Source organism: Rhodococcus sp. 2H158 (assembly GCF_053764755.1).
Window position 1 is genome coordinate 1 of the sequence record NZ_JBSNCE010000006.1, and the last position, 57,671, is coordinate 57,671.

The following is a 57,671-nucleotide window of genomic DNA, read 5'->3' on the forward strand; positions in this document are numbered from 1 at the left end:
TCTTCTACGAGTGGTTCAAACAACCCACCTTCACCGACGCCGCCGGACGCGCCCTCGACCTCGCCCAGGCCAACTGCTCGGTCTCCGCCGCCGGGGTGCTGCGCGGCATCCACTACGCCGACGTCCCCCCCGGGCAGGCCAAGTACGTCACCTGCCCGGCCGGCGCGGTGCTCGACGTCGCCGTCGACCTGCGCGTCGGCTCCCCCACCTTCGGACAGTGGGACTCGGTGCTGCTCGACGACGTCGACCGCCGCGCGATCTACCTCCCCGAAGGCCTCGGCCACGCCTTCCTCTCCCTGGCCGACGGCTCCACCGTCGTCTACCTCTGCTCGACCACCTACAACCCCGACCGCGAACACGAGATCGACCCCCTCGACCCGCGGATCGGCATCGACTGGCCCACCACCGGCCGCGACGGGCAACCGCTGCGCCACCAGCTCTCCGCCAAGGACCGGGCGGCCCCCTCCCTGGCCGACGCCGTCGCCGCCGGGTCGCTGCCGCGGTACCTCGGGTGAGCGCGCAGCCGGTGTCCTCCCCCGATCCCGTCACCGAACCCGCCGGCGCACCCGGCGGGATGTCGGGGGCGCCGGGCCCGCTCATGCGCCTGTTCAAGAACCAGGCCGTGGCGTTCCTGCTGGTGGGGGCCTTCAACACCGCGCTGGGCACCGCATGGTTCATCGTGTGGCAGCTCGCCGTCGGCGACACCCTCGGCTACCACTTCGCGATCGTGGCGGGCTACGCCTCCAACGTGCTGTGCGCCTTCTCCACCTACCGCTACCTCGTGTTCCGCGTGCGCGGTCACTTCCTGCGTGACCTGTGGCGGTTCGTCACCGTCAACCTGAGCGCGTTCCTGCTGAACCTCGCGCTCATGACGCTGGCGGTGTCCGTCTTCGGATTCCCCCCGATCCCCGCGCAGATCGTGATCACCTTCGTGACCGCGACGGCGAGCTTCTTCGGCTACCGGGACTTCTCCTTCCGCCGCGCCAAGCACGACTGAACGACCCGAGCGAACGGACCATTTCGTCGGACCACGGAGGTGAGCGATACATTCGCTCGCCCCCACGGCCGACCGGTCAGCGCAGGCGGAAGATCACGGCGCGCTGCACCACGAAGTTGATGACGGTGGCCGTGCCCTGCGCGACGACGAACGCGAGCGGCACGCGCCACCACTCGGCGGGCAGCGCGTCGTACAGCACGTAGTTGATGCCGACCTGCACGGCGTAGGTGACGGCGTACAGGATCACCACCGCGACGAACCGGGCCCGGCTCGGTTCCGCCCTGAAGGTCCAGCGCCGGTTGATCAGGTACGCGGTGGTGGTGCCGGCGACGAACGACAGCGACTTCGCGACGTTGACGTGCAGCCCCACGGCGAGCAGCAGCACGTAGAGACCGAAGTCCACGATCGCGGACAGCCCGCCGGTGAGGACGAACCGCACGATCTGCGTCTTCAGGTCGAGCGCCTCGTCGGCGGTGCTGTCGGTGAGGGGGATCTCCACCGGCAGGGGGGCGTGGTGCTCCGGTTGCGTCTGCCAGTGCGGGTGCTGCGGGTGCTCGGACACGGCGACAGCCTATGCGAGCGGCGCGAGCGCCCCCGCTCCGCGACGGCGCGCACCGGGACGGTTCCGGCAATCCGGACGCCGGGGCGGGGACGTCGCCACCGACACACTCTCGCTGCTGCGACCGGCGGGTAACCTGTACGGCGATGTCCACGACAGCTGCAGAGCCGGCCGCCGCGCCGCTCCCCACCCAGACCCGCACTCTGACCGGCTGGGGGCGCACCGCCCCGACCACCGCGGAGGTGCTGTCCACTCCCGACGTCGAGGTGATCGCGCAGGCGGTCACCCGGGTCGCGGAGCAGAACGAGTCCAAGCCGTCGCATCTGCGCCGCGGTGTCATCGCTCGCGGCCTCGGCCGCTCGTACGGTGACCCGGCGCAGAACGCGGGCGGGCTCGTCGTCGACATGACGGCGCTGGACCGGATCCACACGATCGACCGCGAATCGCGTCTGGTCACCGTCGACGCGGGCGCCAACCTGGACCAGTTGATGCGCGCGGCGCTGCCGTTCGGCCTGTGGGTGCCGGTGCTGCCGGGCACCCGGCAGGTGACCGTGGGCGGCGCCATCGGCGCGGACATCCACGGCAAGAACCACCACAGCGCCGGCAGCTTCGGCAACCACGTCCGGTCGATGGACCTGCTCACGGCCGACGGTCAGGTGCGCACCCTCACCCCGAACGGGCGCAACTCCAAGCTGTTCTGGGCGACGGTCGGCGGCATGGGCCTGACCGGCATCATCCTGCGCGCCACGATCGAGATGACGCCCACCGAGACGGCGTACTTCATCGCCGACGGCGACGTCACCAGCACCCTCGACGAGACGATCGCGCTGCACAGCGACGGCAGCGAGGCGAACTACGACTACTCGAGCGCCTGGTTCGACGCGGTCGCGCCGCCGCCGAAGCTCGGCCGCGCGGCGGTCTCCCGCGGTTCGCTCGCGAAGCTCGACCAGCTGCCGAAGAAGCTGCAGAAGAACCCGCTGAAGTTCGACGCGCCGACGCTGCTGACGTTCCCGGACATCTTCCCGAACGGCCTGGCCAACAAGTACACCTTCAGCGCCGTCGGCGAGCTGTGGTACCGCAAGTCCGGCACCTACCGCGGCAAGGTCCAGAATCTGACGCAGTTCTACCACCCGCTCGACATGTTCGGTGAGTGGAACCGCGCCTACGGTTCGAACGGCTTCCTGCAGTACCAGTTCGTGGTGCCGACGGAGGCCGTCGAGGAGTTCAAGAGGATCATCGTCGACATCCAGAAGTCGGGGCACTACTCGTTCCTCAACGTCTTCAAGCTGTTCGGCCCGGGCAACAAGGCGCCGCTGAGCTTCCCGATCCCGGGGTGGAACATCTGCGTCGACTTCCCCATCAAGGCGGGCCTGAACGAGTTCGTCCGCGAACTCGACCGCCGCGTCCTCGAGTTCGGCGGCCGCCTCTACACCGCCAAGGACTCGCGCACCTCCGCCGAGACGTTCCACGCGATGTACCCGCGCATCGGCGAATGGATCAAGATCCGCCGCTCGGTCGATCCCACCAACGTGTTCGCCTCCGATATGTCCAGAAGGTTGGAACTCCACTGATGATCAACGCCGTCGGCAACCCCCAGACCCTGCTGCTCCTCGGTGGCACGTCCGAGATCGGCCTCGCCATCGTCGAGGAGTACCTGCGCAGGGCGCCGGCCCGCGTGATCCTCGCGGCGCTGCCGAACGACCCGCTGCGCGACGACGCCGTCGCGCAGGTGAAGGCCGCCGGGGCCACCAAGGTCGACCTGATCGACTTCGACGCCCTCGACACCGGCAGCCACCCGAAGGTGATCGACCGCGCCTGGGGGGACGGGGATGTCGACGTCGCGATCGTCGCGTTCGGACTGCTCGGCGATGCCGAGGAGCTGTGGCAGAACCAGGCCAAGGCCGTGCAGATCGCCGAGATCAACTACACCGCGGCCGTGTCCGTCGGCGTGCTCGTCGGCGAGAAGATGAAGGCGCAGGGCTACGGCCGCATCATCGCCATGTCCTCCGCCGCGGGTGAGCGGGTGCGCCGCTCCAACTTCGTGTACGGCTCCACCAAGGCCGGTCTCGACGGCTTCTACCTCGGGCTCGGTGAGGCGCTGCGCGAGCACGGCCCCCGCGTCCTGGTGATCCGGCCCGGGCAGGTCCGCACCCGCATGTCCGCCGGGGTGAAGGAAGCCCCGCTGACGGTGAACAAGGAGGACGTCGCCAAGCTCGCCGTCTCCGCGTCCGAGAAGGGCAAGGAACTCGTGTGGGCTCCGGGCGCCTTCCGCTACGTGATGATGGTGCTGCGGCACGTCCCGCGCGCGATCTTCCGAAAGCTGCCGATCTAGGCTGCGGGGGTGTCCGACCCAGCCGTACTCTCCTCCGACGTGGCCCCCTTCCGGCGTGCGCTCCGCACCGCCGGCGAGGGGGCCGCTGCGGTTCTCGTCGCCGCGATCGTCGCCGCCGTCGGCCTGTTCGCGTTCGCGCGCGTGCAGTGGCCCGCCTTCAACTCGTCGAACGTCACGCAGGCCGTCACGACGGTGCTGCAGGTGGGGGCGCTCGCCGTGCTCGCCGTCTCCGTCGCGCTGCACCGGCGGCGACGGTGGACGCCGTTCGCGCGGGTGCTGTCGTGGGCCGGCCTGTCGGGCCTGGTCACCGTCACCCTCGGGATGCCGCTGGCCGCGACGAAGCTCTATCTGCACGGCATCTCCGTCGACCAGGAGTTCCGCACCGAGTACCTGACGCGGCTCACCGACTCCCCGGCCCTGCGGGACATGACGTACGCGGACCTGCCGCCGTTCTATCCCGCCGGCTGGTTCTGGGTGGGCGGCCGCTTCGCGAACCTGCTCGGCATGGACGGCTGGGAGGCGTTCAAGCCGTGGTCGATCGTGTCGCTGGCCGTCGCCGCCGTCGTCGCGCTCGTGTTGTGGACCGCGCTGGTGCGGGTCGATCTGGCCGTGCTGGTCGCCACCGCGACCACCGCCGTCGTCCTCGCCTACGGCTCCCCCGAGCCGTACGGCGCCGTCATCGCGCTGCTGCTCGCCCCTGCCCTCGTCATGGCGTGGGGGGCGCTGTCGCGCCCGGTGCGTCCTTTGGGCGGCTGGAGCAGCCCAAAGGGCGCACCGGGCGGCGGAGCCGCCGTCGGGACCGGGCTGTTCCTCGGGCTGGCGGCCACGTTCTACACGCTCTACCTGGGCATCGCCGCGTTCGCCGTCACCGTGATGGCCGTCGTCGCGGCGGTGCTGGCGCGACGCGCGGCCGGCACGTGGCGCGCCGTAGTCCCGGTGCTCGTGCAATTCGTGGTGATCGGTGCGATCGCGGCGCTCGTCGCGCTGATCGTGTGGGCGCCGTTCGTGCTCGAGGTGCTGCGGGGCGGGTCCACCGCCGGATCCGGCACCGCGACGCACTATCTGCCCGAGACCGGGGCCCGGCTGCCGCTGCCGATGTTCCACGGTTCGCTGATCGGGCTGCTGTGCCTGCTCGGCACGGTGTGGCTGGTCGGACGGGCCACGTCGTCGCGGCGCGCGCAGGCCCTCGGGCTCGGCGTCGTATCCGTGTACCTGTGGTACCTGGCGTCGATGGCGCTGACCGCGCTGGGCAACACCCTGCTCGCCTTCCGCCTCGAGGTGATCCTGCTCGTACTGCTCGCGGCCGCCGGCACGTTCGCATTCGTCGACTTCACCCGGTGGATCGTGCTGTCCACCAGCGAGAACCAGCGGGTGCGGTGGTCCCTGATCGCGGTCGGCGCGCTGGGCGCGGTCGCGTTCACCCAGAACATCCCGCAGGTCCTCGCGAGCGAGATCACCGTCGCCTACACCGACACCGACGGCAACGGTGAACGCGCCGACCAGCGTCCGCCCGGCGCCGGCGCCTACTACGCCGAGCTGGACGAGGCGATCACCGCGGCGCTGGACCGGCCCCGCGACGAGATCGTCGTCCTCACCGCCGACACCACCTTCCTCGCCTACCACCCCTACCTCGGATTCCAGGCGCTGACGTCGCACTACGCGAATCCGTTGGCGGACTTCGAGGCTCGCGCCGCCGCGATCGAGGACTGGGCGTCGCTCGAGACGGCCGACGAGCTGCTCGCGGCGTGGGACGAGTCGCCGTGGCGGGGCCCCGACGCGATCGTGTTCCGGCAGGGCGCCGAGGGTTACACGCTCCGGCTCGCCGAGGACGTGTACCCCAACGACCCCAATGTGCGCCGCTACACGGTGACGTACCCGAAGTCACTGTTCGACGATCCGCGCTTCACGATCTCGGAGATCGGGCCGTTCGTCGTCGTCACCCGCACCGGATAGCCGCAGTCGTCCGCGAACCCGACGGTGTTCGCGGACGACCGGCAGCGGTTGCGAGGGGGCTCAGGCGCGGCGCAGCGGCATCACCGACCGCACCACCGGATCGCGCAGGTACAGCCCGGCCCACACGACGACACCGACGTAGACCGGGAAGAGGATGGTGCTGAAGAGCGGCATCTCGTTCATCATGTTCGTCGCCACGGCGCCGCCGAGGTACCCGGTCAGCAGCACCGCCCCGAGGATCGAGGTGGCCGGGACCAGGTACAGCGCCAGGCACATCAGCAGGACGACGCCGATGACGTAGTTGAGGTCCGGGTCGAAGCCCAGATCGATCATCGCCTCCCGGGCCTGGTCGACGTTGAGGATGTGGATCGTGACGTCGAACAGCAGGAACAGCACGACGAGGCCGGTGAGCACGAGGCCGGCGATGCGGAACTTCCGGTCGGTGGTGCGCTCGGTGGGGCGGGTGGTGGTCGAGATCATGACGGGCTCCTGGGGTCGCGGGGTGGTCTCGCTACGGACTGACCGGCCGGCCCGGAAAAACTCATCGCGCTGCGCTGTGCCGGATCCAAGCCCGTCCCGGCCACCCACAACGATCGAGGCGGGTGATGTCCGGCACCGCTGTGGATCGTCGGCTCACAGCCTGGACGCGAGCAGCTGCGCGAGGTGTACCCCTCGCCGGTCGGTGAGGTCGGCGATCTGGGTGCGGCACGAGTAGCCGTCGGCGAGCACGACGTCGTCCGGGCCCGCGGCGGCGATCGCGGGCAGCAGCTGGTGCCCGGCGACGGCGACGGAGACGTCGTAGTGCCCGGGCACCACGCCGAAGTTGCCGGCGAGACCGCAGCATCCGCCGAGCCGGGTGACCGTCGCGCCGGCCCGGCGCAGCAGCGCGGCGTCGGCGCCCCACCCCATCACGGCGTGGTGGTGGCAGTGCGGTTGGGCCACCACCGTCGTCCCGGACAGCGACGGCGGCTCCCAGTCGCCGAGCAGCTCGGCCAGCGTCACCGTCGACTCGGCGACGACGCGCGCCGGCTCGAACCCGAGCAGCTCGACGGCGTCGGAGCGCAGGACCGCGGTGCACGACGGTTCGAGCCCCACGATCGGCATGCCGGCCGGGAACAGGGCGGAGAGGGTGCGGCCCAAGATCTTCCGGGCGGCATCCAGCTGACCGGTGGTGATCCACGTCAGGCCGCAGCACTGTTGCCGGTCGGTCACGCACACCCGTCGGCCTGCGGCCTCGAGCACCCGCACCGCGGCGATCGCCACCTCCGGGGTGAAGTACTCGGTGAAGGTGTCGACGAACAGCAGGACGGGCTCGCCGTCCGTGCGACGCTCGGCGGCCGTGTCTGCGAACCAGCGGCGGAACGTGCGCGGCGCGAACTCGGGCACGCGGCGGCGCCGGTCCACTCCGGCGAGGGTCAGCCCGGCGGCCGCCACCCCCGGCACCTTGCCCAGCGCGTTCACCGCGCGCGGCGCCCGGCTCGCCAGCGCCGCCCAGCGCGGCAGCCGCCCGAGGGTGTAGTGCGTGACGGGCCGCACGCGACCCTGGTAACTCTGGTGCAGCACTTCGGATTTGAAGGTGGCCATGTCCACACCGGTCGGACAGTCGGAGGCGCAGCCCTTGCACGCCAGGCACAGCTCGAGCGCCTCGTGCACCTCCGGTGAGCGCCAGGACCCGGTGACGAGAGTGCCGTTGAGCATCTCCTGCAGGACCCGGGCCCGGCCGCGGGTGGAATCCTTCTCCTCCCGCGTCGCCAGGTACGACGGGCACATCACCCCGCCGAGGCCGGCGGTGTCGGCGCGGCACTTGCCGACGCCGGTGCAGCGGTGCACGGCCTGCGTGAAGTCGCCGCCGTCGCCGGTGTACCGGAACGCCAGGCCGCCCTGGACCCGTTGCGCGGCCGGGACTCTGAGGTCCCGATCCGAGGGGACGGGATCGACGAGCACGCCGGGATTGAGCAGGCCCTCGGGGTCGAACACCGCCTTGACCGCCCCGAACAGCCGCAGCGCGGTCGGCGAGTACATCAGGAGCAGCAGTTCGCTGCGCGCCCGGCCGTCGCCGTGCTCACCGGACATCGAGCCCCCGAACGAAGCCACGAGTTCGCCTGCCGCGAAGAGGAATTCGCGGAATATCCCCGGGATCCCGAGCGGCACGTCGAGGCGGATGTGGATGCAGCCGTCGGCGAAATGCCCGTACGGATAGCCGGTGACGCCGTAGCGGGTCAGCAGCAACTCGAACTCGCGCAGGTACTCTCCCACCCGCTCCGGCGGGACGGCGGCATCCTCCCAGCCGGAGTGGGCGGGCAACCCGGCGGGGCTGCGCCCGGACAGCCCGGCCCCGTCCTCCCGGATCCGCCACAGTTGCGCGGCCTTCCCCGGATCGGTCACGATCAGCGAATCCACCGCCGAGACGGCGTGTTCGAGAGACGACGCCCGGGCGAGCACCTCGCCGGCGTCGTCGCCGGACAGTTCGACGAACAGCCACGCCGCCCCGCGCGGCAGCGGCGGCACCGCCGCCGGGCCGCGCCGCGCGCGCACCACGTCGACGATCCGCGAGTCGAGTCCCTCGCACGCGGTCGGGGTGAAGCCGAGCAGCGCGTGCGCGGCGTCGCCGGCCGTCGCGATGTCGGGGTAGCCGAGGGCCACCAGGACGCGCACCGCGGGATCGGCGACGAGCCGCACCGTCGCCTCGGTGACGACGCCGAGCGTGCCCTCGCTGCCGACGAGGAAGCGCAGGACGTCGAACCCGTTCTCCGGCAACAGGTGTTCGAGGGCGTAACCGGACGCCTGCCGGCCGAACCGGCCGAACTCGGTGCGGATGGTGGCGAGGTGGTCGAGCACGATCCGGCGCAGCGATTCCAGGACGGGGGCGTCGTCGGGCAGCGACAGGTGCCGGCCCGCGCCGGTGAGCACCTCGAGGCCGAGGACGTTGTCGGACGTGCGACCGTAGCCGAGGGTGCGGGCACCGCAGGCGTTGTTGCCGATCATCCCGCCGACGGTGCAGCGGTTGTGGGTGGACGGGTCGGGCCCGAAGCGCAGTCCGTACGGGGCGGCCGCGCGCTGCAGTTCGGACTGGACGACGCCGGGCTGCACCGTCGCGGTACGGGCCTCGGGGTCGATCTGCAGGACACGTCCGAGATGGCGGCTGAAGTCGAGCACGACGCCGGGGCCGACGGCGTTGCCGGCGACGGAGGTTCCGCCGCCGCGCGAGGTGAGCGGAACGCCGTGCCGGCGGCACACCTCGAGCACGGTGGCGACCTCGTCGATCTCACGGGGCCGCACCACCGCCTGCGGGGGCACCCGGTAGAGGGAGGCGTCGGACGAGTACAGGGCCCGGGTGGTGGTGTCGTCGAGCACGTCGGAGATGCCCGCGCCACGCAGGGCCTCGCCGATCGCCGTCGCCCTGGCCATAGGCCGATGCTAGTGCCTACCGGGGTCGCTTCGTCGCGGGTCGGACCGGTGCACCCGGGGATCGATCCGTCCTCAGCGGTGGGTGAGGACGACCGGTCCGTCCTCGGTGATCGCGACGGTGTGCTCACAGTGCGCGGCCCGGCTGCCGTCGGCGGTGCGCAGCGTCCACCCGTCCGGGTCGTGCCGGTACGCGTCGCCGCCCCCGGCGTGCAGCATCGGCTCGATGGCCAGCACCAGCCCGGGCCGCAGTCGCATCCCGCGCCCGACCCGGCCCTCGTTGGGCACGTGCGGGTCCTCGTGCATGCGGCGGCCGATGCCGTGGCCACCGTGGTCGGAGAGCATGCCGTAGCCGCGGGAGCGGACGTATCCGCCGATCGCCGCGCCGATGTCGCCGAGGCGGTTGCCCGGCAGGGCGGCGGCGATGCCGCGCGCGAGGGCCTCCTCCGTCGCGGCGATCAGGGCGAGGGCCTCGCGGTCGGCGGCGCCGACGATGAAGCTCACGGCGGCGTCCCCGCACCAGCCGTCGAGCACGGCCCCGCAGTCGATGCTCACCAGATCGCCGTCACGCAACCGGTAGCCGCCGGGAATGCCGTGGACGACGACGTCGTCGACGCTCGCGCACACGACTCCGGGGAACGGCGACGGAGCCCAGTCGGGGTGGTAGCCGAGGAACGGGGAGGTCGCGCCGGCGTCGCGGACGACCGCGGCGGCGACGTCGTCGAGTTCCTTCAGGGAGACCCCGATCGCCGCGTGGGCCCGCACGGCCGCGAGCGCGTCCGCGACCACGGCGCCGGCGGCCCGCATCGCCTCGATCTCGCCGGGCGTCTTCAGTTCGACCATGTCGCCTCCCAATAGAAATACCGGTATTACTATACGAGCATGGTGCGCGAACCGCTGACCCCGGTCCAACTCGAGCGCGGCCGGCGGCTCGGCGAACGTCTGCGCGCGGCGCGCGGCACCGCCAGCATGGCAACGGTCGCCGGCGACGCCGGCATCTCCGTCGAGACACTCCGGAAGATCGAGACCGGCCGCATCGCCACGCCCGCCTTCTTCACCGTCACCGCGCTCGCCCGGGTCCTCGGGCTCTCCCTCGACGACCTGGCCGGCGACCCGGCGGGCGACCCCGTCGAGCACGGGGCCGCCTCCTGACCGGAGGTGCTCGCCCCCGGCGCCACCCTCCCTCGCCTAGCATCGATCCTTGTGCCCGTCGATGTCCTTTCGCCCGAAACGCCCGCTTACGCCGATACGAAGGCCCGCGTGCGCACGGCCAGGATCGTCGCGACGGTCACCGGACTGCTCGGCATGGTGCTCGCCCTGTCCGTGCCGTTCCTGCCGGTCCGGCAGGAGGCCGCCACCGTCAGCTGGCCGCAGGGCACCGACCTGACCAACATCGAGGCGCCCCTCGTCTCCTACACCCCCCTCGAACTGCGGGCGAGCGTGCCGTGCTCGGCCTTCCCCCTGCTCGGCGACGACGGCGGCACCCTGGTCTCCACCGTGCCGCCGGGCGCCCCCGACGCCACCGAGAACGCCCTCGTGATCCGGACCGTCGCCGGCACCGACGGTGGCTCCGCCACCGTGGAGGTGGTGCTGCGCAACTCGGTGGTCGTGTCGGCACCGATCGACGACGAGCACCGGTGCACGGCCGTCACCGTCGCCACCAACGCCGACCGCACCGCCGCCGAGATCGTCGGCCTCGAGCAACACGACGACGGGCACCACGTCGCGGTGCTCGACGGCGATCACCGGCCGCAGATGGTCGGGGTCTACTCCGACCTGCAGGGCTCGGTGGAGGCCCTCAACTCCGGCCCGGACGCCGAGCGGCTGTCCGTCCGCGCCGCCCTCGACTCGCGGTTCACCTCCACTCCGACGCTGGTCAAGCTCGTCGCGATGGTCGCCTGCCTCCTTGCGACCCTGCTGTCGCTCGTGGCGCTGCACCGGCTCGACGGCGTCGACAACCGCCGCGCCCGCCGGGTCCTGCCCGCCCACTGGTGGCGGTTCACCGCGGTGGACGCGGTCGTCGTCGGCACGCTGCTGCTGTGGCACGTCATCGGCGCCAACACCTCCGACGACGGCTACATCCTCAGCATGGCCCGCGCCTCCGACGGCGCCGGCTACATGGCCAACTACTACCGATGGTTCGGCGTCCCCGAGGCCCCGTTCGGCTGGTACTACGACGTGCTCGTCCTGCTCGCGAAGGTCTCCACCGCCAGCGTGTGGATGCGGCTGCCCGCCCTGCTCGCCGCCGTCGCCTGCTGGATGGTCATCAGCCGCGAGGTCATCCCCCGGCTCGGAGTCGCCGTCCGCCGCAACCGCATCGCGCTGTGGACGGCGGGCCTGGTGTTCCTCGCCTTCTGGCTGCCCTACGACAACGGCCTGCGGCCCGAGCCCATCATCGCGCTCGGCGCCCTGCTCACCTGGTGCTCGATCGAACGCGCCGTCGCCACCGGCCGCATGCTGCCCGCCGCGATCGCCGTGCTGCTCGCCGCCTTCTCCCTCGCCGCGGGCCCCACCGGGCTCATCGCGGTCGCCGCGCTCGTCGCCGGAGCCCGGCCCGTCGTCGTCCGGCTGGCCGGTCGCCGCCGGCTCGTCGGGATCCTCCCGCCCGTGGCTGCCATCCTCGCCGCGGGCACCGTCGTCCTCGTCGTCGTCTTCGCCGACCAGACCCTCGCCTCGGTGCTCGAGGCGACGCGCGTGCGTTCCGCCGTCGGACCCAACGTGCCCTGGTTCGACGAACGGCTGCGCTGGGACGCGCTGCTGACCGTCTCCCCCGACGGATCCCTCAGCCGCCGCTTCGGCGTGTTCGTCATGCTGCTGTGCCTGGTGGTGTGCGTGATGCTGATCCTGCGCAAAGGCCGCATCCCCGGTACCGCCCTCGGCCCCTCGCGCCGCATCCTCGGCATCGTCTTCGCGTCGCTGCTGCTGATGATGCTCACCCCGACCAAGTGGACCCACCACTTCGGCGTGTACGCCGGACTGGCCGGGTCCGTCGCCGCGCTCGCCGCGGTCGGCGTCGGCGCCGTCGGCATCCGCTCCGCCCGCAACCGCGCCCTCTTCACCGCCGGGGTGCTGTTCGTGCTGGCGCTGGCGTTCACCGGCTCCAACGGCTGGTGGTACGTCTCCAGCTACGGGATTCCGTGGTGGGACAAGCCGCCGTCCATCTCCGGACGCGCCTTCTCCACCGCCCTGCTCGCGCTGGCCCTCGTCGCGCTGGCCGTCGCCGCGTGGTTCCACCTGCGCGAACCGTTCGCCACCCCGAAACCCGACCGCAACGGCCGGGTCAGGGCGATCGCCTCGGCGCCGCTGACCGTCGTCGCCGCGGGTGTCGTCCTGTTCGAGGTGCTCTCGCTCGTCAAGGGCGCGGTCGCGCAGTACCCGGCGTACTCGATCGCCCGCTCCAACGCGGCCGCCCTCACCGGCAGCAGCTGCGGCCTCGCCGACGACGTCCTCGTCGAGACCGACCCCAGCGCCACCGCGCTGACCCCCCTCGACGGCGACGTCGCCGATGCGCTCGGCGCCGGCACCGCCGACGGCTTCACCCCGAACGGCGTCGCCCTCGACCTCACCGCCGACGAGGAGATCTCCACCACGGGCGGCGCCAACACCGTCGACACCGACGGGGGCGGCACCACCACCTCCACCGGCGCGGGCACCGGCGGCGGCCGCGGCGCCGCCGGCATCAACGACAGCACCGTCGCGCTGCCGTTCGGCCTGGACCCCGCCCGCACCCCCGTGCTCGGCAGCTACCGCACCGGGGCGCAGCAGGAAGCCGACCTCGAGTCCGGCTGGTACGCGCTGCCCGAACGCACCGACGCCACGCCGCTGCTGGTCGTCACCGCCGCCGGCCGCGTGCACTACGTCGACCCCGACGGCGTCCTCACCCCGGGCGCGGACGTGCTGCTCGAGTTCGGGCGAACCGGCGGCGGTTCGAACGTCGAGCCGCTGGCGCGCGTCGCGCCCGTCGACATCGGGCCGTCCCCGTCGTGGCGCAACCTGCGGGTGCCGAGCGACCGGATTCCCGCCGACGCCGACGCGGTCCGGCTGGTGGTGACGGACGGCAACCTGGCACCCGACCAGTGGGTGGCCGTCACCCCGCCGCGGATGCCGCGCCTCGAGACATTGAACACCCTCGTCGGCTCCACGGCCCCGGTCCTGCTCGACTGGTCGGTGGGCCTGGCGTTCCCCTGCCAGCGTCCGTTCGATCACCGCTACGGCGTCGCCGAGGTCCCCGAGTACCGGATCCTGCCCGACCGGGTCGGCGCCGACTCCACCAACGGCTGGCAGGACGACATCGGCGGCGGCCCGCTCGGCTGGATACCGCTGCTGCTCACCGCCGAGACGATCCCCACCTATCTGAACCACGACTGGGACCGCGACTGGGGCTCGCTGGAGCGGTACGCGCCCATCGACCCGGGCGCGACGACCGCGGAGATCGCCACCGAGGACGTCGTCCGCTGGGGCTGGTGGTCGCCCGGACCGATCCGCGACGGAGTGCCCGTAATGCGTGAATAGGGTCCTACGCGGTGGTAGGGACGGTGCGTCCACTCAGCTGCGCCCGATACCATCGACAATCGTGCCCGACGACGTGACCACAGTTCCCGCCCCCTCCGCAGCCGTTCCCCGGCCGCCGGTTGCCCGGGATCTGCGGGCCCAGTACCGCACCGCCCGGCTCGTCGCCACGGTCGCGGGTCTGCTCGGTGTGCTCCTCGCCGTCGCGACCCCGTTCCTGCCCGTCAAGGTCACCGAAGCCACCGTCACGTGGCCGCAGAACGGCTCGACCGCGCCGGTCGAGGTGCCGCTCATGTCGCAGGTGCCGCGGCAGCTGAGTGCGACGGTGCCGTGCATCGCCGTCGCCGGCATGCCCCCGGGCGGCGGCCTGCTCCTCGCGACCGCACCGGCAAGCGGTGAGGGCGCCGCGCTCAACGCGATGTTCGTGCGAGTGGGCGCCGAGAACGTCGACGTCCTCGACCGCAACGTCGTCGTGGCCACCGCCCCGCGCAGCGACGTCGAGTCCGCCGCGTGCACCGAGATCAGCATCTTCTCCGACGTCGACCGCACCACCGCGGAGTTCGTCGGCCTCAGCGACGAGAACGGCAACCCGCGCGCCGGTGAGCTGACCGGCGACCTGCGTCCCCTCGTCGTCGGCGTGTTCAGCGACCTCGACACCCCGGTGCCCGGCATGTCGGTGACCGTCGACGTCGACTCCCGGTTCTCGTCGTCGCCGACGCTGGTCAAGCTCCTCGCGATGATCCTGGCGACGCTGTCGACCGCGCTGGCGGTCGCCGCGCTCGCCAAGCTCGACGGCACCGACGGCCGCGGGCACCGCCGCTTCCTGCCGTCGCACTGGTGGAAGTTCACCGGCGTCGACGCCGTCGTCGTCGGCACCCTCGTCGGCTGGCATTTCTTCGGTGCGAACACCTCCGACGACGGCTACCTGCTGACCATGGCCCGGGTCTCCGAGCACTCCGGCTATATGGCCAACTACTTCCGCTGGTTCGGCGTCCCCGAGGCCCCGTTCGGCTGGTACTACGACGTCCTCGCCGCGTTCGCCGAGGTCTCCACCGCCAGCGTCTGGATGCGGCTGCCCGCCCTGCTCGCCGGCATCACCTGCTGGATGGTGATCAGCCGCGAGGTCGTGCCACGTCTCGGCCGCGCCGTCCGGCACAACACCGTCGCCCTGTGGACCGGCGGCCTGGTGTTCCTGGCCTTCTGGCTGCCCTACAACAACGGCCTGCGCCCCGAGCCGATCGTCGCGCTCGGCGCCCTGCTGACGTGGTGCTCGATCGAACGGGCGATCGCCACCGCCCGGCTGTTGCCGGCCGCGACGGCCGTCGTGATCGGCGCGTTCACCCTCGCCGCCGCCCCGACCGGCCTGATGTGTGTGGCCGCCCTGCTCGCCGGCATCCGGCCCATGACCCGCATCGTCGTGCGGCGCCACCGCGAGGTCGGGACGCTGCCGTTGCTCGCACCGATCGCCGCCGCGGGCACCCTCGTGCTCGTCGTCGTGTTCTCCGACCAGACCCTCGCCGCGGTGCTCGAGGCCACCCGCGTGCGCACCATCATCGGCCCGAACGAGGAGTGGTGGAACGACTTCCTCCGCTACTACTACCTGTTCGTGCAGACCGTCGACGGCTCGCTCGCCCGCCGGTTCGCGTTCCTCGTCATGCTGCTGTGCCTGTTCACGTCGCTGCTGGTGCTGCTGCGCCGCCGCCGCATCCCCGGCATCGCGACGGGCCCGTCGTGGCGGCTGATCGGCATCGTCTTCGGCACGATCTTCTTCATGATGTTCAACCCCACGAAGTGGACCCACCACTTCGGGGCGTACGCGGGCATCGCGGGTTCCCTCGCCGCGCTCACTGCGGTCATCGTCTCCGCGAGCGCGCTGCGGTCGCGGCGCAACCGCACCATCTTCCTCGCCGGGCTGCTGTTCGTGCTGGCCGTGTCGTTCGCGGGTATCAACGGCTGGTGGTACGTGTCGAGCTACGGCATCCCGTGGTTCGACAAGACCGTCTCGCTGAGCGGCAACCAGTCCAGCTCGTTGTTCCTGCTCCTTTTCGGGCTCGCTCTCGGGCTCGTCGCGTGGCAGTACCTGCGTGAGGGCTACGCGCCGCCGCAGCCCAAGCCCACGACCCGCAAGGGCCGCCGGATCCGCAAGTTCGCGGCGGCGCCCCTGACCGTCGTCGCCGGAGCGATGGTGCTCTTCGAGGTGCTGTCGCTGCTCAAGGGCGCGGTGTCGCAGTACCCGGCGTACTCGCTCGCCCGGTCCAACGTCGGCGCGCTCACGGGCCAGACGTGCGGCCTGGCGAACGACGTACTCGTCGAATCGGACCCGAACTCCGGCCGGCTCGCGCCCATCGTCGACCCGGACAACCCGCCGCTGAACGGCGACGCCCTCGCCGGCGCCGCCCCCGAGGGCTTCAGTCCCAACGGCATCCCGTCGGACCTCACCGCCGACTACGTGGAGGTCAAGCCCGGCCAGGGCAACACCGACAACCAGAGCGTCGGGCCGACGTTCGAGACCGGCGCCGGCGGCGGCACCACCGGCGGCACCGGCGCCCGCACCGTCAACGGCTCCGAGGCCAAGCTGCCCTTCGGCCTCGACCCGGCCGTCACCCCGGTGCTCGGCAGCTACCAGGAGGGTGTGCAGGAACCGGCGCTGCTCACGTCGAGCTGGTACGGGCTGCCCGAGCGCAGCGACGACGCGCCGCTCGTCGTCATCTCGGCGGCCGGCCGCATCTGGTCCGTCGACGACACCGGCGCCACCACCTACGGCCAATCGCTGCTCGTCGAGTACGGCAGGCGCCTGCCCGACGGCACCGTGGAGCCGCAGGGCACCTACCTGCCGCGCGACATCGGGCCCGCACCGTCGTGGCGGAACCTGCGGATCCCGCTGTCCGAGCTCCCCGCCGACACCGACGCCGTCCGCATCGTCGCCAACGACCCCAACCTCACCGGCGACCAGTGGCTGGCGTTCACCCCGCCGCGCGTGCCGAAGCTCGACACGCTCAGCACCGTGATCGGCTCGGAACAGCCGGTGCTGCTCGACTGGGCGGTCGGCCTGCAGTTCCCGTGCCAGCGCCCGTTCGACCACCGCTACGGCATCGCCGAGATGCCGAACTACCGCATCCTGCCGGACCGTCCGCTGGCCGTATCCTCCACCGACACTTGGCAATCCGCGGACAACGGCGGCCCCCTCGGCTTCACCGAAGCCCTCGCCCGTCCCGAGCAGATCCCCACGTACCTCGAGGACGACTGGGCCCGCGACTGGGGCTCGCTCGAGCGGTACGTGCGGTTCTACCCGGACGCGGTGCTGGCCGAGCCGCAGACCGAGTCGGTCACGCGCTCCGGCCTGTGGAATCCGGGCACGCTGCGCGTATACGAGTAGGTCCGTCCGCGACGCCTGTCCGCGTGCCTCGCGTGCCTTCCGGCCGAATGTCACATAGGTTCGCTTCGATCGACCGAACGTGACATCCGGCCGGCGGGCACGGCCGGCAACGAAAGGACCTGAATGTCGAGGAAGTTCGCCGCCCGGACCACCGCCGTGGCCGCATCCGCTGTGGTCCTGGCGCTGCTGAACGCGCCGGCCGCATCGGCGCAGACCGTTCACGCGGCGACGTTGGGACCGATCGTCGGATCGACCGGCGTGGGAACCGGATCCGCCGCTCCCACCGAGGCGCTCGTCCACGACTACGTGAACGTCTACACCAACGTCAACACGCCCGGCGTCACGCACTTCGGTGGGAGCGTCAAGTGCTTCTGCCTCGTCACCTGGGTGAACGAGGACACGGGCACGACGGGCGTGAACGAACTACCGGACTTCCCCGAGATCGGCGAGGATCAGGTCCTCAGCGGTCGAGCCGAGACCGGCCGCGGACGGGTGCGGGCGACGGTGACCGTCCCGGACGGCACGACCTGGGTCACGGCGTCGGGCAGCTGGGTCGTTCCCTGACCGCCGGGGCCGAATGTGACACCAGTTCGATCGGATCGAACCAATGTCACATTCGGCCTCTCTCAAGAGGTTGTCCACAACCGCATCGTTCGTCCACAGATCCGCGCGTCCGCCCCGTTCCGCCCGGCGCTCGCGGGGGTACCCGGCGATCATGACGGCATGAGACGGGGTACTTGGGGCGACGACGTCGAGAAACTCCACGCGCTGAGCGTCAACGGTGTCATCCGAACAGCGACGCTGTTGCGTCGCGGGATGAGCAGCAGCACCATTTCCGGGCGCTGCCGGAAAGACGGGCCGTGGCAACGGGTTCTGCCCGGCGTGGTCGCGCTGCACAACGGTCCACTCACGCAGTTGCACCGACAGACCGCGGCGCAGATGTACGGGGGCGACGAGGCGGTGATCTCGGGCCATGCCGCGCTCGGCCTGCACGGATACGCGCTCTCCTCAACGAGGAGCGAAATCTTGTTGCTCATTCCGCAGAATCGGCATCGGCGCAATTTCTCGTTCGTCACCGTCGAACGTAGCTGGCGTGTGCCCGAACCCGTGCACAAAGGCACGCTGCGCATCGCTCCCGTGGCGCGCAGCCTGCTCGATGCCGGGCGCCGCACATCACGGGCGGACGCCTGCCGCGGCCTGTTCTCGGCTGCGATCCAACGCGGGGACGTTACCGTGGACCAACTGGCCCACGAACTCGCCGAAGGGAGCTGTCGGGGAACTGCGATACCTCGCACGGTGATCCGCGAACTCTTCGACGACGCGCACTCGGTCGCGGAGATCGAAGCACAGAAGGTCTACGGCGGCAGTGATCTTCCGCCCATGGTGCACAACCGCGACATCGAGACCTCGAACGGAACCTGGATCGCGCGTCCGGACGGTTGGATCGACTCGGTGGCGGTGGCATGGGAAATAGACTCACTGGCACACCATCTCGGCGTTCAGGAACATGAAGCGACCATGCGCCGCCGAGCGAACATGCAGCGGCACGGGATCATCGTCGTCACCCACCTGCCGAGGCAGATCCGCACCGAGCCTGCCACCGTACTCGCCGACCTGACAGCGGCGTGCCGGCAGGGCCTCGAACGCCCGCGGCCCGATGTGCGGGTGCGGTAGGCTCCGCGGCGCGGCCGAATGTCACATGAGGTCGACTCGATCGAACGCATGTGACATTCGGCCCGCCCGAACAGAATTCGGGTGTTACGAACTAGAGCGGAAGCAGGTGGTGCTTGCGCGGGTTCTTGAACACCGTCTTGTCGCGCAGCAACGTCAGCGCCTTGCGGATCTCGAGGCGCGTGGTGTGCGGCTCGATCACCGCGTCGATGTAGCCGCGCTCGGCGGCGATGTACGGCGTCGCGATGTGCTCGTTGTAGAAGTTGATCAGCTGCTGGCGCACCGCGGGAGCGTTGTCACCGGCGGCCTCGATCTGGCGGCGACCGATCACCGCGACGGCACTCTCGGCACCCATCACCGCGATCCGGGCGGTGGGCCAGGCGAAGTTCACGTCGGCACCGAGCTGCTTCGACCCCATCACCGCGTAGCCACCGCCGTAGGACTTGCGCACCACCACGGTCACCTTCGGTACCGACGCCTCGACGAACGAGAACAGGAACCGGCCGCCGCGCTTGATGACGCCGATCTTCTCCTGCTCCACACCCGGCAGGAAGCCCGGGGTGTCGACGACGAACACGAGCGGGATGTCGTACGCGTCGCACACCCGCACGAAGTGGGCGGCCTTGTCCGAGCTGGCGGCGTCGAGCGCCCCCGACAGGTACAGCGGCTGGTTGGCGACGACACCGACGGGCCGGCCGTCGACGCGGGCGAATCCGGTGATGATGTTCGGCGCGACCTGCGAGCGGATCTCGAAGAAGTCGCCGTCGTCGAAGATCTTGAGCAGGATGTCGTGCATGTCGTAGCCGGAGTTGTCGGCGTCGGGCATGAACGTGTCGAGCTCGAGATCGTCCTGCGTGAGCTCCGGCTCGAGCCCCGGGTTGACGATCGGGGGCTTCTCCTGCGCGTTCGACGGCATGTAGCTCAGGTACTTGCGGGCCCACTCGAACGCGGCCTTCTCGTCCGGCGCGACGTGGTGCACGTTGCCGTACTCGGCCTGCTTACGGGCGCTGCCGAGTTCCTCGAGGCTGACGTCCTCACCGGTGACGGACTTGATGACGTCCGGTCCGGTGACGAACATGTACGCCTCCTCGGTGGCGATGACCACGTCGGTGTTGATGGGGGCGTACACGGCGCCGCCGGCGCACTTGCCGAGGATGATCGACACCTGCGGGCACAGACCGGACAGCGGCTCGTGCCGCTTGCCCAGTTCGGCGTACCACGCCAGCGACGTCACGGCGTCCTGCACGCGGGCGCCGCCGGAGTCGTTGATGCCGATGACGGGGCAGCCGATCTTCAGCGCGAAGTCGAGGATCGCGGCGACCTTGCGGCCGAACATCTCGCCGACGCTGCCGCCGAACACGGTCTGGTCGTGCGAGAAGACCGCGACGGGCCGCCCCTCGACGGTGCCGTGCCCGACGACGACACCGTCACCGTAGAGGGCGTCGTCGCGGCCGGGCGTCTTCATCAGCGCACCGATCTCGACGAAGCTGCCCGGGTCGAGCAGCATGTCGATGCGCTGCCGGGCACTGGGGATGCCCTTGGCGGCGCGCTTGGCGATCGCGGCCTCCCCGGCCGGTTCCTTCGCGATCGCGAGGTTCTTGCGCAGCTCGGCCAGCTTCCCGGCCGTCGTCGTGGTCACTACTCGATCAGCTCCTCGTGGCCTCGATGTCGGCCAGCTTGCGTGTCAGGTCGGCCCCCACCTTCCCGATGTACGGCTCGTCGACCACCTGGAGGTGGTCGCCGCCGACATGGATGACCTCCAGATTACGGACCGCCTCGCCCCAGCCGCCGTCGGGCTGCCGGGTTCCGAACGCGGGCTCGAGTTCGATGGCGTCGTCGTGGTAGCGGTCCGCCATGTACAGCACCACGTCGCCGTCGTACGGCTCGAGCTTCGCGGTCTGGATGGCCCGGTTGTCCAGCCACGACGTGCGCTGGTGCTCGATGATGCCGCCGGGGATCCTGGTGCCGCTCATCCTGAGCAGATCCATGAGGATGCGCACCTGGCCCTCGTCGTCCGTCGCGGCGAGCTTGTCGTACGGCAGCGGCGCGTCGACCCCGTAGGTCTTCTTCGCGAACTTCGCGTACCGCTGCCAGCGCTTGGTGATCTCCTCCGGGGTGTCCTCGACCTTCTCCCCGGCCATGACCGTGTCGATGAGGCCGACGAGCCGCACGTCCTTGCCCTCCGCGCGCAGCAGCTTGGCGACCGCGTAGGCGAGCACACCGCCCAGCGACCATCCGTACAGCACGTACGGACCGTCGCCCTGGATCTCCTTGATCTGCGGGAGATATTCCTGGGCGCGCTTCTCGATCGGGCCCTCGGTGCGTTCGAAGCCGTACATCGGGGTGCCCTCGGGCAGCCGGCGCAGCAGCGGTTCGTACACGACGGTGGAACCGCCGGCCGGATGGAACACGAACACCGGGACGGCGTCCGACCCCTCGGGGCGCGGGCGCAGCGTACGGACGAACCCGTCGATGCGGTCGGCCGACTCCAGGTGCCGGCGCACGCTCTCGGCGAGCTGCTCGATGGTCTCGGCGTCGAGCACGTCGTCGACGGCGATCTCGCCGTTCGCCCGCTCGGTCAGCCGGGCCGCGAGGCGCTCGGCCGTCTCGTCGTCGAGGATCGGCAGGGTGTTGAAGATGCCCTTCGCGGACTGTCCGGTGATCACCGCCCAGGTCGCGAACGTGAGCCGCTCGGCGGCATCGCGCGGCGGCACGTCGGTGCCGGATGCCTCCGCAACCGCCTGCCGGTCGGTGACGTCGGTGTCCTTGTCCGCTTCGGTGCTCGCAGCGGTCTCACCGGTCTTGCCGGCCTCAGCGGCCTCGAGGATCGCCTCCGCCTCGTGCACCACCCCGGTGTCCTCCACGGCCGAGACCGCAGGCAGCTCGAGCGTCGTGTCCTCCCGCTCGGCGGTTTCGCGGTCGGCGGCCTGCTGCGCGGCGAGGGCGGCGACCTCCTCGCGGTTCTCCACGGCGTACCGCAGGTACTTCGCGACGTCGCGCAGGCTGGCGTCCTTCACCGCGGCGAGCTGCAGCTGCGGGATGTCGAACTCGTACTCGACGCGGTTCTTGATCCGCACCGCCATGAGCGAGTCCAGACCCAGCTCGATCAGCGGGATCTCGACGGGCAGGTCCTCGGGCGCGTAGCCCATCGACTCGGCGACGATCAGCGCCAGCCGATCCTCGAGGGTCTGCGACCCGGTCGGGTTCCACTTGTCGCCGAAGGTCTCGACCACCTCGGGAAGCGTCTCGACCGGCCCGGTGGACCGCTCGGCCGGCGCGGGCACCGCGGCGGGCGCGGGCAGCGCTTCGCCGGAGGCCACGACCGCGTCGAACAGCAACCGGAACTCGCCGCTCGCCGCGTCGCGCCCGTGCACGTGCAGCGACGCGCCGCCGGGGTGCCGGGTCAGGGTGGTGGTGAGGGTGCCGCTGGTGGGGACGTCGCCGTGCGGGACGGACGCGGTGAGGGTGACGTCGGCGAGCGTCTGCGACGCGGCGGCGACGACGAGCTCGCCCAGGTCGGTGACGGCGTCGGCGCGCACCTCCCACACGTGCCGGCCGTCGGGCAGCGCGACGTGCGCGCCGGGCACGCGGGCGTTGCCGCCGGTCCCGATGCGGGTCTCGAGCCAGAACGGCTTGCGCAGGAACACCGTCCGCGGCAGGTCCGCGTACTCGCCGGCCGGGAGCAGGCTGCGCAGGTCCACGGAGTGGCCGTGCACGTACAGCTGCGCGAGGGCGGTGAGCACGCCGAGCGGCTCGTCCTCCTTGCGCTTGAGGGTCTGGATCAGCTGGGTGTCGATCACGCCGGCGGCGTACGCCGTCGCGGCCACGGACATCAGCGCGACGGGGTTGGGTGCCAGCTCGACGAACGTGGTGTGCCCGTCGGTGACGGCGAGCTTGACCGCGTTGGTGAAGTACACGCTGTGCCGCAGGCCCTTGGTCCAGTACTCGACCTGGTGGATGGGGTCGTGGCCGGCGCGGTAGTGGGTGTCCTGGTCGACCGACGAGTACACGTCGACCTTCGGCTTGTGCGGCTCGATGCCGGCGAGTTCGGCGGCGAGCTCGCCGAGCAGCGGATCCACCTGCGAGGTGTGGCTCGCGCCCTTGGTCTGCAGGACGCGGGCGAGCTTCTCCTCCGACTCCGCCCGCGCGACGATCGCGTTGACCTCGTCCTGCGGGCCGCCGATGACGGTGTGCGTCGGCGCGGCGTAGACGCAGACCTCGAGGTGCGGGTAGTCGGTGAGGACCAGCTCGATCTCCGCGGCGCTGTACTCGACGAGCGCCATGAGCCGGATGTCGTCGCCCTCGAGCAGCGCCTCGGCCTCGCCCATCAGGCGGGAGCGGGCGCAGATGACGCGGACGGCGTCCTCGAGCGACAGACCGCCCGAGATGTACGCGGCCGCGGCCTCGCCCATGGAGTGGCCGACGACGGCGGACGGCTCGGCGCCGTGGTGGCGCAGCAGCTTCGCGAGGGCGACCTGGATGGTGAAGATGCCGACCTGCGAGGTCTCGACGTCGTAGTCCTGGCCGTCGTCGAGGAACTTCTCCTTCATGGAGTAGCCGGCCTCGTCCTCGATCAGCTCGTCGATCTCGTCGACAGCCGCGGCGAACACCGGGCTCTCGAGGTACAGCTGCTTGGCCATCTTGCGGTGCTGCGAGCCGAAACCGGACAGCACCCACACCGGCCCGTTGGCGGCGGGGGCGTCGGCGGAGAACACGCCCTGCGCGGGCTTGCCGGCGGCGACGGCGCGCAGCCCGGCGATGGCCTCGGCGCGCGTCTTCGCGATCACGACGGCGCGTGAGCGGCCGTGGTTGCGGCGGGAAAGGGTGCGAGCGACGTCGGCGAGCGGCGTGGTGCTGCCGGCCTCGGTCTCGAGCCAGTCGGCGAGGTCGGCGGCGGCCCGGCGACGACGCGACGGCATCGCCGCGGACACCGCGAGCAGCACCGGGTGCTCCTCGCCCTGCTCCGAGCGAATGTGCCCTTCAGCTCCTTCAGCCGACGGAACGATACGTTCGCTCGACTCCGCGTCCGCTTCGGGTCCGGTGTACTCGCGGACCACGACGTGCGCGTTGGTGCCGCCGAAGCCGAAGCCGGAGACGCCGGCGATCGCCTTGCCGGTGTAGCGCGGCCACTCGGCGCCCTCGGGGATGACCTTCAGGCGGGCCTGCTCGAACGGGATGTACGGGTTCGGCGCGGTGTAGTTCAGCGTCGCCGGCAGGTGGTTCTCCTGCATGGCGAGGACCACCTTGATCAGGCCCGCCGCGCCGGCGGCCGCCTCGAGGTGGCCGAAGTTGGTCTTCGCCGAGCCCAGCAGCACCGGCTTGTCGGCGTCGCGGCCGCGGCCGACGACGCGGCCGAGGGCGTCCGCCTCGATCGGGTCGCCGAGCACGGTTCCGGTGCCGTGGGCCTCGATGTAGTCGACGCCGGACGGAAGGATGCGCGCGTCCCGGTAGGCGCGGCGCAGCACGTCGACCTGGGCCTCCGGGTTCGGGGCCGCCAGGCCGTTGGAGCGGCCGTCCTGGTTGACGGCGGAACCGGCGATGACGGCGAGCACGGTGTCGCCGTCTCGTTCGGCGTCCTCGAGCCGCTTGAGCACGACGAGGCCGCCGCCCTCGGCGCGGACCATGCCGTCGGCGTCGGCCGAGAACGCCTTGATGCGGCCGTCGGGGGCCTGCACACCGAGCTGGTCGAAGCCGAGGGTCGCGGCGGGCGCGACGAGCATGTTCACGCCACCGGCCAGCGCCACGTCGGCGTCGCCGTCGCGCAGGGCGCGCACCGCCTGGTGCACGGCCACGAGCGACGACGAGCATGCGGTGTCCAGGGCGACGGACGGGCCGCGGAAGTCGAAGAAGTACGAGACCCGGTTGGCCACGATCGACGTGGCCGTGCCGGTCAGGGCGTACGGGTGCGCGGCGGACGGGTCGCTCACCGCGAGGAGCTGGTAGTCGTTGGCGGAGCTGCCGATGAACACGCCGACCGGGCGGCCCTTGAGGTCGCTGGCCGGGATGTGGGCGTGCTCGAGCGCCTCCCAGGTGAGTTCGAGGGCGAGGCGCTGCTGCGGGTCGACCATCTCGACCTCGCGCGGCGACATCGCGAAGAACTCGGCGTCGAAGCCCTTGACGTCGTCGAGGTAGCCGCCGCGGGTGTTGGCTGCGGCGATGGCCGACGAGATCTGCGGATCGTCGGCGAATTCGGACCACCGACCCTCGGGGAGGTCGGTGATGCCGTCGCGGCCCTGGGTGAGCAGCTCCCACATCTCCGCGGGGGTGCTCACGTGCCCGGGCAGCCGGGCGGCGAGACCGACGATCGCGACGTCGTGCGTCCTGCCGGCCGGACCGGCGGCGTAGAAGGCGCTGTCGTCGCCCTCCGGGAGCTCGGGTTCGCCCTCGATGATGCGCGTGGCCAGCGACGCGATGGTGGGGTGCTGGTAGGCGATCGTGGCGGTGAGGGTGACGCCGAGCAGTTCCTCGACCTCGCCGCTGAGCGCCACGGCGTCGCGGGACGAGAGGCCGAACTCCTCCATCGGGCGATCGTCGGAGATCTGCGCCACCGGTTGCCCGGTAGCCTCGGCGATCCAGTTCCGCAGCCACTCGCGCAGCTGCGCGACGGTCATTTCAGTGTCAGCCATCAACCCACCACGCTACCCGGGAAAGAGAACAATTTTTATACGCTATCGGGGAATGCCTGCTGGGTGTAACCACCGCGCAGGGTTCCCTCGATGTAGGCGGCCTTGCAGGCGCGCCGCGCGATCTTGCCACTCGACGTGCGCGGGATCGACCCGGCAGGCACGAGCAGCACGTCGCGCGCGGTCACCCCGTGCCGTGCCGAGATCGCCGCGCGAACGGTGTCCGCGACGGGTTGCGGATCCGCCTTGCCCGCGCCGGGTGCCCGCTCGGCGACGATGACCAGCTGCTCCGAGGCGTCGTCGGGATCGAACTGCAGACCCGAGTGCGAATTCTCGAACACCACCTGCGGCAGCTGGTTGGCCGGCACGGCGAAGGCGGCGACGAAGCCGGGACGCAGCGCGGAGCTGGCCTCCTGCGCTGAGAACTCCAGGTCCTGCGGATAGTGGTTGCGGCCGTCCACGATCACCAGGTCCTTGACGCGGCCGGTGATGTACAGCTCGCCGTCGACATACACGCCGTAGTCGCCGGTGCGCAGCCAGTGGGCGTCCGCGGGCGTGCCCTCGGCGTGGCTGCTCGCGGGCAGGCGGTCGACGAGCTTGTTGTGGAAGGTCTCGTCGGTCTCCTGGGTGCGCCCCCAGTACCCGATGCCGATGTTCTCGCCGTGCAGCCAGATCTCGCCGACGTGCCCGTCCGGCACCTCGGTGGCGGTCTCCGCGTCGACGATCGCGGCCCACTGGCTGCGCGCGACGTAACCGCAGGAGACCTGCGCGATGGCGTTCGGCGCCTCCTGGTCGACCTTGACGATGCGGCCGGCGTTGAGCTCGTGACGGTCGACGTAGACAATCCGCGCCTCGTCGGTGTGCCGCGTGGACGAGACGAACAGCGTCGCCTCGGCCATGCCGTACGACGGCTTGATCGCGGTCTTCGGCAGGCCGTACGGCGCGAACGCCTCGTTGAACTTGCGCATCGAGGACGTGGTCACCGGCTCGCTGCCGTTGATCAGGCCGATCACGTTGCTCAGGTCGAGGGTCTCGCCCGGCTTGGGCAGCCCCCGCGCGGCCGCGTGCTCGAACGCGAAGTTCGGCGCGGCGGCGAACGTGCCGGCCCCGTCGGAGACGGCGGCGAGCTCCTTGATCCACCGGCCCGGCCGCTGCACGAAGGCACGCGGACTCATGATGGTGATGTACTTGCCGCCGATCGCCGGCAGGATGACGGTGAGCAGGCCCATGTCGTGGAACAGCGGCAGCCACGTCACGCCGCGCGAACCCTCGTTGAGTTCGATGGAGTCGGCCATCTGGATGCAGTTGGTGAGCACACCGCGGTGGGTGATCTCCACACCCGCGGGCACGCGCGTCGATCCGGAGGTGTACTGCAGGTAGGCGATGTCGTCGGTGCCGATGTGGGGCCGCGTCCACGAGCCGGCGACGGTGTCGGGGATCGCGTCGACCGCGATGATGCGGGGCCGCTCCGCGGCGGGCAGCGGCCGGAAGAACTGCCGGACCCCGGCCGCCGACGAGGTGGCAGTGAGGATGGCGCTGGGCGTGCAGTCGCCGAGCACGGCGTGCAGCCGGTCGGTGTGGCCGGGCTCGTCGGGGTCGAACAGCGGGACGGCGATGGTGCCGGCGTAGATGGCCGCGAAGAAGGAGACGACGTAGTCCAGGCCCTGCGGGGCGAGGATCGCGACGCGGTCACCGGGCTTGGTGACCTGCTGCAGCCGGGCCGCGATCGCGCGCAGGCGCACCCCGAACTGCTGCCAGGTCAGCTCGTGGACCTCGCCGTCACGTTCCCGCGAGTAATCGATGTAACGGTACGCAAGATCGTCGCCGTTCTCGGCGAAATGCTGCTCGAGGTGGTCGAGCAGAGTGTTGCCCTCGGGCAACACGATCTGTCCGTTCTCATCGATGAACTCTTCGAACCCGACGCTCATTCCTTCTCCCTGTCGAAGCGATCCCACAACCACTCGACATGGTTGCGCCCCGCACTTGTCTTCGCGCTAGCGGATCGTCGTACCTGTACAGCTCAACAGCATCCGGCCGTGCATCTCACGAATCTGTCCATCGATCCGAAATCACGATTATGTTACAGATCCGCATCGGTCATTCCCCCGCCAACAGCGGAATCACCGGTGCGAACGCCTCCATCTGGGTGGGGAAGACCCCCACGTAGGACATCCCGGTCTTCGCCCGCACGTTGCGGATCTGCTCGGCGATCTCCTCGTAGGAACCGATTGCGAGATACGGCGATTCGAGGATCTCGTCCACCGTGAGCTTGACGTCCACCTCGATGTTCGGGGGGAAGCCCTGGTCGAGAGCGGCCAGCGCCATCTCGGCGGTCTGCTCGCGATCGTCCGTGACGAGAATCATCGTGATGGTCCAGTTCAGCTCGATGTCATCGAACCGATCCCCCGCCGCGCGACGGATCACGTCCACCCGCTCCACAGTCTTGTCCATCGTGATCCCCGACAGCAACAAACGGCCGTCGCGGTTCGTGGGAGTGGCCACCGAGATGATGTCGGCGTACTTCGCCGCCAGCGCGAGCATCTTCGGTCCCCCGCCGCCGACGGCGATGGGCGGTCGCGGGCCCTGGCGCGGACGCGGGCTGCCCTTGAGGCCGTCGATGCGGTAGTGCTTGCCCTCGAAATTGCACTCCTGGCCGCGCAGGAGCACGTCCAGGATCTGCAGCGTCTCCTCGAGCTTCTCGATCCGGACGCCGGGGCGCTCGTAGGCGATGCCCGCCTTGTCGAACTCCTCCTTCATCCATCCCGCGCCGATCCCGAGCTCGAGCCGGCCGCCCGAGAGGACGTCGACGGTCGCGGCGTCCTTGGCCAGGATCGCGGGATGGCGGAAGCCGTTCGCGAGGACGGCGGTGCCGAGGCGGATCTTGTCGGTGGCGACGGCGAGCGCACCGAGCGCGGCGATGGGTCCGACCTGGTTGCCCAGGTGGTCCGGGATCATGAAGCTGTCGTAGCCGAGCTCCTCGGCCTTCTGCGCCAGCTTGACGAAGCGCCGGGCGCCGCCCTCCTCGGCGTTGCCCTCGCCACCCGCGGCGAAACGAAACTTCCGCGGTTGCGTGGCAGCCGAGCCGTCGGTGGCGCTCATCGAACCTCTTCTCGTGTGGCGGTGGTCGCGCGTCACCAACCCGGAGAGCTTCCCGGGTCAGGACCGAAGGTCGAGTCTAAGCGCCGACCGAGGAACGATTGTATCGGGTGGTGATCCCCGACACTACCGGCCGGTAACAACGGGGAGGGATCACTCCTCCGGGGGTTTCGGCGCCTCCTCGATCTTCTCGATCGCCCAGTTCGCCACCCACTGCGTCGCCGTCGTACCCGAATCGTCCACGACGAACGAGTTGTACAGCGCGTGCACAGGGTTGTTCGCGTACTCGAGCAACCGCGGCGCGCTGGCGAGCCAGTTGCCGGGATTCAGCGCGTTCGGCGGCGCGTCGCAGATGCCGTCCGTCGGTGCACAGATGTCCACCACCTTGTCCTCGAGCTCCCCGAAACCACCGGGGCGCGCGCCGGTCATGGTGATCCCCGGCAGCCGCAGTCCGTCCAGGGACAGCTCGGCGCCGACGCCCGCGACGGGCGGGCCGATCGTCTCGGCCGTGCCCGGGTCGCGACGGCCGTCGGCGATGAGCGCCACGCCGAGCACCCGATCCGCCGGAACCGGCCCGTCACCGGCGCCGATGCGCGCCGCGACGTCGCCCGCGATGACCGCACCCTGCGAGAAGCCGGTCAGGACGTAGTTGGTCAGCGGGCACTCGGCGAAGCGGCGCGCGAGGATGTCCTCCGTCGCCGCGGTGCCGGCGGTGCGGCTGTTGTTGTAGGACTGCTGCCCGTCCGGCGGGAGCGCCACCGGATTCGAGAACTGGGCGACGTACGGAACGGTGTACACGTCGGCACGCTGCGCGTCGAAGCGCTCCTGCAGCGGACGCGTGACGTTCAGCATCAGCGACAGCGGATTGAACGTCGGGTTGTACGGATCGTCCCAGGCGGCCGACTCCCACGTGCCCGGTACCGCCACCACCTGGACGTCCGGGCACGATGCGGGCTGCGCCTGCGGCTTCTCGGGCCCGAGCGGCCCCGGCGGCCCGGGCACCGGGAGCCGGCCCGCGAGGATGTACCAGAGCGCGAGCACGGCCGCCAGGACGACCAGGATCCCGAGGACGAGGATTCCCCGCCTCCGGCGTCGTTGCTTCGCTCGGGCCGTCATCATTGCCGCTCCTAGCAGAAGGTGTCGCGTGCGACGGTGATGTAGACGTCGGCGGTCGTCGCGGCCTCGGCCTCGGTGATCTCCTTGCCGGCGGCCGCGGCCTCGCTGCCCACCGATGCGGTCACGATCGTCTTGATCTCCTCGGGCGAGCTGCCCTGGGCGGTCGCGGCGCAGATGTAGTTGGCCGTGTTGATCGCGATGCTGCCGTCCGCGGCCGGCTCCACGCCCTGCTTCCGCAGCCCGTCCAGGAACGCCTGGCCGCGGTCGTCCACCGGCACCTCGGTCGGGCCCGGGAATCCGGGTTCGGTCTCCGGCTGCGCCGGCGGCGCGGTGGCGGCCTCGCCCGGGCTCGTGGTGGCCGTGTCACCGGGGGCTGTGGTGGTCGCTTCGCCGGAGGTGGTCTCCGCGGCGGACGTCGAGGTGGTCGCCGACACGGACGTCGACGGGGTGCTCGTCGCCGTGGAATCGTCGCTACCGCAGGCGCCCAGGAGGGCGGTGGCGGCGAGCGCCGCGGCGCCGGCGCCCAGGACGCGGGTCAGGCTCGAACGGGTCCGTGCAGGCATGTGGTGGTGTCCTCGCATCCAATCGTCGGAAATGGGCAGTGCCCAGGCTACAGATGAGGACCGGGCGGTGACCGGACCCATGGGTCGCGGTCACCGCCCGATCCGGTGGTCGCGGGGACGCCGTGGCGGCACCGGGTGTGCGAGGGGCGATCCTAGGGGCGGACGGTGGCCACGTTGTCGACGACCGTGACGAATCCGCCCTGGAAGTTCTGCTGGACACCGCCGGGAATGGGGAACTCGTCGCCGACGGGGAAGCCGAGGCGACCGTTCTCGTAACCGGCGCTCTTCCACGCGTCGAACACAGGCCCGGTGCGGACCGACCACGCCCCGCTCAGCGGGCTCCAGTAGATGTTGCCGCCCTCGAACTCGTTGAACCGGCCACCGTCCTTGACGGGGATCTCGCTGGTCTTCGGGAACCCGAGCCAGCCGTTCTCGTAGCCGAGCTCGGCGTACTTGCCCATGATCATGCCCTGCACGGCGTGGGCCCCGAACGGCTCGCTCCAGTAGAGGGCGCCGATCTCGAAGCCCTGCACCACGCCGGGCTTGCCGGGGGTGGCCACCTCGTCGGCCACCGGGTAGCCCAGCGGGCCGCCCTCCCAGCCCTGCCGCGCCCACTCGTCGCGAATGGCACCGCGCACGGCGTGCGCCCCGGTCTGCGGGGTCCAGTAGATCGAGCCCTGCTGGAAGTGGTTGAACCGGCCGCGGCCGTCGGGGGTGCCGCGTTCCTCCGTGGTCGGGTAGCCGAGCGGGCCCCCCGGGCCGCCGGCGGCCTGGTAGGCCCCGCCGATGGCACCCGCCACCGGGCGGGCCCCGCCGTCGGTGGAGGAGAAGATCCGGCCGAAGCGGAAGTCCTGGACGCGCCCGCCCGCGACGGCGTACTCCGGCGTGAGGCAGTCGCCGATCCAGGGACCGGCGGCCGCTGCGTCGCCGATCGCGCCGGAGGCGCTGCAGTTCGGCTTCGTGACCTCCACTCCGAGGGCGTTGGCCAGCTGCGGCCACAGCTGGTGCAGCTCGAACTCCCAGTACGGCCACGAATGGGTGCCCGACGGCCGGTAGACCACCTGCGCAGGGATGCCGATCTTGTTGAGCTTGGTGGCGAACGCCTGCGAGGTGAGCCGCGACAGGATCTCGAGGCCCATGCCGGCGTAGTTCGTGCTCACGCCCGGGATACCCGACGGCTGGTCGTACGGGCCGGTGCTGCCGCTGCCGCTGGAGACGTACAGGCTCACGCCCTCGAGCTTGTCCGCCAGCAGGTACGGATCGTGGGCGGCCCACTGCTCGCCGCCGGGGGTGCCCCACATGGCCGACGAGTCGAAGCCACCGGCGTCCTGCATCGCGTACTGGATGGCCTGCGGCATGCCCAGGGTGGTGGTGGTGAGGATGCCGGAGAGCGATCCCGCGAACTTGAAGAAGCCGGGGTTGCGCGCGGGCAGGAACATCGCAGCGGTGCCGCCCATCGACAGGCCGACGACGCCGCGGTCCTTCGTGGTGCGCCAGTTGCCCTCGAGGATCGGCGGGAGCTCCTTGGTCAGGAACGTCTCCCACTGGTAGTTGCGCCCGTTGTTCTGGTCCATCCAGTCGGCGTAGAAGCTGGACTGCCCGCCCACCGGCAGCACCACGTTGACGTTCTTGTCCGCGAAGAAGGCCTCGGAGTCCGTCTCGATCGTCCAGCCGCTCTCGTCGTCGCGGGCACGCAGGCCGTCGAGCATGTAGACGGCGGGGAACCGCGCCTCGGGTTCGATGTTCCAGTCCCGGGCGAGCAGCAGCTGCACCTGAATGGGGGTGCCCATGGCCGGCGAGTTCACCCACAGGGCCACGCGCCGGTCGGTCAGCCAGTCGACGCGCTGCACCGTGACCCCGGCCGGGGCCTGCACGGCGGTCGGCTCGCTGCGGTCCACCGGCTCCGCATACGCGGCCCCGGCCGCGAGGGTTCCGGCGACGAGGGGCGCGACGAGCGCGGCGGCGACCGCCCCGAGGACCCGACGGCCCCGACGGGCACGCGGCGCCGGCTGCCGGGCGCGCACGGTTCGACGTCCGCCAAGCACTGTTCGCATCGGCATCGCTCACTTTCTGCGTTGCTGGGGCGTCGGCGGGCGACCGGGCCCCGCGTCTCGAAGACTGTTTCTACACGTGAACGGGCGCCGGGTGGGGGCGCCGCGCTGTGACGGGTGTGGTTTTTGTCAACGATCCGCGAAACGGCGCATGCCGCCCCTCGTCCCTCGCGGGTCGTGGGGCGGCATGCGTACCGTCAGTGTGCGCCGGGGAGTTCGGCGCGATCAGTAGGCGTTCAGTGCCTCGAGGATCTGGGGACGAGCCTTCCACAGCTCCTCTTCCCAGTACTTCCAGGAGTGCGTGCCGCGCGCCGGGAAGTCGAAGCGGGCCTGGATGCCGAGGGTGGCCAGCTTGATTTGGAATGCGCGGGTCTGGGCGAGCGCGAGTGCCTCGAGGCCCATGGCGTTGGCCGTGTTGTAGACACCGACCAGGCCCTGCGGGGCGTCGTGCTGGCCGGGCAGGCCGCTGGCAGCCGAGATGTACATCGACAGGCCGGCGAGCTTCGGCGCGAACACGAACGGGTCGTTGCGCAGCCACGCCGGGCTCCACGGCGGGCCCCACATCGAGTCGACGTTGAAGCGGCCGGCATCGAGCATCGCGACGCGGATGGCCTCACGCATGCCCGGGGCCGACAGGTTCAGGTAGCCGGAGAGCGACGAGGCGAACTTGAACTGGTCGCGGTGGTAGGCCGCCAGGGTCAGCGCGGCGCTGCCGCCCATCGAGAGGCCGAGGATGCCGTTGTTGCTGCGCGAGACGCCGCGGGTGGCGAGGTAGTCCGGCAGCTTCTCCGTCAGGAACGTCTCCCACTTGTAGGTGACGTCCTGGCCGTTGAGATTGCTGGGCGCGTACCAGTCCGTGTAGAAGCTCGACTGGCCGCCGACCGGCATCACCAGGGTGACGTTGTCGTTGGCGAACTGGTCGCGCGCGTTGGTCTCGAAGCTCCAGGCGTTCGCGTCGTCGCGGGCACGCAGGCCGTCGAGCAGGTACAGCGCCGCGTCACCGCCGCGGGCGGCCCACTGGATCTGCACCTTGATCGGGCCCATGTCGGAGTCGACGAAGACTTCCTCGAACCCGCCGGCCGGTGCCCGATGCGAGATCGGGGCGGCGGCTGCGGGGGCGGCGAGCGCGGCGGTGCTTCCGGCGACGCCGGCGGCAACCGGCAGAACGAGGGCTGCGGCGCCCACGCCGAGCACGCGCCTGCGGAGGCGCTGCGACAACCTCGGGACAAAACGCATGAACAATGCTCTCTTTCTCGATCTGCGGCGTCCGCGTGCGCGTCCCCCGTCGGATACCGGCGGCGACGACCGAGCGGGCCGTCACAAGTCACACTGCGGTCAAGACTGTAAAGGACACCGTGAGCTCTGACAAACCCCCGGTAACCCAGGTCAACGAACCGTGTGTCGGCTTCGATATCGGCCCACACCCCCGATGCGTTACTCATCCGTTATCGACTGTGATCATACCGAGATACGCCCGATCGACTGCACGGACCCACCGGGGCGAAAACGACATCGATGTAATTCGCGGGCCGGACGACCGCGTCAGCCCCCGTCGCGCGGGGGCGGAAGTTCGAGGCCGCAGCGCTGGATCTCGTATTTCGGCACCCGGTCGAATCGGTAGTCCGCATATTCGAACGCGTTGCGGAGATTCCGCTTGAACAGTGACCACGTCAGTTCCGCGCGGGAGGACGCGAGCAGTTCCTGCGTCGGCGGGCACGTCAGCGCCACCTGCGCCTGCGCCACCCAGTCCTCGTCCAGATAGGCCGGCAGCCACGGGTGCACGTCCACCATTCCCGTGTCGGCGACGACCCAGTCGGGGTAGAGCAGCTTGTCGTGCCCGATGCGCCCGTCCTCGAGCCGCTCGGTGTGCGCCGCCAACGGGTATGCCAGCCCCATCTGGTCGAGCACCTGCACGTCGAGCCCGACGTTCATGCTGGTCATGCCGAGGTTGAGGAAGTAGACGGTGTGGCCGGCTCCGCCCGGCGGCACCGGTCCCGGCGGGGGCACGACGTCCCATGCGTCGAACGAGGGCGTCGGCAGCAGCAACCCGCCGTCGGGGGTGTTGGAGATCGCCTCGACCATCGCCCGCATGCGCGGGTAGTCCAGGTAGTCCTCGGCCCGGACGGGATGCAGGTGGCCGGTGTTGAGGGCGTAGAACGCCCGCTCGTCGACGATCCCGGAGCGGCCCACCACCGCACCCTCGGGCATGCCGGTGGTGTTCGCAGCGATCGCCGACCACACCACCACACCGAGCCACAGCACCCCCGCCGCCCCCGCGACGGCCGTCGCGCGAGTGCGGCCGATCTCGGCCCGTTGCGGAACCCGCAACGGAATCACGGCGACGGGAATGAGCAGACAGAACAACGGCGGCAGCAACACCCGGCCGTGCATGAAATCGCCGCCGACGCGAAGGGCGTACAGCGTGAGCAACAATGCGGCGCCGAGCATGAAGACGACCACGGCCACGGGGGTGCGCAGCGCGCGCTGTGCGCGCGCCGGAAAGGACCCGTCCGTGTGACGGAATTCACGTTTCGGCGCGCCCTTTTCGCGGGGTCCCCGGTACCGCCACGCGAGCGCGGCACCGAGCAGCAGGAACAGCAGCGGCAGCCACAGCAGGTACGGGCTCACCAGGTTCCCGAGGTACTCGAAGCCCTGCGCCCACTTCGCGCCGCCCGCGTCCTTGGCCACCGCCGTGTTCGGATAGGGCAGCCCGTAGTAGCCCATCCGCCAGATCTGATAGCCCACCGGCACGGCGCCGGCCACCGCCACCATGGCCACCCGTACCCGCCACGTGAGGCCGGCCGCGAGGAACAGCATGAGCAGGGCCGGAAGAGCGAGAAGCGCCAGTTCGGGGCGCACGAGCGGCCCGAGACCGGCGACGAACGCCGTCGCCAGCACCGACGGGGTCGACGGCAACCCCGGCACCGTCGCCCATCGCACGAGCAGCAGCCACAGCAGGGCGATCCAGCAGATCACCAGCCCGCTCTCGAGGCCGGAGGTGGCGAAGTCCCGGGCCGGGGGCACCGCGATGTAGACGAACATGCCGGCGGGCACCAGCAGGAACGTGGCACCACTGCCCCGCAGCCGCCCCCGGTACAGCCGGCCCGTGCCGAGCATCGCCAGCACCACCGCCGCGGTCGACAGCACGAGCGCCGTGGCAAGCACCACGTACTCGAGCCGCACCCCGCTGAGCCAGCCCGTCGCGTACACGAGATACGTCCACAGGGTCGACGTGTTCGCCTCGACCCGGTCGCCGGCGTTGAACACCGGGCCGTTCCCGGCCAGCAGGTTGCGCACGGTGCGCAGCACGATCAGGCCGTCGTCGGCGATCCAGCGACGCTCCCACGCGCCCCAGAACATCAGCAGGGCCGTCAGCGCGACTCCGCCGGAGAACACCGCGGTCGGCACCCACGGCCGCATGCCGCCCCGGTGGGCCGGCCGGGGCCGGCGGGCCGGGGCGCCGAGATCCTCGTCGAGGTCAGAAGAGGTAGACAGCACCGCCGACCGCCCCGATCCAGGCCACCGCGAGGAGTTGCAGCACCCGGTCCTTCAGGGCGATCTCCTCCGGTTCGCCGGCCTCCCCGCCGTCCACGTCGACCGCGTATCGCAGGATCGCGATCACGAACGGAACCATCGAGATCGCGAACCAGTTGGTGTCGTTGGCCTGGTCGCGCTCGAACGCCCACAGGCCGTAGCAGATGACGACCGCCGTCGCCGACAGCGTCCACACGAACCGCAGGTAGGTGCCCGTGTAGTACTCGAGCGACTTGCGGATCTTCGCGCCGGTCCGCTCCGCGAGCCGCAGCTCCGCGTACCGCTTGCCGGCCGCCATGAACAGCGAGCCGAAGGCCATGATCAGCAGGAACCACTGCGACAGCAGGATCTCCGCGGCCACACCGCCGGCGATCGCCCGGAGGAGGAACCCGGAGGAGACGATGGCGATGTCCAGCACCGGCTGGTGCTTGAGCCCGAAGCAGTAGGCCAGCTGGACGGTGATGTACACCGCCATCACCACCGCGAGCTGCCAGTTCGCCAGGAACGACAGGCCGATCGAGCCGACGAGCAGCACCACCGCCATGCCGTAGGCCAGGTTCACCGGCAGCACGCCGGCGGCGATCGGGCGGAACCGCTTGGTGGGATGGGCGCGGTCGGCCTCGACGTCCATCGCGTCGTTGACCAGGTAGATGCCCGACGCGGCCATGCAGAACACCACGAAGGCCAGGGCGACCGGGATCAGGATGTCCAGCTCGGTCGCCGAGCCGGCCGCGAGCGGCGCGGCCAGCACCAGCACGTTCTTCACCCACTGCCGGGGGCGAACCGCCTTGACGATGCCCTCGGCCAGATTCTTCGGAGGCGCCGCGACGGCTACCGGTTCCTCGCTCATCTCTCTCCAAACTTCTTCTCGGCCCGCACGACGGCCGCGGCGGACGCGGCGCCGAGCGCGGCGCCCGCCAGCACGTCCGTCGGATAGTGGACGCCGAGCACGAGGCGGGACAGCAACATCGGCGGGACCAACACCGCCGGTAAGGGTAGCCCGGTCAGCCGACCGAGCAGCACGGCAGCGGCCGTCGTCGAGGTGGCGTGCGAGGACGGGAAGCTGAGCCGGCTCGGGGTCGACACGTTGACCTGGATGGTCGGGTCCACGGGCCGGGGACGCCGCACGACCCGCTTGACCACGATGGACGCGGCGTGGGCGCCCACGGCGCCGACCGCGACCCCGGCCCAACGCCGCCGGCGCGGGCGGTCGACCAGTGCGCCGACGCCGCCGATCACCGCCCAGCCGAGGGCGTGCTCACCGAAGTGCGACAGCCCACGGGCCGCGGCGATCGCTCCCGGCCGGGAGCCGACCGTGGCCTGCACGGCCTGCAGCACCTGGATCTCCGCCTCGGTGGTCGGCCATTCACGACTCGAAGACACGCTCCCACTCCTCCTTGCTCGTCAGGGCGGGAACCGCGGCCTGGTACTCGTTCTTCAACTCGGGGAACCTGCGTGCCAGCTCGCGGCGCAGCCGCACGGCCTCGGACAGCAGAGCCTGTGCCTGCCGAGGGTCGCGCTTACGGTAGACGACGCCGCGCCCGTCCGCGGTGGTCACGGTCACACCGTCCACCTGCGACAGCAGGAACCAGCGGGCGTCGAGGGTCGGCACGTTCAACTGCGGACGCTCGTGGTGTTCCGGATGCGCCGGCCGCACGTTGTGCACCAGGCCCTTGGCGAGCCGCACCATCTTGCGCACCGCGCCGCGCGGCTCGCCGACCGCCCCGACCTCGGCGCCGGACGGCAGCGGCAGCTCGGTCGACGACGGCAGCACCACGGCGTCGGAGAACCGCTTGCGCAGCGCGTGCACCTCCCCGAGAGCGGTGGGCAGCAGTTCGAACAGGCGGTCCGGTCCGGCGAGGAAGTCCTCGATCGCCTTGTTCTGGATCGCCACCGTCGAGTACTCGAGGCACAACAGGTGCTTGAGCGTGGCCTTGACGGTGTCGAGCACCAGGCCGCGTCCGTCGCCCGGCATGTGCAGCGCCGCCACGACGAGGCGGTTGCGCAGGTGGAAGTACGCCTGCCAGTCGATGGCGTCGTCCTTGTCGCTCCACGCCATGTGCCAGATCGCGGCGCCCGGCATGGTGACGGTCGGGTAGCCGGCGGCACGGGCCCGCAGCCCGTACTCGGCGTCGTCCCACTTGATGAACAGCGGCAGCGGCTGACCGATCTCCTCGGCCACCTGCCGCGGGATCATGCACATCCACCAGCCGTTGTAGTCGACGTCGATGCGCCGGTGCAGCAGCCGCGACTGCTCGCGGTCGCGCAGCGGCTTGGTGGAGAAGTCGTGGTCGTACTCGACGTTCGGCGCGGCCGTCCACATGAAGTCGGCGCGGTTGATCACCTCGCCCATCGTGTGCAGGTGACTGCGTTCCTGCAGGTTGAGCATCTGGCCGCCGACGAGCATCGGGCTCTTGGCGAACCGGGACAGCGCCAGCGCGCGCAGGACCGAGTCCGGTTCCAGCTCGATGTCGTCGTCCATGAACAGGATGTACGGGCATTCGGTGGTCTTCAGCGCCTCGTACATGATGCGGCTGTAGCCGCCCGAGCCGCCGAGGTTGCCCTGGTCGTGGATGGCGAGCCGGTCGCCGAGCGCGGCCGCCGCCTCGGTGAAGCCGGGCTCGTCGCGGACCTTCCGGGTGCCCTGGTCCGGGATGATCACGGCGTCCACGACGTCGAGGACCAGCGGATCGGAGGCCAGGGCGACGAGAGCCTTCACGCAGTCCGTGGGGCGGTTGAAGGTGGGGATGCCCACGACGACGGACGCCTCGCCGGGTGCCTCGACCGGCGCGTACCAGCCCGCCGAGCGCAGCGTGACATCCGAGTCGGTGGTGATGTCGAACCAGATCCAGCCGCCGTCCTCGAACGGGCCGAGATCGATCTCGAACTCGACCGTCGCGACGTCGTCCCCAGCGGGGGCGCCGCCGGAGAACTCGCGGCCCTCGACGTGGATGCGGCTCGAGTCGGCCTTCGAGCGGTACACGTCGGCCCGGCCGTGGCCGGTGAGCTCGAGCCGCAGCACCACGGAGGTGAGCGTGCTCCACCGTCGCCAGTAGCTCGCCGGGAAGGCGTTGAAGTAGGTGCACATCGATACTTCGGACTCGGCGCCGATGTTCAGCGACGTCCGGCCGACGGCGTGGGCGCGCCGTGCGTTGGTCGGCGATTCCTCCAGGTAGAGGGTGCGCACGTCGAGCGGTTCACCCGGGCGCGGCAGGATCACCCGCTGCAGCAGTGCCCTGCCGAGCAGCTCGGGTACCGGCGCGACGGGCTCGGCCAGCTGGTGCCGGGCGCTCACGAGGCGTCCCCCGCCAGCGGCGTGCCCGACTCGAAGTACGGGAGGAGGGCGTTGTCGAACATGCTCAGCGCGCTCGCGATGGCCATGTGCATGTCGAGGTACTGGTAGGTGCCGAGCCGGCCGCCGAACAGCACCTTGTTCTCCGCGGCCTCCCGCTTGGCCCGCTCCCGGTAGGCCGAGAGCGTGGCCCGGTCCTCCGGGGTGTTGATCGGGTAGTACGGCTCGTCGTCGTTGCCGGCGAAGCGCGAGTACTCGCGCATGATCACCGTCTTGTCCGTGGGGTAGCCCTCCCGCTCGGGGTGGAAGTGCCGGAACTCGTGGATGCGGGTGTAGGGCACGTCGGCGTCGTTGTAGTTCATCACCGGGGTTCCCTGGAAGTCGCCGGTGGGCAGCACCTCGGTCTCGAAGTCGAGGGTGCGCCAGCCGAGGCGGCCCTCGGCGTAGTCGAAGTAGCGGTCGAGCGGCCCGGTGTAGACGACGGGGGCGTCCGGGCTCGCGGCGCGGATCTCGTCGCGCACCTCGAACCAGTCGGTGTCGAGCCGCACCTCGATCTTCTCGTCCTTCGCCATGTTCTCGAGCCACGCGGTGTAGCCGTCGACGGGCAGGCCCTCGTAGGTGTCGTTGAAGTACCGGTTGTCGAAGGTGTAGCGGACCGGCAGGCGGGCGATGTTGCCGGCGGGCAGTTCCTTCGGGTCGGTCTGCCACTGCTTGGCGGTGTAGTCGCGCACGAACGCCTCGTAGAGCGGCCGGCCGATCAGGGAGATGGCCTTCTCCTCGAGGTTCTGCGCCTCCGCGGTGTCGATCTCGGCGGCCTGCTCCTTGATCAGGGCACGCGCCTCCTCGGGGCTGAAGTACCGGCCGAAGAACTGGGACACCAGCCCGAGACCCATCGGGAACTGGTAGGCCTGGCCCTTGTGCATCGCGAACACGCGGTGCTGGTAGTTCGTGAAGCCGGTGAACTGGTTCACGTAGTCCCACACCCGCTTGTTGGAGGTGTGGAACAGGTGGGCGCCGTACTTGTGGATCTCGATGCCCGTCTCGGGTTCGGGCTCCGAGTAGGCGTTGCCGCCGAGGTGGTGGCGGCGCTCGACGACGAGAACGCGTTTGCCGAGTTGCGTGGCGGCACGCTCGGCGATCGTCAGTCCGAAGAACCCGGAGCCGACGACGATCAGGTCGTACTCACGGGTGGCAGGCTGGGGCGAGGGTGCAGCAGTCACGGAAGACCAGGGTAGGCGACCCGCGGGGCCGTGCGCGTTTCCGGTAGCGGGAGCGACCGGAAACGCGCACGGGTCAGGCCAGGTGAGCCCGCAGGGCGGACCGGACGAATTCCGCACCCGCCGGGCCGCCGTAGTTCGCGGCGAAGCGCTCGTCCGCGACATACATCTCTGCCAGGCCCAGGACGTACTCCCGGTTCGGCTCCTCCCCGTGGCCCGGGGTACCGGGGATGCTGCCGAGCCACGCGACGTGGCGACGGGCCAGGTCCTGCCCCTCCGGGCCGGCCGGATCGAGACCGGCGGCCGCGGCGGCCGTCCAGTCCGCGCCCAGGCGGGCGGCGACGGACTTCCAGTCGTCGCGCTCGGCCTCGCTCATGCCACGCCACCAGCGGTCACTGCTGTCGTAGGCGTCCTGGCCCCAGCGTTCGATCACCTCGTCGCGGTACTGCGTGTGGTCGAATCCGTCGAACACTTCGTTCGCCATCAGTTCCTCACCTCTCTCGGTCCTGCGGATGGTCATGCGCACCGACTCGATCTGCCGGTCCAGCCGCCGCTGCTCGTGCTCGAGCAGTTCCAGATGCACGCGCAGCGCCGCGGTGGCGTCGCGATGGCCGTCGAGCACCTCGGCGACGGCCGGCAGTCCCAGGCCGAGGTCGCGCAGCAGCAGGATGCGCTGCAGCCGGACCAGGGCGTCGGCGTCGTAGAACCGCATGCCGCCCGGGCCGGTGCGGCTGGGCTCGAGCACGCCCACGTCGCCGTAGTGCCGCAGGGTGCGGCTGGTGACGCCGGCCGCGCGGGCCAGTTCCTGGATGGACCATTCGCCTTTCATCGCGGGCCTCTCTCGTCGGGTACGCCCAGGATGCGTCCTGACGTCGCGTCAACGTCAAGCCCGTTCGGATCCCGTTCGTCCGGATCGGCGCCTACGGTTTCCCTGGACGCTCCGGCCGGAAGGAGAAACGGTATGACGCTGATCGGCGGACTGCCCGCTCACCCGCTGCTCGTGCACGCGGTCGTCGTGCTGGTGCCCCTGGTGTCGACGGGGCTGATCCTGTGCGCGCTGTGGCCGGCCGCGCGCCGGCACCTGCTGTGGCCGGTCGTGGTGCTGGCGGCCGCGGCGCTGGTGCTGACGCCGCTCACCGCCGAGACCGGCGAGCAGCTCGCCGGCGCCCTGGGCGAGACCCCGCTGATCGCGGCCCACGAGGAGCTCGGCGAGACCATGACCCTCGTCGTCGCGCTGTTGTTCGCCGCGACGGCGCTGCTCGCGGGGGCGCACGTGCTGCGCGGCCGCGGCGGCGGGCGACGGGCCCTGACGGTCGTCGCGGCGGTGCTGGCCGTCGTCGCCGCGGTGGGCGCGACGGTGCAGACCGTCCGGGTCGGCGAGTCCGGCGCGGAGGCCGTGTGGACCGGCCGCGTGCCGCCCGCGACGGCCGACTGACGGAGAGATTCGACGCGCGTTCACCGCGGCGCCCGGCGCCGTTGCCGCACCCGTCGCCGCGTCCCGGCTCAATGAGAACGGTGCGCATCGTTCAGCTCGCCAACTTCTACGGCCCCCGGTCGGGCGGCCTGCGCACGGCGCTGCACCAGTGGGGCGGCGGGTACACCGCGCGGGGGCACGACGTCGCGCTGATCGTGCCCGGACCCCGTCGCGGCGAGGAACTGCTCGGCAACGGGGTCCTGCGGATCACCGTGCCGGCGCCGGTCGTCCCGTGGACCGGCGGGTACCGGGTGGCCGACCCGCGGCGTGTCGCGGACGTGCTGCGCGGCCTGCGGCCCGACGCGGTGGAGGTGTCGGACCGGCTGACGCTGCGCGGATTCGGGCGGTGGGCGCGACGGCGCGACGTGCGCAGCGTCGTCGTCTCCCACGAGCGGCTCGACCGCCTCCTCGGCCAGGTGCTGCCGGCGCCGGTCGCCCGGCGGGCCGCCGACCTGGCCAACCGGCGGATGGCCACCGACTACGACACGGTGGTGTGCACGACGGAATTCGCGAGCACGGAGTTCACCCGCATCGGCACGCCGAATCTGGTGCGGGTGCCGCTCGGCGTGGACCTGGACCGCTTCCACCCCGCCCGCCACGACCGCCGCCTGCGCGAGCGGCTCGTACCGGATTCGTCCCGGCTGCTGCTGCACTGCGGCCGGCTGTCGGTCGAGAAGAAGGCGGAGCGCAGCATCGATGCGGCGCGCCTGCTGCACCGGCGCGGGCACGACGTCCACCTGGTCGTCGCGGGCGACGGGCCGCGACGTCACGCCCTGGAGCACAAGGCGAAAGGGCTCCCGGTGACGTTCACCGGATTCATCGGCGACCCCGATCGGCTGGCCGCGCTGTTCGCCACCGCCGACGTCTCGCTGGCCCCGGGACCGCACGAGACGTTCTGCCTGTCGGCGCTCGAATCGCTGGCCGCCGGCACCCCGGTGGTGGCGTCGCGGTCGTCGGCGCTCACCGAGATCCTCACCCCCCAGTGCGGGGTACTGTCCGCCGACCGCGACGCGGCCTTCGCCGACGCGATCGACGAATTACTGGGCGCCCCCGACCTTTTCCTGCGCCGCTCGGCGCGACGTCGCGCCGAGCAGTTCGGGTGGGCGGCGTCGGTGGACAGGATGCTCGCGGTCCTCGGCGACCCCGGGTGCCCGGCCGGAACCGAGCGGTAGGCCGACCGGACGAGATCGCCGCCAGCGCAGCCCCACCCGTCCACACGCCGGCGGCGGCGAGGGCGGTCGCGGAGAACGACGAGGCCGTCGCGGCGATCTGCGGCCCCAGCCCCGCTCCGACGAACAGCGCGCAGGTGTAGAGCGCTGTCCCGGCACCACGGTGCGGGCCCGAACGATCGAGCACGAGAGCGATCAGAGCGGGGGCGATCACCGCCACACAGAACGTGATCGCGGCGAAGGCGGCCACCGGCGCGGCCTGCGCCACCGTCGCGCAGGCCGCCGCCACGAGGAGGAAGACGACGATGCGGTGCCCGGTCCCGATCCGGCCGAGCAGACCCGACAGCAGCGGTGCCGCGACGATCGCCGGCAGCGCCGACGCCCGGAAGACCAGCAGATCGTCGGGATCTGCCACCACGGCGAAGCGTTGGACGCCGGTATGGAGCGCCACGAAACCGGCCAGCACCGTGGCGGTGACCGTCAGCACGGCGACCGTGCGTGCCGATCCGAGCAGCGCGACGGCCGCCGCCCCCGGCTGCGGGCCGGGCCGCGGCGGTGGTTCGTCGTCGACCGCGGCGAGCACCGCCACCGTCGCCACGGCGAACAGGACAGCACCGATCCCGAAGAACCACCGCCAGCCGGCGAGCGCGGACACGGCCTGGGCGGCGATCTGCCCGAGGACGACCGACGCGAGGAAGGACCCGGTGAGCACCGACAGTGCCGTCGCCCGGCGAGCCACCGCGATCCGGGTGCCGACGTACGCGAAGGCGGCAGGCGCGAACGCCGCGGCCACCGCGCCCTGCAGCACCCGTGCGGCGATCATCCACGTCGCATCCCGGGCGGTGGCGACCAGCACGGTGACCGGGACGAGCGCACCCAGACCCATCAACAGGGTCCGCCGCGGTCCGATGCGGTCGACGACGGCACCCCACCCGAGGAACCCCACCGCATAGGCGATACCGAACGCGGTGTGGGTCACGGTGACCCGCTGCGCGTCGAGGCCCAGGTCGTCGGCGAGGACACCGAAGATGGGGATCACGGCGTAGAGCTGGGACAGCACGAGCACCGCGAGGAGTCCGAGCAGTACGACGACCGGAAGGAACGCCGCCACGGCATCCTCCTCGCCGGACGACCGCTCCCGGGGCGAGGCGAGGTCCGGCTCCGTCATTCGGGCAGCCCCAGCACGACCTTCCCGAGCACCCCACGCTCGACCGCCTCGTGCGCCGCCGCCACCTCGTGCAGGGGGAACCACACCGTCGGCAACGGGGTGAGCGCGCCGTCCTCGAGTGCCGCCGTGATGCCGCGCACCGCGTCCTCCTGGGCCCGCGGACCGATGGTGTAGACGAGCATGAAGTGGGTTCGGATGTTCCGGGCCATCAACCGCTGCACGGGAATCGGCGGCGGTTCGGGTTCGGGTGCGTACACGACGACGGTGCCGTGGTCGGCGAGCACCTCGAGGTCGAGGTCGAGGTTGCGTCCCAGGGCGAGTTCCAGAATGCGCCCGACGCCGTCCGGCGCGGCGGCCCGCAGCGCCGCGGCGGCCTCGGAGCTGCGGTAGTCGACCACCACGGACGCCCCCGCCGCGCGCGCGAGCCGTGCCTTCTCGTCCGTGCTCGCCGTGGCCAGCACCGTGGCACCGGCCCGGCTCGCCAGCTGCACGGCCGCGTTCCCCACTGCGCCGGCCCCGCCCGCCACCAGCACGGTCGCACCGTCGAGCGGGCCGTCCGCGAACAGGGCATGCCATGCGGTCATGAACGGGATGCCGAGCCCGGCGGCGAGCTCGTCCTCGACGTGCTCGGGCAGGTTCACCGCCTGCCGATCGGGGACACAGGTCCACTGGGCTGCGGTGCCGTGCCGGCGCCGCCACGCGGCGTTCCACACCCAGACCCGGGAACCGATGCGGCCGGGATCGGCACCCGGCCCCACTGCGTCGACGACTCCGACGCCGTCCGAGTGTGGAATCTGCCACTGCAGCGGCGTCCCCCGGCCGTGCAGCCGGGCCCGCCAATCGGACGGGTTGACCGCGGACAGCCGGAGGCGGACCCGCACCTCCCCCGGCCCGGGCTCCGGCCGCGGCATCCGGCGAACGTCGAGCACGTCCCGGGCCGCGCCGAGGCGCTCGTACACCGCCGCGAGCATGTCCGGCACCGTCAGACTCCCGCCCGTGCGGTCTCGATGCGGGTGTCGATGGCGGCGTACTCGTCGAGCGCCCGGGCAACGGCGACGTCGACCGGCAGCACCGGGGTGAAGCCGAAGAGCTCGGCGATCCGCTCCAACCGGGCCGGCAGGTCGCCGCCCACCACGTGGAACGGAATCGCCAGTTCCGCCATGATCTCCTCGAGCATGCGGTCGGCCCGGGCACGGAAGTGCTCGTTGACCGGACGATGCCCGTCCGCGCTGAGCGGCAGCTCGTTGGGCAGGTGCACGAAGGCGTCGAACGTCTCCTTCACGTGCCGCTTGAACGCCTTGCCCAGTTCGGCGACGACGTCCTCGAAGTAGGCCAGTTCGGGCGTGCGCGGCACGGGCACCCCTTCGCCCAGCCCCACCGACTCGTTCGGGTTGATGCCGTAGGTGACCCGGACGGAGCCGTAGATCCATTCCTGCAGCGACGAACCGTCGGAGATGAACCCGTCCCACAGGTTCCGTTCGTGGATCGCCCGATCGACGTGCCGGACGACGATCATCTGCAGCAGCTCCGCGGACGTGCATTCCTCGAGCGTCTTCCCGGGGGCGGCCTCGGGGAGGATCTCCCGCATAGTCTTCGGCCGGGTGCGGGGGATGCCCGTGTACTCGGACAACGCGATGGAGGTCAGTGTCTTTCCGGAGGAATAGGTTCCCGAGATTCCCAAGCGCATTGCGCGTGCCTTTCCGTGGCGGTGTTCGCGGTGGTCAGAAGTTGGCCGCGAGCTTCTGTGCGTGCGCCACGTGGCCGGCCAGGTCCTCGTCGGGGGCGCCGGTCAGAACGGTCGGGGCGAACCGGACGACCTCGGTGTCGGTGATGCCGACGAAGCGCAGCCAGTCGTCGAAGAAGGTGGTGGCGAAGTCCGCGCCGAACTCGAGCGGCACGCCCGGCGCGTAGACCCCGCTGGTGTAGACGGCGAGAGCCCGCTTGCCGGTCAGCAGCCCCTCGTATCCGGTGGTGGGGTCGAAGCCGAACGCCCAGCCGGGCTGCGTGACGATGTCGATCCACTGCTTGAGGACGTACGGCACACCCGCGTTCCACATCGGCACGTTGAACACGTACACGTCGGCCGCCGCGAAGCGGTCGAACACGGCCCGGGCCGCGTCCCACGCCGCCTTCTGCTCGGCGGTCTGTTCCTGGCCGCCGAAGACGGCCATCTTGGCGTCGGCAGCGACCGTGCCGAACTCCGGCAGGTCCGCGGAGAACAGGTCGAGGGTGTCGACCTCGAGATCGGGCCGGCGATCCGCCAGCGCCTCGACGAAGGCCCGCGCGATGGCGAGGGACTGGCTGTGTTCGCCACGGGCAGAGGCGTTCACATGCAGGAGCTTGGTCATCGGGATCCTCTCGGAAGATGTCGTCGCAGGCCGCGGGTGCCGACGAGCAGGCCGCCACCCGCACACGCAGCTAGGCTGCAGGGGACAGCATCATCCGCGTGCCGCGGCAGCTCAAGACGGCACTTTCGAGTGCCTCGGGCACCTCGAGGTTCCCGGGCTGCGGCGGGCCGCGGGTGCGGGGCACGGCTACGGGGGAATTCGATGACGACGACCGCCGGTGAACGACGCGAGCGGGAGAAGGCCCGGTACAGCATCTACCTGGCCGGATGCCCGGCACGTCAGGTGCTGGAGACCTTGAGCAACAAGTGGGCGACGCTGATCCTGTCGGCCCTGACGGACGGCCCGCGGCGGCACAGCGAATTGCGCCGCACGATCGCCGGCGTGAGCCAGAAGATGCTCACCACCACGCTGCGGACCCTCGAGCGTGACGGTGTCGTGGAGCGGACGGTGACGCCGTCGGTCCCGCCGCGGGTGGACTACCGCCTCACGCCCCTCGGCGAGTCCCTGGTCCCGATCGTCGCCGAGCTCAAGGACTGGGCGGAGTCGAACATCGCCGACATCCTGGTGCATCGCGAGCAGTACGACCGCGCGACCCGCAACACCGGGTGACGTGGTCCGCCGCACCGACTCCCCTGTGATTTCGAACGCAGTCGACCCCTGGGACGGCGGGCGGCATTGACCTGCCGCACCGTCGTCGATTGGATTCACGCCTGTGAACGCGACGTCGAAGGAAAATCGCAGAACCGAGCTGAGCATCTTCCTCCGTCGGCACCGGGCCCGGCTGTCGCCCTCGGATGTGGGCCTCGTCACCTCGGGCCGGCGGCGCACGCCCGGCCTTCGCCGTGAGGAGGTCGCCGCGCTGGCGAACGTCGGGCTCTCCTGGTACACCTGGCTCGAGCAGGGCCGGCCCATCAACGTCTCATCCCAGGTGCTCGACGCGATCTCGCGCGCATTGCGCCTCGACGACGCGGAGCGGATCCACCTGCGACTGCTCGCGGGGGCGCCCGACCGGTCCCCGAACACGCAGCAGCGCAGCACAGTTCGCGACGATCTGCTCCAGCACATCGTCGACGGTTTCCGCGAGCCGGCCTACATCGTCAACCGGCACTGGTGCGTGGAGGTGGCCAACATCCCGGCCCGGGACCTGCTCGACGTCCGGGCGGGCACCAATTGCCTGGTCCGGTTCTTCACGGAAGACGGTCGCGCACAGAGGTACTGTGATCCGGAGGCCACGGCGCGAAGTCTCGTCGGCCGGTACCGTCTCCAGGTGGCGCGCTACGTCGACGATCCCGTGTTCGCCGAGACCGCGCGCCGGCTCTGCCGGGAGAGCGAGGTGTTCGCCGCGCTGTGGGACGAACGCTCCGTGTGCGCGGAACCGCCCGAACTCCTCGCCTTCCGCCACGAGGAGTTCGGGCGCATCGACTTCCGCACCGTCTCGTTCCCGCTCGGGTCCGATCCGAGCCGGGCCCTCGTTCTACAGATTCCCGAATCCGGCTATCGGTCCACCGGTTCGGACACGCCGGTGCGGATCGAACGCGTCGCGGGATAACCGGGCATCCCCTCCCCCACCACGACGCGTTCCCCCGTCAGATCGAGCATCGGCGCATCCGAGACGTGGTCGCCGTACGCGATCGAGCGGCCGAGATCCGTTCCGTGGGCACGGGCATACGCCGCCACGGCGCGCGCCTTGTCCGGGCCCAGCATCGTGGCGCGCACGACGCCGGTGTATCGCCCCGCGGACGACTCCAGGTCGGTGCACAGCACGGCCGCCGCACCGATGTGTTCGGCGATGGGATCCAGGGCCGGCGCGAAGGACCCGGAGACGAGAACGATCGCGGTACCGTCCGAGGTCCGCGCGGCGAGGTCCGCGAGCACGGCTTCGTGGAAGAACCCGCCCTCGGACAGCTGTCGCGCGAACCACCGTCGGCCCACAGCCGCGACCTCAGCGATCGAACGACCCTGCCACCACGTGTAGTACGCCCGGTTGGTCACCGATCGTGGCACCCCGCGCGCCCTCAGCGACCGGAGTCCGGCGAGGTGCGCCCGCGCCTGCGCACCGACGCCACGCTCGGCACCGTCGAACAGCAGCAGCGAGAACAACGTCACCCGCGCGACGAGCGTCTCGTCCACGTCGACGAACGCACACCGTGCGGTCACGCCGTCGCGACGTCGTCCACCCGCAGGCGGTTGACCAGATCCGCCACGCCCTGGAACGTGTGCGCCGCCACCATGTCCTCCTCCGCGACGGCGATCGCGTATCGGGCGGACAGGATCGACCCGAGCTCGACGAGCACCAGGGAATCGAAGTTGAGGTCGTCGAAGGTGGTGTGTTCGTCGAGGGGCCCGGAGAATTCGGGGAAGTGCTCGTCGACGACGGCCGCGATGTCACGATACGAGAGAGTCATCCTGCGCTCCTGTGTGAGAGTGGGAAGAGACGAGGCGCGGCCACGTCACCGCGGCCGCGCCCCAGGTGGTTCCACCGCCGAAGGCGGTGAGGATCATGCGTTCTCCCGCCCCGATCCGCTGGGCGGCGTCGGCGAGGGCGAGGGGAATCGACGCCGCGCTCGTGTTGCCGACCCGGTCCAGGTGCACGAGAGCACGTTCCGCGGGCAGCCCGAGCCGGTAGGACACCGATCGGAGGATCCGGAGGTTGGCCTGATGCGCCACGAGACGATCCACCGCCGCCGGTGTCCAGCCGACCCGGCCCATGACGGAGGCCGCGGACTCCGACATCGCCGCCACGGCCGCCTCGAACACCCGCTTGCCCTGCATCGTGAAGTAGCGGTTCCATCCGGTCGAGGCGGATTCGCTGGTTCGTTCCCGGGAGCCGCCCCCGGGCACCATGATCAAGTCGGCCTGTCCCCCGTCGGAACCCAGGTGGGTCGCGAGTACCGCACCGTCCTCGTCGCGGTGTCCGGCCCGCAGCACCATGGCGCCGGCTCCGTCGCCGAAGATCACCGCCGTGTTCCGATCCCCGGGATCGAGAATCGTGCTGAAGGAGTCGGCTCCGACGACGAGCACCCGCTCGGCGCCACCCGCGCGGATCGTCGACTCCGCCAGCATCAGGGCGTAGAGGAAACCGCTGCACACGGCCGCGACGTCGAATGCCGGCACCGGGCCGAGGCCCAGCCGGCTGGCGACGCTGGGTGCGGTTGCGGGACAGGGATGGTCGGGGGTGGTCGTCGCCAGGATCACCATGTCGACCGTAGGTTCTCCCGCAGACGCCAGGGCTCGCCGGCTCGCGGCCACCGCGAGGTCGCTCGTGGCGGTGCCGGCGGACACGAAGTGCCGGAAGCCGATTCCGGTCCGCTGGCGGATCCACTCGTCGCTCGTGTCCAGGCGGTGCTCGAACGCCGCATTGGGGATCGCCTCCCCGGGAACGTATCCGCCGATTCCCGCGATCACGGCGGCGCGCGTTCCCCGGTCGCGGGCGCCCGCTGCGGTGGTCACCGCAGGTCCGATCCGGCGGCGGGCGCCGGCAGTTCGTGCGCGACCGAGCAGCGCACGGCGAGGCCGTTCCGCTCGGAGACGATGTCGCACGCGCGCCACAGCGCGCCGCCACGGGCGAGGGAGCGGAGCGCCTCCAGCGCCACGGTGACGGGCACCTCGGCCTCGGTGTGCACGGCCGGATCGGTGGTGCGCAGAACCGTGCGGCGCATCCACAGCGTGTTGCTCGTGGCGCGATCGATCCCGTCGAGTTCGTACATCAGGATCTGGCCGAGTTGCAATGTCTCCACGAATGCGTCGACGAGCGTCACGTGCGGCTCGTACCGTGCCGCCAGTCCGGCGCGGGGTACGCCGTCGCCGGGGCCGGCGACGAGCCTCGACCGGGCATGCGCGACGGTACCGTCCACGCGGATGTCCCGCGTGCGCATCTCGTGGGTGCGGTACCCGTCGGCGTAGGGTCCGGCCGCGTGGGCGAGCAGACGGTCGGCCACGGCCGGGTCGAGGCGCGACGCGGGCGTCCCCACTCCGGGGTGGACGACCTCCAGCTCGACCGCGAAGCCGGCGACCTGCACCCGCACCGCGTCCACGTACGCACTTCGTCCGGCGTGCTCGTCACGACCGGGCTCCACCTCGGATCGGACGTGTTCGGCTGTCACGTCGAGGTTTCCGAGATCGTGCTCGACGGGCGCGGCGGCCGCGCGGATCACCACCGACCGCACCCACACCGCCGCCAGATCGGCCTCGTCGAGACCGTACGCGGCCCCGATCACCGCGCCCGCCGCCCGCGTGGCGACGAGCAGAACGTCGATCGTGCTCAGGTGCGGGCGCTGCGCCGTCGTGCCCTTCGTCGACCAGTCCGACGGGCATTCCACGCCGGCGTTCGCCCTGATCCCGGTCGCCGGGTGGTCGAGGAGACCGGCGAAGCGGAGGTTCTGCCGGACTCGGCGATAACCGGCCCCGAAGAACCTGCCCTCGGCCGGGCCGAGGTATCGGCTCGGTGAGTCGAGCGTGAAACTGCCCTGTGCCACGGCCGCTGCCATGTGTCTACCCCCAGATCACATCGGTGTCCGAACACGGTGTCCGGCACCATCGTGAACCGGCGGCGCCGCCCCAGCCAGGGTGTGTCGATCCTGGTGTCGGCACCACCACGCTGCGACCGGCCCCGACGCGGTTCGGCCCGCATCCGCGTCACCTTTCGTTGGCGCACAGGCACTTCGGAGGCGTTACGGTTGCGCTCCGTGAGCATCCGACTCGGTTACCAGATCCCGAACTTCACCTATCCCGGACCGGCCACCGGCATCTTCCCCACCGTCGCCGCCCAGGCCCGCGCGGCCGAGAAATCCGGGTTCGACACGGTGTTCGTGATGGACCACTTCTATCCACTGCCCCTGATCGGTTCGCCCGACGAACCGATGCTCGAGGCGTACACGACGCTCGCGGCGCTCGCGGCGGTGACGACGTCGATCCGGTTGTCGGCGTTGGTCACCGGCAACACGTATCGCAACCCGGCCCTGCTGGCCAAGACGGTCACCACGGTCGATGTGATCAGCGGTGGCCGCGCCGTGCTGGGGCTGGGGGCGGGCTGGTACGAGTTCGAACACCGGGCCTACGGTTTCGAGTTCGGTTCGCTGCGTGAGCGGTTCGAACGACTGGGGGAAGCGCTCGAGATCGTCGTGCCCATGCTGCGGGGCGAACGCCCCTCGGTGGACGGCAGGTGGTACCACACCGAGTACGCCCGGAACGAACCCCGCCTGCGCAACGACCTGCCGGTGCTGATCGGCGGCGGGGGCGAGCGGCGGACGTTCGCCTTCGCGGCCCGTTGGGCCGACCATCTCAATATCCTGTGCGCCGCAAGTGAAATACCGCGCAAGCTGGCGGCCGTCCGGGCGCGATGCGCGGAGATCGGCCGCGACCCGGCGTCCCTGGACGTCAGTTACCTCGGCTACGTGATGATCGACGAGAACGGCGATCGCGCCCGCGATCTGCACCGGCAGTTCCTGCTCGCCCGGGGAATCGACCTCCGCCGGCTCACGGAGCGCGAATCGGCGGCCGCCACCGATCGGCACTTCGTGGGAACACCGGCGGAGGTGGCCGAGGAGTTCGATCACCGGGTGCTCCGGCACGGCATCGACCGACTGATCGTCAATCTCGTGACGAACGGCCACGAGGACGGGATCGTCGAACTCACCGGCCGCACACTCGCAGATCTGCTGGCCGGCCGGTGAGCCGGGGAAGAGACGCTACTCGGCGCTGCCGGTGCCCGGCAGCCACTCGCGCATGATGCTCGCGTCGATCACCTGGGCGCCGAGGTCGGGGGTCCAGACGATGATGCCGCCGGTGAAGACGCGGAACTTGCCGCGTTCGTCGGGCAGCATGAGCTCCGGCCCGACCGGGGTGCCCAGGGTGCCGTCGTGCCCGCCGAGCTCGAGGTACTTCTCCTCGATGGGCGAGCCCTGCCCGGTCTCGAAGGGTTCGTCGCCGACCTCGGGGCCGGGGTCGGGCGCGGGGGTGGACGGCGGAACCGTGGCGTCGGCACCCTCCTGGACGGTGAACCAGTCGGAGCGCAGGCCCAGCTTGGCGCGCGCCTCGGCGCCGGTGGTCTCGACCGTGCGGTCGGCACCGACGATGCGCACGTGGGTGACGCGGCCGCCGTCGGCACCGAGGTTGTTGCGGCCGACGATCTCGAAGGCCTGCAGTTCGCCGACGCCGAAGGCCGTGCCGATCTCGCCGGCGGTCATCGTCTGGGCCCACTGCCGGTTGGGGGCGGCGGCGTCGCCGAGGTCCTCGACGGACGGGAAGGCGCCGCCGGCGGAGTAACCGCCGGTCGAGGCCGAGAACTCGCTGGCGACGACCTTGCCGTCCTTCATGAGGACGGTGCCGCGGGTCGAGTTCACCGCCTCGTTCGTGCGCGGGTCCTCCTTGCCGGACCCTGCATACACCTGGCAGTTCTGGCTGTCGCACGTCTGCCACAGTGCCGAGCGGTTCTCCGCCGCGGCGTAGGAGCGGGCGGCGATGGCCTGCGCGCGCAGGGCCTCGGCGCCGCCGGTGTCGGCCCAGCTGGGCAGCGACTCGGCCGGGACGACACTGAGCAGGTAGTCCTCCATCGACAGCCGGTTGACGGTGCGCGGCGCGGAGCCGTCGAGGACGACACCGAGGGAGCCGCGGTAGGGCGCGCTGTTGCCGCAGAGCTTGAGGTGTTCGGCGGCGGGCCGGGCCTCGCCCATGTCGACGGGGTCCACCCACGGCAGGTCGGCACGGCCCTGCCACAGCACCTCGCCGGAACAACCGGCGGTGACGACGACGTCCGCTCCCCCGTCCGCGGTGGGCGTCAGGTGGGCGGCATCGCCGGGTCCGGTCTGCCGGCCGGCGACGGTCATCCCGGTGTCGGAGTACACGTCGAGGGGCGCGTCGTCCTGCCCGACGAGCCGGACCGCGATCATCGTGTTCTCGGGAAGGGCGCCGAGGGTGGTGCCGCCGTAGTAGTGACCGAGGATCCGGTCGGCGGACCAGCCGTGCTCGGTGGCGTAGCCGTAGGCGCCCCACTGGCCCATGCCGCGACCGTGGCCGTGACCGAAGCCCACGAAGGTGAAGGGGGTGTCGGCGGCCACGGCCTGGGCGACGTCGGGTTCGGCGCGCACGTGCATCACCCCGCCGATCGCGGCGCCGACCAGCAGCGCGGGGGCGAGGCCGATCGCCGCGGCGCGGGCCGTGGCGGGTCGCCAGCCGTTGCGGAGGGGGTGTCCGACGACGAGACGCCGCCGGCGATGGGTCCGGCGGATGGACATTCGTGGCATGCGCTGCACTCCCTCGTTCTCGCACCGTGTGCCGCCCGGACGCAGGTCCGCGCGTATCGGACATTCGAGACGGATCCTCAAGCTCAGGTTGAGGCTTAAGGTTGTCTGCGACTAGTGTGGCAAGAGTGACTGAATGAAGCAACAACAGCCACACCAGTAACACCAGAATCACAAGTTGCACACGATTCTCGGCCGTTCCGCACTTCGGGTCGTCCGGATGACGGAGGATTCGGTTCGATTCGAGCCGGCTCCTCGGCCTCGGCTGAGCGCCGCCCGGCCGCCGAGGACCGCCGCGAACACCGACAGGGAGAAGCACCGTGCCGCATCGCCGACCGAAGCCGTCGATCGTCCTGGGTGCCGTCGCCGCCCTGGCCGTCGCCAGCCCATTCGCCGTCTACGGCGTCACGAGCACCACATCGGACGTCCGCTCCACCAACGAGTCCGTCCCCATCGTCGTACCGCCCGAGATCGCCGAGGTCGTCCTCGCCTCGGTGCCCGACATCGTGATCCCGATCCACGAACTCACCGGCCTGAACCTGCCGGACCTGAGCCTGAAGGAACTCGCCGCGGGCCTGCCGGAGATCGCCGCGCCCGCCCCGTCGACCACCCCGGCGCCCGCACCCGCAGCCGCCGACGTCGTCGATCGCATCGGCGCCACCGTCAAGCAGCTCACCCGGGACGCCCCGTTCAGCATGATCGCGCTGGCCGCGAAGGACGTCGCCGACACCGACGCACGCATCCGGGCCCAGCACGACGACGGCAGCTGGGGACCGTGGACGGCCACCGAACCGATCGACACGAGCCGCTCCGACCGGACCCCCGACGAGCGGGCCGGCACCGAACCGATCTACGTCGGTGCCACCAAGGCCGTGCAGGTGCTGCTCACTCCGCGCCCGGCGCCCGAACCGACGCTCGCCGGCGCCGAGATTCCCGCCCCGGCCGCGCCGCCGGCCGCACCGGCGCCTGCTCCGGCCCAGCCGGAGCTGGGTTATGCGCCGGCGTCGTCGTCACGGCCGTTGCACGCCCAGGAACCCGCGCGGGCCGCCGCCGACGACGTCAGCGCCGTGCTCATCAACCCGGGGTCGAGCAGCGCCGACGCCGCGCTCGAGGACATCGCCGGTCCGGTCGGAGGGTCCGGACCGAAGGTGATCACCCGAGCGCAGTGGGGCGCCGACGAGTCCATCCGCTGCCAGGACGCCACCTACGACGACGAGCTCGGCGGCGCCACCGTGCATCACACCGCCGGCAGCAACGACTACTCCAAGGCCGAATCGGCGGAGATCGTGCGGGCCATCTACGCCTACCACGCCCAGACCCTGGGCTGGTGCGACGTCGGCTACAACGTGCTCGTCGACCGCTACGGCCAGATCTTCGAGGGCCGCGCCGGCGGCCTGGACAAGCCCGTGCAGGGCGCGCACGCCGGCGGCTTCAACGAGAACACCGTCGGCATCGCGATGATGGGCGACTTCTCCAACGTCGAACCGCCGAAGGCCACGGTCGACGCGGTGGGCCGCTTCCTCGGCTGGCGGCTCGCCAAGGCCGGGCTCGACCCCAAGGGCGAGACCACCATGTACTCGGAGGGCACGTCGTTCACCCCGTACCCGCAGGGCGCGGCCGTGGACCTGCCGATCATCTTCGCGCACCGCGACGTCGGCAACACCAGCTGCCCCGGCGACTCCGGCTACGCGAAGATGGACCAGATCCGTGACATCGCCGCGGCCACCGCGGCCGGGCAGAGCACCACGCCCAGCACCCCGAGCGACGACTCGTCCGACCTCGTCTCCGACAGCCCGCGCGCGCAGCTGCCCGACGTCGACGCGGGGGCCCCGGCCACCGGATCGGCGGACCGCCTGCCCGACACCGGCTCGGCCGAGAAGGTCGCGGACCTGGTCGGAGAGCTGATCCGGCTCACCGACAACTCGCCGCTGGCCCAGAAGTGGATCGCCGAGGGCGGCGAGACCGGCCGTCTGGGGACCGCCGTGTCCGGGATCCTGCCCGCCAAGGCGGGCTACGAGCGCGCCGAGTTCGTCAACGGCGCCATCTACACCTCGCCGAACGGCGGCGTGTGGACGGTGCTCGGCGAGATCTACAAGACGTGGCAGCGCAGCGGCCTCGACGCGGGCGAGCTCGGCCTGCCGACCAGCGACGAGTACCGCGTGCCGGACGGCTGGCGCTCGGACTTCGAGTTCGGCTCGCTGATCTTCAACGAACTCACCGGTGCGGTGACGAAGGTGCTGCGCGCCTACAACGACGCGTACGAACAGGCGGCGCCGCAGCCCGCCGGCGCGCCGGCCCCCGGGGCCGCCCCCGCCCCCGAGGCACCGGCGGCTCCGGCCCCCGCCCCCGAAGCGCCGGCTCCGGCGCCCGCGCCCTAGCCGGCCGCCGGTCCCCTCGCCCGGGGCCCTAGCCGGCCGCCGGTCCCCTCGCCGGGGCCGTCACCGCCACCAACGCTCGAGGATGCGGGCTACCCCGTCCTCGGTGTTGGTGGCGGTGACCTCGTCCGCGGCCGCCTTCGTGTCCGGGTGCGCGTTCTCCATCGCGACGCCGTGGCGCGCCATCGACAACATCGGGATGTCGTTGGGCATGTCCCCGAACGCGACGATCCCGTCGGCCGCCACCCCCAGGTGCTCGGCCATCAGCAGCAGGCCCGACGCCTTCGTCACCCCCGAGGCGGAGATCTCGATCAGGCCGTTGTCCGTGGAATAGGTGACGTCCACCAGGCCGCAGAGCTGCGGGGCCAGCGCTTCGGCCATCTCGTGGCTCGTCGCCGACGCCATCCGGATCAGCAGCTTCACCGCCGGCTCGGCGATCACCTCGTGGTCGGCGAGTTCGGTGTTGTCCGGATTCAGCCACGCATGCTCGTAGCCGGGGGCGCTGACGAACTGCGGCGTCGCGGCGTCGTGGGCGCTCGCCCCGATCCGCTCGGCGGCCAGACCGCAGCCGGGCAGCACGCTGTTGGCGACGTCGGCAACCCACGCCAGCTCCTCCGCGGAGAGCACGGCGGCGCGCAGGACCCGGTCGGCGGCGCTGTCGTAGAGCACCGCGCCGTTGGCGCACACCGCCATGGGCGCGAAACCGAGTTGCTCGATCACCGGCGGAATCCATCGCGGCGGACGGCCGGTGGCCAGGACGAACGGCGTCCCGGAGGACACCACGGCCTGCACCGCCGCGCGGGTACGGTCCGAGACGCGCTCCTCGTCGTCGATGAGGGTGCCGTCGACGTCGGTGGCAACCAGGCTCGGCAGATCTCGACTCACTTCGCCATTGTGCCGGTCCGCCGCGACGCGGCGCATCCGGACGACCCGGGCGTTACCGCGCCGCGGGCCTTACCGCGGCTGTCGTCGTCAGTGGTCGGTGCCGGCATCCTTCTGCGCCCGGCGGGCCTTGCGCGCGGCGGTGTCGGCGTCGTCGAGCGCCGTGGCCTCCGCGAGCGTGGGCGCGGTGCCGCCGAGCCGGGCGGGCACCCAGTACGCACCGGCTTCGTGGACGTAGCTGCCCTGCAGTTCCCGCAGCATGCGCTCCATCGTCTCGTGCAGCTCCGCGGTCAGCTCCGACGCCGACGCGTTCGGCGCGATGGGCTCGCCGACGGCGATCGAGATCGGCGTCTTCGTGCGGCCGAGGCGCTTGGGGTGCCCCTTCGTCCACACCCGCTGGGACCCCCACATCACCACGGGGATGATCGGCACGTCCGCCTCCAGCGCCATCCGCGCGGCACCCGTCTTGAAGCCCTTGATCTCGAAGCTGCGGCTGATCGTGGCCTCGGGGAAGACCCCGACCAGCTCGCCCGCACGCAGCGCCGCCACCGCCGCGCGGTAGGAGTCGGCGCCGTCGGCGCGGTCGACGGGGATGTGCTTCATGGCCCGCATCAGGGGACCGGAGATCTTGTGGTCGAAGACCTCCTTCTTCGCCATGAACCGGATGTAGCGCTTGGAGGTGCGGGCGGGCAGGCCCGCGTAGGTGAAGTCCATGTAGCCGAC

44 protein-coding genes and 1 pseudogene (1 of these 45 running past the window's edge) are annotated in these 57,671 nt (G+C 71.1%); 16 read left to right on the top strand and 29 right to left on the bottom strand.

All coding sequences use genetic code 11. From position 1 onward, the window contains the following. Positions 1–515, top strand: a 515-nt coding sequence (locus ACWPOB_RS07035; RefSeq protein ID WP_455400344.1) for a dTDP-4-dehydrorhamnose 3,5-epimerase family protein, incomplete at its 5' end; no start/stop codon positions are given. Next, positions 512–997 carry a GtrA family protein gene (locus ACWPOB_RS07040; protein WP_100055754.1) on the top strand — a complete coding sequence of 162 codons (486 nt, stop codon included), beginning with the start codon at positions 512–514 and terminating at the stop codon, positions 995–997. The genes ACWPOB_RS07035 and ACWPOB_RS07040, both read left to right, overlap by 4 nt. 76 nt (positions 998–1,073) lie before the next feature. Here the strand turns inward: ACWPOB_RS07040 and ACWPOB_RS07045 are convergent, their stop codons facing one another. After that, entirely contained in the window at positions 1,074–1,496 is a 423-nt protein-coding gene (locus tag ACWPOB_RS07045) for a GtrA family protein (RefSeq protein WP_006932748.1), read from the bottom strand. Positions 1,497–1,702: 206 nt separating this feature from the next. Here ACWPOB_RS07045 and ACWPOB_RS07050 point away from each other — a divergent pair, with 206 nt between their 5' ends. Genes ACWPOB_RS07050 through ACWPOB_RS07060 form a run of 3 tightly spaced genes read left to right on the top strand, consistent with a single transcriptional unit; the run spans position 1,703 to position 5,841 of the window. Then, complete coding sequence (locus ACWPOB_RS07050; protein WP_100055753.1) at positions 1,703–3,127, top strand: FAD-binding oxidoreductase; 1,425 nt, start codon at positions 1,703–1,705, stop codon at positions 3,125–3,127. Next, positions 3,127–3,888 carry a decaprenylphospho-beta-D-erythro-pentofuranosid-2-ulose 2-reductase gene (locus ACWPOB_RS07055; protein WP_100055752.1) on the top strand — a complete coding sequence of 254 codons (762 nt, stop codon included), beginning with the start codon at positions 3,127–3,129 and terminating at the stop codon, positions 3,886–3,888. Before ACWPOB_RS07050 ends, ACWPOB_RS07055 begins: the two co-directional genes overlap by 1 nt. A 39-nt stretch (positions 3,889–3,927) precedes the next feature. After that, positions 3,928–5,841: a galactan 5-O-arabinofuranosyltransferase gene (locus tag ACWPOB_RS07060; protein ID WP_455400487.1), complete on the top strand. Its 1,914-nt coding sequence runs from the start codon at positions 3,928–3,930 to the stop codon at positions 5,839–5,841. A gap of 60 nt (positions 5,842–5,901) precedes the next feature. On the opposite strand, the gene ACWPOB_RS07065 is transcribed toward ACWPOB_RS07060, so the two are convergent. The 3 genes from ACWPOB_RS07065 to map all read right to left on the bottom strand — a co-directional run bounded on the left by ACWPOB_RS07065 (position 5,902) and on the right by map (position 10,089). Then, positions 5,902–6,321 (bottom strand): DoxX family protein, encoded by a 420-nt coding sequence (locus ACWPOB_RS07065; protein WP_455400345.1) that lies wholly within the window; start codon positions 6,319–6,321, stop codon positions 5,902–5,904. Positions 6,322–6,474: 153 nt separating this feature from the next. Then, complete coding sequence (locus ACWPOB_RS07070; RefSeq protein ID WP_455400346.1) at positions 6,475–9,249, bottom strand: FAD-binding and (Fe-S)-binding domain-containing protein; 2,775 nt, start codon at positions 9,247–9,249, stop codon at positions 6,475–6,477. Between the two features lie 72 nt (positions 9,250–9,321). Then, positions 9,322–10,089, bottom strand: coding sequence for a type I methionyl aminopeptidase (map, locus tag ACWPOB_RS07075; protein ID WP_455400347.1), 768 nt, complete (start codon positions 10,087–10,089; stop codon positions 9,322–9,324). Between the two features lie 39 nt (positions 10,090–10,128). Here map and ACWPOB_RS07080 point away from each other — a divergent pair, with 39 nt between their 5' ends. From ACWPOB_RS07080 to ACWPOB_RS07100, 5 genes are all read left to right on the top strand, one after another. Beyond that, positions 10,129–10,398 carry a helix-turn-helix domain-containing protein gene (locus tag ACWPOB_RS07080; RefSeq protein WP_029547035.1) on the top strand — a complete coding sequence of 90 codons (270 nt, stop codon included), beginning with the start codon at positions 10,129–10,131 and terminating at the stop codon, positions 10,396–10,398. A 108-nt stretch (positions 10,399–10,506) separates the two neighbouring features. After that, positions 10,507–13,758 carry an arabinosyltransferase domain-containing protein gene (locus ACWPOB_RS07085; protein ID WP_100056634.1) on the top strand — a complete coding sequence of 1,084 codons (3,252 nt, stop codon included), beginning with the start codon at positions 10,507–10,509 and terminating at the stop codon, positions 13,756–13,758. 61 nt (positions 13,759–13,819) lie between these two features. After that, positions 13,820–17,131, top strand: a complete 3,312-nt coding sequence (locus ACWPOB_RS07090) for an arabinosyltransferase domain-containing protein (protein ID WP_455400348.1) — start codon at positions 13,820–13,822, stop codon at positions 17,129–17,131. 123 nt (positions 17,132–17,254) lie between these two features. Next, positions 17,255–17,695, top strand: a complete 441-nt coding sequence (locus tag ACWPOB_RS07095; RefSeq protein ID WP_455400349.1) for a hypothetical protein — start codon at positions 17,255–17,257, stop codon at positions 17,693–17,695. A 159-nt stretch (positions 17,696–17,854) separates the two neighbouring features. After that, positions 17,855–18,805: a hypothetical protein gene (locus ACWPOB_RS07100; protein ID WP_455400488.1), complete on the top strand. Its 951-nt coding sequence runs from the start codon at positions 17,855–17,857 to the stop codon at positions 18,803–18,805. Between the two features lie 91 nt (positions 18,806–18,896). On the opposite strand, the gene ACWPOB_RS07105 is transcribed toward ACWPOB_RS07100, so the two are convergent. From ACWPOB_RS07105 to ACWPOB_RS07170, 14 genes are all read right to left on the bottom strand, one after another. Beyond that, complete coding sequence (locus tag ACWPOB_RS07105; RefSeq protein ID WP_455400350.1) at positions 18,897–20,441, bottom strand: acyl-CoA carboxylase subunit beta; 1,545 nt, start codon at positions 20,439–20,441, stop codon at positions 18,897–18,899. Positions 20,442–20,448: 7 nt separating this feature from the next. Then, a complete protein-coding gene (gene pks13, locus ACWPOB_RS07110; protein ID WP_455400489.1) occupies positions 20,449–25,413 on the bottom strand; it encodes a polyketide synthase Pks13 in 4,965 nt (1,654 codons plus the stop codon). Positions 25,414–25,463: 50 nt separating this feature from the next. Then, a complete protein-coding gene (gene fadD32 / locus ACWPOB_RS07115) occupies positions 25,464–27,353 on the bottom strand; it encodes a long-chain-fatty-acid--AMP ligase FadD32 (protein WP_455400351.1) in 1,890 nt (629 codons plus the stop codon). 169 nt (positions 27,354–27,522) lie between these two features. Continuing rightward, positions 27,523–28,524 carry an LLM class F420-dependent oxidoreductase gene (locus ACWPOB_RS07120; RefSeq protein WP_029547031.1) on the bottom strand — a complete coding sequence of 334 codons (1,002 nt, stop codon included), beginning with the start codon at positions 28,522–28,524 and terminating at the stop codon, positions 27,523–27,525. Positions 28,525–28,674: 150 nt separating this feature from the next. After that, a complete protein-coding gene (locus ACWPOB_RS07125) occupies positions 28,675–29,637 on the bottom strand; it encodes a cutinase family protein (RefSeq protein WP_100057460.1) in 963 nt (320 codons plus the stop codon). 11 nt (positions 29,638–29,648) lie between these two features. After that, positions 29,649–30,200: a DUF732 domain-containing protein gene (locus ACWPOB_RS07130; protein ID WP_455400352.1), complete on the bottom strand. Its 552-nt coding sequence runs from the start codon at positions 30,198–30,200 to the stop codon at positions 29,649–29,651. A gap of 152 nt (positions 30,201–30,352) precedes the next feature. Further along, positions 30,353–32,260, bottom strand: a complete 1,908-nt coding sequence (locus ACWPOB_RS07135; protein ID WP_455400353.1) for an alpha/beta hydrolase-fold protein — start codon at positions 32,258–32,260, stop codon at positions 30,353–30,355. Between the two features lie 216 nt (positions 32,261–32,476). Then, entirely contained in the window at positions 32,477–33,487 is a 1,011-nt protein-coding gene (locus ACWPOB_RS07140) for an alpha/beta hydrolase (protein WP_100058312.1), read from the bottom strand. 306 nt (positions 33,488–33,793) lie between these two features. Next, complete coding sequence (zomB, locus tag ACWPOB_RS07145) at positions 33,794–35,671, bottom strand: flagellar motor control protein ZomB (protein ID WP_455400490.1); 1,878 nt, start codon at positions 35,669–35,671, stop codon at positions 33,794–33,796. A 58-nt stretch (positions 35,672–35,729) separates the two neighbouring features. After that, complete coding sequence (locus ACWPOB_RS07150; RefSeq protein ID WP_100058310.1) at positions 35,730–36,635, bottom strand: decaprenyl-phosphate phosphoribosyltransferase; 906 nt, start codon at positions 36,633–36,635, stop codon at positions 35,730–35,732. Further along, a complete protein-coding gene (locus tag ACWPOB_RS07155; protein ID WP_303682922.1) occupies positions 36,632–37,168 on the bottom strand; it encodes a phosphatase PAP2 family protein in 537 nt (178 codons plus the stop codon). Before ACWPOB_RS07155 ends, ACWPOB_RS07150 begins: the two co-directional genes overlap by 4 nt. Beyond that, positions 37,152–39,080 carry a glycosyltransferase gene (locus ACWPOB_RS07160; protein ID WP_455400354.1) on the bottom strand — a complete coding sequence of 643 codons (1,929 nt, stop codon included), beginning with the start codon at positions 39,078–39,080 and terminating at the stop codon, positions 37,152–37,154. The genes ACWPOB_RS07155 and ACWPOB_RS07160 overlap by 17 nt, the downstream gene beginning before the upstream one ends. Beyond that, on the bottom strand, positions 39,077–40,297 hold the full coding sequence (glf, locus tag ACWPOB_RS07165; RefSeq protein WP_100058342.1) for a UDP-galactopyranose mutase: 1,221 nt from the start codon (positions 40,295–40,297) through the stop codon (positions 39,077–39,079). Before glf ends, ACWPOB_RS07160 begins: the two co-directional genes overlap by 4 nt. A 73-nt stretch (positions 40,298–40,370) precedes the next feature. Then, complete coding sequence (locus tag ACWPOB_RS07170; RefSeq protein ID WP_100058343.1) at positions 40,371–41,123, bottom strand: MerR family transcriptional regulator; 753 nt, start codon at positions 41,121–41,123, stop codon at positions 40,371–40,373. A gap of 132 nt (positions 41,124–41,255) precedes the next feature. Between ACWPOB_RS07170 and ACWPOB_RS07175 the strand changes: the two genes are divergently transcribed. Continuing rightward, positions 41,256–41,729, top strand: coding sequence for a DUF2231 domain-containing protein (locus ACWPOB_RS07175; protein ID WP_455400355.1), 474 nt, complete (start codon positions 41,256–41,258; stop codon positions 41,727–41,729). 80 nt (positions 41,730–41,809) lie between these two features. Then, positions 41,810–42,940: a glycosyltransferase gene (locus ACWPOB_RS07180; protein WP_455400356.1), complete on the top strand. Its 1,131-nt coding sequence runs from the start codon at positions 41,810–41,812 to the stop codon at positions 42,938–42,940. Positions 42,941–43,052: 112 nt separating this feature from the next. On the opposite strand, the pseudogene ACWPOB_RS07185 reads toward ACWPOB_RS07180, so the two are convergent. The 4 genes and pseudogenes from ACWPOB_RS07185 to ACWPOB_RS07200 form a co-directional block, all read right to left on the bottom strand. Next, positions 43,053–44,105, bottom strand: a pseudogene (locus ACWPOB_RS07185) (MFS transporter); the annotation flags it as partial. Beyond that, positions 44,102–45,076, bottom strand: a complete 975-nt coding sequence (locus ACWPOB_RS07190; protein ID WP_455400357.1) for an NADPH:quinone reductase — start codon at positions 45,074–45,076, stop codon at positions 44,102–44,104. The pseudogene ACWPOB_RS07185 and the gene ACWPOB_RS07190, both read right to left, overlap by 4 nt. An 11-nt stretch (positions 45,077–45,087) precedes the next feature. Further along, positions 45,088–45,792, bottom strand: a complete 705-nt coding sequence (locus ACWPOB_RS07195) for an AAA family ATPase (protein ID WP_455400358.1) — start codon at positions 45,790–45,792, stop codon at positions 45,088–45,090. Positions 45,793–45,826: 34 nt separating this feature from the next. After that, positions 45,827–46,453, bottom strand: a complete 627-nt coding sequence (locus ACWPOB_RS07200; RefSeq protein ID WP_231772142.1) for an FMN-dependent NADH-azoreductase — start codon at positions 46,451–46,453, stop codon at positions 45,827–45,829. 201 nt (positions 46,454–46,654) lie between these two features. Between ACWPOB_RS07200 and ACWPOB_RS07205 the strand changes: the two genes are divergently transcribed. Next, positions 46,655–47,062, top strand: coding sequence for a winged helix-turn-helix transcriptional regulator (locus ACWPOB_RS07205; protein WP_100057032.1), 408 nt, complete (start codon positions 46,655–46,657; stop codon positions 47,060–47,062). A 103-nt stretch (positions 47,063–47,165) separates the two neighbouring features. Next, a complete protein-coding gene (locus tag ACWPOB_RS07210; protein WP_455400359.1) occupies positions 47,166–48,002 on the top strand; it encodes a helix-turn-helix transcriptional regulator in 837 nt (278 codons plus the stop codon). On the opposite strand, the gene ACWPOB_RS07215 is transcribed toward ACWPOB_RS07210, so the two are convergent. Genes ACWPOB_RS07215 through ACWPOB_RS07230 form a run of 4 tightly spaced genes read right to left on the bottom strand, consistent with a single transcriptional unit; the run spans position 47,948 to position 50,940 of the window. Continuing rightward, complete coding sequence (locus ACWPOB_RS07215) at positions 47,948–48,610, bottom strand: HAD-IB family hydrolase (RefSeq protein WP_455400360.1); 663 nt, start codon at positions 48,608–48,610, stop codon at positions 47,948–47,950. The two genes, ACWPOB_RS07210 and ACWPOB_RS07215, sit on opposite strands and share 55 nt — an antisense overlap. Beyond that, complete coding sequence (locus ACWPOB_RS07220) at positions 48,607–48,858, bottom strand: phosphopantetheine-binding protein (RefSeq protein ID WP_455400361.1); 252 nt, start codon at positions 48,856–48,858, stop codon at positions 48,607–48,609. The genes ACWPOB_RS07215 and ACWPOB_RS07220 overlap by 4 nt, the downstream gene beginning before the upstream one ends. Continuing rightward, on the bottom strand, positions 48,839–49,903 hold the full coding sequence (locus tag ACWPOB_RS07225) for a beta-ketoacyl-ACP synthase III (protein ID WP_455400362.1): 1,065 nt from the start codon (positions 49,901–49,903) through the stop codon (positions 48,839–48,841). The genes ACWPOB_RS07220 and ACWPOB_RS07225 overlap by 20 nt, the downstream gene beginning before the upstream one ends. Next, positions 49,900–50,940 (bottom strand): AvrD family protein, encoded by a 1,041-nt coding sequence (locus ACWPOB_RS07230; RefSeq protein ID WP_455400363.1) that lies wholly within the window; start codon positions 50,938–50,940, stop codon positions 49,900–49,902. The genes ACWPOB_RS07225 and ACWPOB_RS07230 overlap by 4 nt, the downstream gene beginning before the upstream one ends. 198 nt (positions 50,941–51,138) lie before the next feature. Between ACWPOB_RS07230 and ACWPOB_RS07235 the strand changes: the two genes are divergently transcribed. Continuing rightward, complete coding sequence (locus ACWPOB_RS07235) at positions 51,139–52,125, top strand: TIGR03560 family F420-dependent LLM class oxidoreductase (protein WP_100057038.1); 987 nt, start codon at positions 51,139–51,141, stop codon at positions 52,123–52,125. Between the two features lie 15 nt (positions 52,126–52,140). Here ACWPOB_RS07235 and ACWPOB_RS07240 read toward each other — a convergent pair whose 3' ends face one another. After that, on the bottom strand, positions 52,141–53,685 hold the full coding sequence (locus ACWPOB_RS07240) for a SpoIID/LytB domain-containing protein (protein WP_100057039.1): 1,545 nt from the start codon (positions 53,683–53,685) through the stop codon (positions 52,141–52,143). A 326-nt stretch (positions 53,686–54,011) separates the two neighbouring features. On the opposite strand from ACWPOB_RS07240, the gene ACWPOB_RS07245 reads away from it, so the two are divergent. Continuing rightward, positions 54,012–56,069, top strand: a complete 2,058-nt coding sequence (locus tag ACWPOB_RS07245; RefSeq protein ID WP_455400364.1) for an N-acetylmuramoyl-L-alanine amidase — start codon at positions 54,012–54,014, stop codon at positions 56,067–56,069. 60 nt (positions 56,070–56,129) lie between these two features. Here ACWPOB_RS07245 and ACWPOB_RS07250 read toward each other — a convergent pair whose 3' ends face one another. Together ACWPOB_RS07250 and ACWPOB_RS07255 are read right to left on the bottom strand one after the other, a co-directional pair. Then, a complete protein-coding gene (locus ACWPOB_RS07250) occupies positions 56,130–56,951 on the bottom strand; it encodes an HAD family hydrolase (protein ID WP_100058308.1) in 822 nt (273 codons plus the stop codon). Positions 56,952–57,038: 87 nt separating this feature from the next. Continuing rightward, positions 57,039–57,671, bottom strand: partial view of a lysophospholipid acyltransferase family protein gene (locus ACWPOB_RS07255; RefSeq protein ID WP_455400365.1) — the 3' portion only. 129 nt of this gene lie beyond the right edge of the window; only the last 633 of its 762 coding nucleotides appear in the window; its start codon lies off the right edge, out of view — the gene reads right to left on this strand; it ends in the stop codon at positions 57,039–57,041.

Coding starts and splice junctions, on each gene's coding strand:
- ACWPOB_RS07050 (WP_100055753.1), top strand. CDS start 1,703: ATGTCCACGACAGCTGCAGAGCCGGCCGCCGCGCCGCTCCCCACCCAG.
- ACWPOB_RS07055 (WP_100055752.1), top strand. CDS start 3,127: ATGATCAACGCCGTCGGCAACCCCCAGACCCTGCTGCTCCTCGGTGGC.
- ACWPOB_RS07065 (WP_455400345.1), bottom strand. CDS start 6,321: ATGATCTCGACCACCACCCGCCCCACCGAGCGCACCACCGACCGGAAG.
- ACWPOB_RS07070 (WP_455400346.1), bottom strand. CDS start 9,249: ATGGCCAGGGCGACGGCGATCGGCGAGGCCCTGCGTGGCGCGGGCATC.
- map (WP_455400347.1), bottom strand. CDS start 10,089: ATGGTCGAACTGAAGACGCCCGGCGAGATCGAGGCGATGCGGGCCGCC.
- ACWPOB_RS07080 (WP_029547035.1), top strand. CDS start 10,129: ATGGTGCGCGAACCGCTGACCCCGGTCCAACTCGAGCGCGGCCGGCGG.
- ACWPOB_RS07095 (WP_455400349.1), top strand. CDS start 17,255: ATGTCGAGGAAGTTCGCCGCCCGGACCACCGCCGTGGCCGCATCCGCT.
- ACWPOB_RS07100 (WP_455400488.1), top strand. CDS start 17,855: ATGAGACGGGGTACTTGGGGCGACGACGTCGAGAAACTCCACGCGCTG.
- pks13 (WP_455400489.1), bottom strand. CDS start 25,413: ATGACCGTCGCGCAGCTGCGCGAGTGGCTGCGGAACTGGATCGCCGAG.
- fadD32 (WP_455400351.1), bottom strand. CDS start 27,353: ATGAGCGTCGGGTTCGAAGAGTTCATCGATGAGAACGGACAGATCGTG.
- ACWPOB_RS07120 (WP_029547031.1), bottom strand. CDS start 28,524: ATGAGCGCCACCGACGGCTCGGCTGCCACGCAACCGCGGAAGTTTCGT.
- ACWPOB_RS07125 (WP_100057460.1), bottom strand. CDS start 29,637: ATGACGGCCCGAGCGAAGCAACGACGCCGGAGGCGGGGAATCCTCGTC.
- ACWPOB_RS07130 (WP_455400352.1), bottom strand. CDS start 30,200: ATGCCTGCACGGACCCGTTCGAGCCTGACCCGCGTCCTGGGCGCCGGC.
- ACWPOB_RS07135 (WP_455400353.1), bottom strand. CDS start 32,260: ATGCCGATGCGAACAGTGCTTGGCGGACGTCGAACCGTGCGCGCCCGG.
- ACWPOB_RS07140 (WP_100058312.1), bottom strand. CDS start 33,487: ATGCGTTTTGTCCCGAGGTTGTCGCAGCGCCTCCGCAGGCGCGTGCTC.
- zomB (WP_455400490.1), bottom strand. CDS start 35,671: ATGCGGCCGTGGGTGCCGACCGCGGTGTTCTCCGGCGGAGTCGCGCTG.
- ACWPOB_RS07150 (WP_100058310.1), bottom strand. CDS start 36,635: ATGAGCGAGGAACCGGTAGCCGTCGCGGCGCCTCCGAAGAATCTGGCC.
- ACWPOB_RS07170 (WP_100058343.1), bottom strand. CDS start 41,123: ATGAAAGGCGAATGGTCCATCCAGGAACTGGCCCGCGCGGCCGGCGTC.
- ACWPOB_RS07175 (WP_455400355.1), top strand. CDS start 41,256: ATGACGCTGATCGGCGGACTGCCCGCTCACCCGCTGCTCGTGCACGCG.
- ACWPOB_RS07190 (WP_455400357.1), bottom strand. CDS start 45,076: ATGCTCGCGGCGGTGTACGAGCGCCTCGGCGCGGCCCGGGACGTGCTC.
- ACWPOB_RS07195 (WP_455400358.1), bottom strand. CDS start 45,792: ATGCGCTTGGGAATCTCGGGAACCTATTCCTCCGGAAAGACACTGACC.
- ACWPOB_RS07200 (WP_231772142.1), bottom strand. CDS start 46,453: ATGACCAAGCTCCTGCATGTGAACGCCTCTGCCCGTGGCGAACACAGC.
- ACWPOB_RS07205 (WP_100057032.1), top strand. CDS start 46,655: ATGACGACGACCGCCGGTGAACGACGCGAGCGGGAGAAGGCCCGGTAC.
- ACWPOB_RS07220 (WP_455400361.1), bottom strand. CDS start 48,858: ATGACTCTCTCGTATCGTGACATCGCGGCCGTCGTCGACGAGCACTTC.
- ACWPOB_RS07230 (WP_455400363.1), bottom strand. CDS start 50,940: ATGGCAGCGGCCGTGGCACAGGGCAGTTTCACGCTCGACTCACCGAGC.
- ACWPOB_RS07240 (WP_100057039.1), bottom strand. CDS start 53,685: ATGTCCATCCGCCGGACCCATCGCCGGCGGCGTCTCGTCGTCGGACAC.